Annotated in this window: 51 protein-coding genes, 1 pseudogene and 1 riboswitch (2 of these 53 cut by a window edge); of the genes and pseudogenes, 36 read left to right on the top strand and 16 right to left on the bottom strand. The window is 37.5% G+C overall.

All coding sequences use genetic code 11. From position 1 onward, the window contains the following. A protein-coding gene (locus tag ABC382_RS11680; protein WP_274795750.1) for a putative bifunctional diguanylate cyclase/phosphodiesterase crosses the window boundary here: on the top strand, positions 1–116 show its end. It extends 1,891 nt beyond the left edge of the window; only the last 116 of its 2,007 coding nucleotides appear in the window; the start codon falls outside the window, past its left edge; the stop codon is at positions 114–116. A gap of 45 nt (positions 117–161) precedes the next feature. Here the strand turns inward: ABC382_RS11680 and ABC382_RS11675 are convergent, their stop codons facing one another. After that, on the bottom strand, positions 162–773 hold the full coding sequence (locus ABC382_RS11675; protein ID WP_274795751.1) for a TetR/AcrR family transcriptional regulator: 612 nt from the start codon (positions 771–773) through the stop codon (positions 162–164). A gap of 237 nt (positions 774–1,010) precedes the next feature. Here ABC382_RS11675 and ABC382_RS11670 point away from each other — a divergent pair, with 237 nt between their 5' ends. The 17 genes from ABC382_RS11670 (at position 1,011) to ABC382_RS11590 (ending at position 21,599) form a co-directional block, all read left to right on the top strand. Then, positions 1,011–1,904, top strand: coding sequence for an NAD(P)-dependent oxidoreductase (locus tag ABC382_RS11670; protein WP_322611364.1), 894 nt, complete (start codon positions 1,011–1,013; stop codon positions 1,902–1,904). Between the two features lie 14 nt (positions 1,905–1,918). Continuing rightward, the gene (locus tag ABC382_RS11665) at positions 1,919–3,439 is read left to right on the top strand and encodes a CoA-acylating methylmalonate-semialdehyde dehydrogenase (RefSeq protein ID WP_322611365.1); all 1,521 of its coding nucleotides are present in this window, start codon (positions 1,919–1,921) and stop codon (positions 3,437–3,439) included. Positions 3,440–3,503: 64 nt separating this feature from the next. Then, positions 3,504–4,820: a GntP family permease gene (locus ABC382_RS11660; protein ID WP_312504784.1), complete on the top strand. Its 1,317-nt coding sequence runs from the start codon at positions 3,504–3,506 to the stop codon at positions 4,818–4,820. Positions 4,821–4,838: 18 nt separating this feature from the next. After that, positions 4,839–5,600, top strand: a complete 762-nt coding sequence (locus tag ABC382_RS11655) for a 3-hydroxybutyrate dehydrogenase (RefSeq protein ID WP_274795755.1) — start codon at positions 4,839–4,841, stop codon at positions 5,598–5,600. A 17-nt stretch (positions 5,601–5,617) separates the two neighbouring features. Then, the gene (locus tag ABC382_RS11650) at positions 5,618–6,802 is read left to right on the top strand and encodes an iron-containing alcohol dehydrogenase (protein ID WP_322611366.1); all 1,185 of its coding nucleotides are present in this window, start codon (positions 5,618–5,620) and stop codon (positions 6,800–6,802) included. A 152-nt stretch (positions 6,803–6,954) separates the two neighbouring features. After that, a complete protein-coding gene (gene fadH, locus ABC382_RS11645; RefSeq protein WP_274795757.1) occupies positions 6,955–7,722 on the top strand; it encodes a 2,4-dienoyl-CoA reductase in 768 nt (255 codons plus the stop codon). Positions 7,723–7,787: 65 nt separating this feature from the next. Beyond that, positions 7,788–8,027 (top strand): short-chain dehydrogenase, encoded by a 240-nt coding sequence (locus ABC382_RS11640; protein ID WP_274795758.1) that lies wholly within the window; start codon positions 7,788–7,790, stop codon positions 8,025–8,027. A 196-nt stretch (positions 8,028–8,223) separates the two neighbouring features. Further along, positions 8,224–8,664, top strand: coding sequence for a cyclic-di-AMP-binding protein CbpB (gene cbpB / locus ABC382_RS11635; protein WP_274795759.1), 441 nt, complete (start codon positions 8,224–8,226; stop codon positions 8,662–8,664). Between the two features lie 66 nt (positions 8,665–8,730). Next, positions 8,731–9,618: a transcriptional regulator CcpC gene (ccpC, locus tag ABC382_RS11630; RefSeq protein WP_274797272.1), complete on the top strand. Its 888-nt coding sequence runs from the start codon at positions 8,731–8,733 to the stop codon at positions 9,616–9,618. Positions 9,619–9,789: 171 nt separating this feature from the next. Continuing rightward, on the top strand, positions 9,790–12,183 hold the full coding sequence (locus ABC382_RS11625; RefSeq protein WP_412926822.1) for a DUF7408 domain-containing protein: 2,394 nt from the start codon (positions 9,790–9,792) through the stop codon (positions 12,181–12,183). After that, entirely contained in the window at positions 12,183–13,118 is a 936-nt protein-coding gene (locus tag ABC382_RS11620; RefSeq protein ID WP_322611368.1) for an ABC transporter ATP-binding protein, read from the top strand. Before ABC382_RS11625 ends, ABC382_RS11620 begins: the two co-directional genes overlap by 1 nt. Continuing rightward, on the top strand, positions 13,115–13,960 hold the full coding sequence (locus ABC382_RS11615) for an ABC transporter permease (RefSeq protein ID WP_274795763.1): 846 nt from the start codon (positions 13,115–13,117) through the stop codon (positions 13,958–13,960). The genes ABC382_RS11620 and ABC382_RS11615 overlap by 4 nt, the downstream gene beginning before the upstream one ends. 12 nt (positions 13,961–13,972) lie before the next feature. Next, positions 13,973–15,382, top strand: coding sequence for a hypothetical protein (locus ABC382_RS11610; RefSeq protein WP_407132946.1), 1,410 nt, complete (start codon positions 13,973–13,975; stop codon positions 15,380–15,382). Positions 15,383–15,393: 11 nt separating this feature from the next. Then, positions 15,394–16,389, top strand: coding sequence for an AAA family ATPase (locus ABC382_RS11605; protein WP_322611370.1), 996 nt, complete (start codon positions 15,394–15,396; stop codon positions 16,387–16,389). Then, positions 16,386–17,261, top strand: coding sequence for a DUF58 domain-containing protein (locus tag ABC382_RS11600; protein WP_274795766.1), 876 nt, complete (start codon positions 16,386–16,388; stop codon positions 17,259–17,261). Before ABC382_RS11605 ends, ABC382_RS11600 begins: the two co-directional genes overlap by 4 nt. 11 nt (positions 17,262–17,272) lie before the next feature. Further along, complete coding sequence (locus ABC382_RS11595) at positions 17,273–19,018, top strand: vWA domain-containing protein (protein WP_322611371.1); 1,746 nt, start codon at positions 17,273–17,275, stop codon at positions 19,016–19,018. Continuing rightward, positions 19,002–21,599: a VWA domain-containing protein gene (locus tag ABC382_RS11590; protein WP_322611372.1), complete on the top strand. Its 2,598-nt coding sequence runs from the start codon at positions 19,002–19,004 to the stop codon at positions 21,597–21,599. The genes ABC382_RS11595 and ABC382_RS11590 overlap by 17 nt, the downstream gene beginning before the upstream one ends. 810 nt (positions 21,600–22,409) lie before the next feature. Here ABC382_RS11590 and thiW read toward each other — a convergent pair. From thiW to ABC382_RS11555, 7 genes are all read right to left on the bottom strand, one after another. Further along, positions 22,410–22,910: an energy coupling factor transporter S component ThiW gene (gene thiW / locus ABC382_RS11585; RefSeq protein WP_274795769.1), complete on the bottom strand. Its 501-nt coding sequence runs from the start codon at positions 22,908–22,910 to the stop codon at positions 22,410–22,412. A 92-nt stretch (positions 22,911–23,002) separates the two neighbouring features. Further along, a riboswitch (TPP riboswitch) is annotated at positions 23,003–23,110 on the bottom strand. A 65-nt stretch (positions 23,111–23,175) separates the two neighbouring features. Beyond that, a complete protein-coding gene (locus ABC382_RS11580; RefSeq protein ID WP_322611373.1) occupies positions 23,176–24,372 on the bottom strand; it encodes an MFS transporter in 1,197 nt (398 codons plus the stop codon). Positions 24,373–24,713: 341 nt separating this feature from the next. Then, a complete protein-coding gene (locus ABC382_RS11575) occupies positions 24,714–25,787 on the bottom strand; it encodes an ABC transporter substrate-binding protein (RefSeq protein ID WP_274795772.1) in 1,074 nt (357 codons plus the stop codon). Continuing rightward, a complete protein-coding gene (locus tag ABC382_RS11570) occupies positions 25,784–26,581 on the bottom strand; it encodes an ABC transporter permease (RefSeq protein WP_274795773.1) in 798 nt (265 codons plus the stop codon). Before ABC382_RS11570 ends, ABC382_RS11575 begins: the two co-directional genes overlap by 4 nt. Beyond that, positions 26,578–27,387 (bottom strand): ABC transporter permease, encoded by an 810-nt coding sequence (locus tag ABC382_RS11565; RefSeq protein ID WP_274795775.1) that lies wholly within the window; start codon positions 27,385–27,387, stop codon positions 26,578–26,580. Before ABC382_RS11565 ends, ABC382_RS11570 begins: the two co-directional genes overlap by 4 nt. Beyond that, entirely contained in the window at positions 27,377–28,483 is a 1,107-nt protein-coding gene (locus tag ABC382_RS11560) for an ABC transporter ATP-binding protein (RefSeq protein WP_312504765.1), read from the bottom strand. Before ABC382_RS11560 ends, ABC382_RS11565 begins: the two co-directional genes overlap by 11 nt. Positions 28,484–28,499: 16 nt before the next feature. Continuing rightward, complete coding sequence (locus ABC382_RS11555; RefSeq protein WP_274795777.1) at positions 28,500–29,042, bottom strand: helix-turn-helix domain-containing protein; 543 nt, start codon at positions 29,040–29,042, stop codon at positions 28,500–28,502. A gap of 406 nt (positions 29,043–29,448) precedes the next feature. Here ABC382_RS11555 and ABC382_RS11550 point away from each other — a divergent pair, with 406 nt between their 5' ends. The 7 genes and pseudogenes from ABC382_RS11550 (at position 29,449) to ABC382_RS11520 (ending at position 34,567) form a co-directional block, all read left to right on the top strand. Further along, positions 29,449–29,991: a peroxiredoxin gene (locus tag ABC382_RS11550; protein ID WP_274797273.1), complete on the top strand. Its 543-nt coding sequence runs from the start codon at positions 29,449–29,451 to the stop codon at positions 29,989–29,991. A gap of 149 nt (positions 29,992–30,140) precedes the next feature. Further along, a complete protein-coding gene (locus tag ABC382_RS11545; protein WP_274795778.1) occupies positions 30,141–30,596 on the top strand; it encodes a TlpA family protein disulfide reductase in 456 nt (151 codons plus the stop codon). A gap of 145 nt (positions 30,597–30,741) precedes the next feature. Then, complete coding sequence (locus ABC382_RS11540; RefSeq protein ID WP_031418843.1) at positions 30,742–31,404, top strand: potassium channel family protein; 663 nt, start codon at positions 30,742–30,744, stop codon at positions 31,402–31,404. A 4-nt stretch (positions 31,405–31,408) separates the two neighbouring features. Further along, positions 31,409–31,888, top strand: coding sequence for a hypothetical protein (locus tag ABC382_RS11535; RefSeq protein WP_312504763.1), 480 nt, complete (start codon positions 31,409–31,411; stop codon positions 31,886–31,888). A gap of 133 nt (positions 31,889–32,021) precedes the next feature. Further along, on the top strand, positions 32,022–33,125 hold the full coding sequence (locus ABC382_RS11530) for a GNAT family N-acetyltransferase (RefSeq protein WP_322611374.1): 1,104 nt from the start codon (positions 32,022–32,024) through the stop codon (positions 33,123–33,125). 63 nt (positions 33,126–33,188) lie between these two features. Continuing rightward, positions 33,189–34,090: pseudogene (locus ABC382_RS11525) on the top strand (S66 family peptidase). A gap of 18 nt (positions 34,091–34,108) precedes the next feature. Further along, complete coding sequence (locus ABC382_RS11520) at positions 34,109–34,567, top strand: GNAT family N-acetyltransferase (protein ID WP_322611375.1); 459 nt, start codon at positions 34,109–34,111, stop codon at positions 34,565–34,567. A gap of 206 nt (positions 34,568–34,773) precedes the next feature. Here the strand turns inward: ABC382_RS11520 and ABC382_RS11515 are convergent, their stop codons facing one another. Both ABC382_RS11515 and ABC382_RS11510 read right to left on the bottom strand, forming a co-directional pair. Further along, positions 34,774–34,974 (bottom strand): hypothetical protein, encoded by a 201-nt coding sequence (locus tag ABC382_RS11515; protein ID WP_274795782.1) that lies wholly within the window; start codon positions 34,972–34,974, stop codon positions 34,774–34,776. Positions 34,975–35,169: 195 nt separating this feature from the next. Next, the gene (locus ABC382_RS11510) at positions 35,170–36,432 is read right to left on the bottom strand and encodes a dicarboxylate/amino acid:cation symporter (protein ID WP_274795783.1); all 1,263 of its coding nucleotides are present in this window, start codon (positions 36,430–36,432) and stop codon (positions 35,170–35,172) included. Positions 36,433–36,834: 402 nt separating this feature from the next. Here ABC382_RS11510 and ABC382_RS11505 point away from each other — a divergent pair, with 402 nt between their 5' ends. From ABC382_RS11505 to ABC382_RS11495, 3 genes are read left to right on the top strand one after another with little or no spacing between them, the layout of a single operon-like run. Then, on the top strand, positions 36,835–38,436 hold the full coding sequence (locus tag ABC382_RS11505) for an ATP-binding protein (protein ID WP_412926821.1): 1,602 nt from the start codon (positions 36,835–36,837) through the stop codon (positions 38,434–38,436). Continuing rightward, a complete protein-coding gene (locus ABC382_RS11500) occupies positions 38,437–39,144 on the top strand; it encodes a response regulator (RefSeq protein ID WP_274795785.1) in 708 nt (235 codons plus the stop codon). A gap of 36 nt (positions 39,145–39,180) precedes the next feature. Continuing rightward, on the top strand, positions 39,181–39,453 hold the full coding sequence (locus ABC382_RS11495; RefSeq protein WP_322604691.1) for a hypothetical protein: 273 nt from the start codon (positions 39,181–39,183) through the stop codon (positions 39,451–39,453). Positions 39,454–39,611: 158 nt separating this feature from the next. On the opposite strand, the gene ABC382_RS11490 is transcribed toward ABC382_RS11495, so the two are convergent. Beyond that, positions 39,612–40,865 (bottom strand): MFS transporter, encoded by a 1,254-nt coding sequence (locus ABC382_RS11490; protein ID WP_312504756.1) that lies wholly within the window; start codon positions 40,863–40,865, stop codon positions 39,612–39,614. A 481-nt stretch (positions 40,866–41,346) separates the two neighbouring features. Between ABC382_RS11490 and ABC382_RS11485 the strand changes: the two genes are divergently transcribed. Further along, the gene (locus tag ABC382_RS11485) at positions 41,347–42,915 is read left to right on the top strand and encodes a glycoside hydrolase family 10-like protein (protein WP_322604689.1); all 1,569 of its coding nucleotides are present in this window, start codon (positions 41,347–41,349) and stop codon (positions 42,913–42,915) included. Between the two features lie 48 nt (positions 42,916–42,963). Here the strand turns inward: ABC382_RS11485 and ABC382_RS11480 are convergent, their stop codons facing one another. Continuing rightward, complete coding sequence (locus tag ABC382_RS11480) at positions 42,964–46,053, bottom strand: efflux RND transporter permease subunit (protein ID WP_274795787.1); 3,090 nt, start codon at positions 46,051–46,053, stop codon at positions 42,964–42,966. Between the two features lie 99 nt (positions 46,054–46,152). Here ABC382_RS11480 and ABC382_RS11475 point away from each other — a divergent pair, with 99 nt between their 5' ends. Next, a complete protein-coding gene (locus ABC382_RS11475) occupies positions 46,153–46,986 on the top strand; it encodes a TetR/AcrR family transcriptional regulator (RefSeq protein WP_322604687.1) in 834 nt (277 codons plus the stop codon). Between the two features lie 52 nt (positions 46,987–47,038). On the opposite strand, the gene ABC382_RS11470 is transcribed toward ABC382_RS11475, so the two are convergent. The 3 genes from ABC382_RS11470 to ABC382_RS11460 all read right to left on the bottom strand — a co-directional run bounded on the left by ABC382_RS11470 (position 47,039) and on the right by ABC382_RS11460 (position 50,002). After that, positions 47,039–47,821, bottom strand: a complete 783-nt coding sequence (locus ABC382_RS11470) for a serine/threonine protein kinase (protein ID WP_322611376.1) — start codon at positions 47,819–47,821, stop codon at positions 47,039–47,041. A gap of 298 nt (positions 47,822–48,119) precedes the next feature. After that, a complete protein-coding gene (gene rnjA, locus ABC382_RS11465; RefSeq protein WP_274795790.1) occupies positions 48,120–49,787 on the bottom strand; it encodes a ribonuclease J1 in 1,668 nt (555 codons plus the stop codon). Positions 49,788–49,792: 5 nt separating this feature from the next. Continuing rightward, the gene (locus ABC382_RS11460) at positions 49,793–50,002 is read right to left on the bottom strand and encodes a DNA-dependent RNA polymerase subunit epsilon (protein ID WP_274795791.1); all 210 of its coding nucleotides are present in this window, start codon (positions 50,000–50,002) and stop codon (positions 49,793–49,795) included. Positions 50,003–50,438: 436 nt separating this feature from the next. Here ABC382_RS11460 and ABC382_RS11455 point away from each other — a divergent pair, with 436 nt between their 5' ends. After that, positions 50,439–51,209 (top strand): Cof-type HAD-IIB family hydrolase, encoded by a 771-nt coding sequence (locus tag ABC382_RS11455; protein ID WP_322604685.1) that lies wholly within the window; start codon positions 50,439–50,441, stop codon positions 51,207–51,209. Between the two features lie 401 nt (positions 51,210–51,610). Here ABC382_RS11455 and ABC382_RS11450 read toward each other — a convergent pair whose 3' ends face one another. Continuing rightward, positions 51,611–52,372 carry a DeoR/GlpR family DNA-binding transcription regulator gene (locus ABC382_RS11450; protein WP_396631758.1) on the bottom strand — a complete coding sequence of 254 codons (762 nt, stop codon included), beginning with the start codon at positions 52,370–52,372 and terminating at the stop codon, positions 51,611–51,613. Between the two features lie 150 nt (positions 52,373–52,522). On the opposite strand from ABC382_RS11450, the gene ABC382_RS11445 reads away from it, so the two are divergent. The 5 genes in view from ABC382_RS11445 to phnX are tightly spaced (at most 13 nt apart) and all read left to right on the top strand, a layout consistent with a single transcriptional unit that may run on beyond the window. Next, entirely contained in the window at positions 52,523–53,275 is a 753-nt protein-coding gene (locus tag ABC382_RS11445; protein WP_274795794.1) for an ABC transporter ATP-binding protein, read from the top strand. Beyond that, entirely contained in the window at positions 53,268–54,899 is a 1,632-nt protein-coding gene (locus tag ABC382_RS11440; protein WP_412926820.1) for an ABC transporter permease family protein, read from the top strand. Before ABC382_RS11445 ends, ABC382_RS11440 begins: the two co-directional genes overlap by 8 nt. Continuing rightward, positions 54,896–55,882 carry an extracellular solute-binding protein gene (locus ABC382_RS11435; protein ID WP_412926819.1) on the top strand — a complete coding sequence of 329 codons (987 nt, stop codon included), beginning with the start codon at positions 54,896–54,898 and terminating at the stop codon, positions 55,880–55,882. Before ABC382_RS11440 ends, ABC382_RS11435 begins: the two co-directional genes overlap by 4 nt. Before the next feature lie 13 nt (positions 55,883–55,895). Next, positions 55,896–56,996: a 2-aminoethylphosphonate--pyruvate transaminase gene (phnW, locus tag ABC382_RS11430; RefSeq protein WP_412926818.1), complete on the top strand. Its 1,101-nt coding sequence runs from the start codon at positions 55,896–55,898 to the stop codon at positions 56,994–56,996. Beyond that, positions 56,986–57,671, top strand: partial view of a phosphonoacetaldehyde hydrolase gene (phnX, locus tag ABC382_RS11425; protein ID WP_322604681.1) — the 5' portion only. The gene runs 106 nt beyond the window's last position; the window shows 686 of its 792 coding nt (coding positions 1–686); the start codon lies at positions 56,986–56,988; the stop codon falls past the right edge of the window. The genes phnW and phnX overlap by 11 nt, the downstream gene beginning before the upstream one ends.

Genomic DNA, 57,671 nt, shown 5'->3' with positions numbered 1-57,671 from the left:
AAGAGCCGACACAAGTCGACTTTCTAAAACGTCATCGTTGTCAAAAGGGACAAGGCTATTTATACAATAAACCATTACCAGTTGAAACAATTGTGCAACAATATTTTGTAAGCTGATAAGAAGTAGCACTTCATCATAAAATGGATGAAGTGCTACTTTTTTTACTTATTGCTCTTGAGACCGTTCAAGACAATTGTTGTAAATTGGGACATTTCTGAAGCAAGATCGAAATCTTCGCTGTGTATTAACCAATCATAAACATTGGCGCGCATACAACGTTGAATGATTGCTTGGATGTTAGGAATTGATATATCTTGTCTGAATTCTCCTTGTTGAATACCCTCTTCGATATATGTATTCATAATTTGAAAAATTTTACGTTGAGGGTTAATTAAATAATGATCTTGCTGCACTTGGTTTGTCATTGCAGCTGTATACACAGTACGCAATAAATCCTTACCAACAACATTAGTTAAATACTTCATTTGTTCTTGATACACTAGCAGTATTTTTTCACTTGCTGGTAATGCTCCATCAATATTTTTTTCAACAGTACTATAAAAATGATCAAGCTCCTTAAATTTTTCTAAAATAACATCATATTTAGAAGGGAAGTGTGTATAAAATGTACCTTTTGAAACATTGCATGCTTTTGTAATTTGTTCAACAGATACATGCTCATAACCATATTTATTAAATAAATCTAAAGATGTTTTTAATAATCTTTCACGTGTTTCTAATGCCTTTTTTTGTCTGTTTGTGAGTACTTCCATTGCTGCTTATTACCTCCACTATTAAATATTGTGAAATATTTTATATAAAAAATATTCAGAAAATATTAAATTTTTAATTGACGAGATGGATTTCTATTGATTATGATTTAATTGACCGAAGTCAATGACCGTGGTCATTGTAGGTATCTCGTTACTAATGTTACTTTAAAAAATGAAAGTTGGCTAGTGCATCAACAAGCTTTTCTATTGTATTTTCAAGGATTGGGGGAGGTCTAAATGAAGGAGAAATTAGGTTTTATCGGCTTAGGCAATATGGGTTTACCGATGTCTATTAATCTATTAAGAGCAGATTATGAGGTATATGGTTATGATACAAATGCACAGGCAATGGAACAATTCGTAGCAGCGGGGGGCATCGGGCTTGAGTCAGCTAAGGAAATTGCCAAACAATGCGATGTAATTATGACCAGTTTGCCTACCCCACAAATTGTTGAATTGGTTTATCAGTCAGAGCAAGGCATTTTACATCATGCAAAGAAAGGTAGCTTACTAATTGATTTTAGCACTGTAAATCCCGAATTGAATGATTCGTTACATACAGAAGCAAAAGCTTTGGGATTACGATATTTGGGAGCACCTGTAAGTGGTGGGGTCATCGGGGCTGTAAATGCAACATTAACAATTATGGTTGGTGGTGACACAGATGATTATAAAATTGCTGAAAGAATATTCGGAATAGTTGGAAAGAATATCTATCACTTGGGCACATCTTCAAGTGTAGGCACACGAATTAAATTACTGAATAACTTAATGATTGGGTTTTACACAGAGGCAGTCGCTGAAACCATTGTACTTGGTGAAAAAATGGGTATTCACGCAGACACACTATATGAAGTTTTAAGCAATAGCTATGGCCAAAGCCGTATATATGAACGCAATTTTTTGGAGTATATGAAAAATGATAATTATGAGCCTGGCTTTTCAACAAATCTACTATTAAAGGATTTGAAGTTAGCTAAGGAGATGGCAGATGAAGCAGGTGTATCACTGCGAATTGGTGAAAAATTAGTGGATCTTTACAGTGAAATTTCTCAGCAAGGCTATGGAGAAAATGATATGTCTGCAGCTTATTTAAGCTTAAAAGAAACATGTAAAATAGAACAATTATAAGAGGAGGAAAAAATATGACGACAGCACAAGAGGTTAAAACATTAACACATTTTATTGGAGGCAAATTGGTTGAAGGGAAAAGTGGACGATTTGGTTCGGTATTTAATCCAACAACAGGTGATGTTATTGCTAAGGTGCCCCTTGCGACAGTAGAGGAAACGCGAGATGCAATCGAGCAAGCTCAAGCAGCATTTCCAACTTGGCGAGATACATCAGTGGCAAAGCGTGCAGAAGTTGTGCTAAGGTTCCGTAATCTTATTACTGAAAATATGGAGGAGCTATTACACATTATTTGCACTGAAAGCGGAAAAACGATTGAAGATGCCAAAGGTGAAATTACACGGGGACTTGAATCTGTTGATTTAGCCATTGGTGCGCCTCACTTAATGAAAGGGGAATACTCTGTTAATGTTGGAGGTCAAATCAATGCCTATTCTGCAAAATACCCATTAGGAGTTGTAGCGGCAATTTCTCCATTTAACTTCCCAATCATGGTACCCCTAGCACAAACGAGTATGGCTATTGCTGTAGGAAACGCTGTTGTATTAAAGGCTTCCGAGCGCGTGCCAATGACTGCATTGTATGTTAGTGAGCTGTGGAAGAAAGCCGGTTTGCCTGATGGTATTTGGACAGTCATTAATGGTGATAAAGATGCGGTCAATGAACTTTTAGAAAACCCGACTGTGCAAGCGATTTCATTCGTCGGCTCAACACCAGTAGCTAAATATATTTATGAAACAGGATCAAAGTACGGAAAACGTGTAACTGCTCTTGGTGGTGGTAAAAACAATATGGTCGTAATGCAAGATGCGGATCTTGAACAGGTTGCTAGTGCCTTTATTGGTGCAGCTTATGGAGCAGCATCCCAGCGTTGTATGGCGATATCTACTATTATGCCTGTAGGAAAGGATACTGCTGATCGCCTAGTGGAGATTCTTAAGGGGAAAATTTCTAATCTGAAAGTAGGCCCATATACAAACCCTGATTCAGATTTTGGCCCTGTTATTTCTCAGCAATCAAAAGAAGCAATACTTGCTGCCATTGATCGAGGGGAAGCTGAGGGAGCCTCCGTAATTTGCGATGGTCGAGAGCTTGACATTGTCAAAGAGTCTAAAGGATTTTATGTAGGTCCAACATTATTAGATCATGTAAAGCCAGGCATGGAAGTTTATGAGCAAGAAATATTTGGTCCAGCACGTAATGTTGTTCGTGTTGATTCATTGGAGGAAGCTATTGCCCTTATTAATAAGCATGAGCTAGGTAATGGTGTCACTATCTTTACTAATGATGGGTTAGCAGCTCGTAAATTTACGACGGAAATTGATGTCGGTATGGTAGGTGTCAATGTACCAATTCCTATTCCAGTAGGCTACCATAACTTCGCAGGCTTTAAAGGCTCTCGTTTTGGTGAGGGGCATATGTTCGGTCCGGATCAAGCGCGATTCTTTACAAAAACAAAAACAATTTCAGAGCGTTGGATGGCGGGCAATGCCTCCACTGCATCAACATTTGCATTCCCTAGCAATAACGACTAATACAAACAAAGAGCTGTAGAAACATACAGCTCTTTTTCTAAAAAAGGGGAAGGGTGGGGTGTAAATGTTAGAGTATCTTGGTCTTTTTGGTAGTTTAGCATTGTTAGTTTACTTAACGATGAGAGGTGTAAATTTACTTATTTCAGCACCGTTGACAGCACTGTTAGCAGCCATCACAAATGGTCTTGCGTTTTTTCCTCAAACAGCAGAAGAAAATCAGGCCAACTTCTTAACAAGCTATATGGATGGATTCACAGGGTTTGTTGGTTCTTGGTATTTAATGTTCATGGCAGGTGCCATTTTCGGTAAAGTCATGGAGGACACTGGCGCAGCAGATAGTGTCTCTAAATGGATTGTTGAAACAATTGGGGTGAAATATGCCACCTATGCTGTCGTATTAGCTGCCGCAGTACTCACATATGGAGGAGTTTCCGTTTTTATCGTAGCATTTTCTGTTTATCCAATGGCTATCAGTTTATTTAAACAAGCCAACTTTCCACGACGTTTTATTCCTGCTGCACTAGGTCTGGGTTCTGTCACTTTTACAATGACATCAGCAGGCTCACCTGAAATTCAAAACTGGATACCCATTTCCTTCCTTGGTACCACACCATATGCAGGGTGGCAAGTTAGTATTGTTGTCGCTATTTTCATGGCTGTTGGTGGCTCACTTTGGTTGAATTGGATGATTAAGCGGGCTGTTAAAAATGGAGAAATTTTTATTGCACGTTCAACAGATCCAGTAGCAGATGAAAAGCGTAAGCTTCCGAGCCCGCTTCTGAGTCTTGTGCCGTTATTAGTTGTTTTAGTAATTTCTTATATTTTTCACGATTCCCTAGGAACCTCGGCTTTAATTGTGGCATTAACAAGTGGTTGTATTGTGGCGTATATAGTGAGCTTTAAATATGCAAAATCAGTTGGAGCAACGTTAGCAGCAGGCGCAATGGGTGCTATTATTGCCATTGCGAATACAGCGGCTGTAGTTGGCTTTGGAGGGGTAGTAAAAGCAACACCGTCTTTTATTGCAACAGTAGATGTTATGACGAATATCCCTGGTAGTCCGTTAATCGGAGGTGCACTAGCCATTGCTGTTATTGCTGGTTTAACAGGTTCCGCATCTGGAGGACAAACCATTGCGATGCCTTTACTGGCACCACATTATATCGATATGGGTGTAGACACAGAAGCGTTGCATCGGACAATCGCTATCGCATCAGGTTCCCTTGATTCATTGCCACATGGTGGATATGTTGTGACAACCATCAATTCGGTATGTAATGAAAAGCATAAGGATGCCTATATGCCATTTGGAGCATTGACCGTAATTATCCCGATTATAGGTACAATCATTGCGATCATATTATTCTCATTGGGTATGTAGATGTAGGAGGGATGTAGTATGCAAGGAAAAACGGTTTTCATTACCGGGGCAGCTCGTGGCATCGGTCTTTCTATGGCTCAAGCATTTGCTGAACAAGGAGCAAATGTAGTGATAACGGATAAAGATGAACATTTATTAAAAGAGGCAGTTGTACAAAATCCCACTTTAACTGCCTATACATGTGATGTAACAGAGGAACAGGCTATAAAAAAGGCTATCGATTTTACGATAAGTCATTTTTCAACAATAGATATTTTAATCAATAATGCAGGTTTTCAACACGTCTCTCTAATTGAAGAATTTCATACGGAGATTTTTGAGGCTATGCAAAAGGTAATGGTCGTAGCACCCTTTGTCGCGATGAAATATGCATTACCACATATGAAGAAAAATCAATTTGGACGAATTATTAATATGGCATCCATCAATGGCGTCATAGGGTTTGCTGGTAAAGCAGGTTATAATGCTGCAAAGCATGGTGTCATTGGGCTTACCAAGGTAGCTGCACTTGAGGTGGCGACTAATGGAATCACGGTAAATGCCATTTGTCCGGGATATGTTGATACAGAATTAGTACGTAATCAGTTTAGTGATTTAGCAAAGACACGGGGTATTCAGGTAGAGGAAGTGCTTGAACAGGTGTTATATCCACTAGTACCGCAAAAAAGGCTACTGGATGTCTCAGAAATTACGGCACTAGCTTTATATTTAGCAGGTGATACAGCAAAGGGGTTAACTGGTCAGGCCATTTTATTAGATGGCGGCTATACAGCTCAATAGCTTAGGAGGGTTGAAATATGATTCAAACAAAAACAATCTTTACGGTTCATTCGCCAGGCACAATCGTATATGGGCGAGACTCATTTGAAGAAGTGGGCGAATATGCAAAAAAATTAGGCTCCAAGGCATTAATCGTTAGTGACCCAATCATGGATAGCTTAGGTTTTGTTAACCAATGTCGTACGCTATTAAAGACCCAAGGGGTGGAAGCGGTTTCATATATAGGGGTAGTAACGGAGCCCAATGATACGTACGTAGCAGAGGGATTACAATTATTGCAAAACGAGAACTGCGATGTCATTCTGTCGGTTGGTGGGGGAAGCTGTATAGATACGGCCAAGGCAATTGCAGTAGTGGCTACAAATGGTGGCTACATAGGGGATTATATGAAGATGGCAAAGGTTGCAGAGCAAGCACCAATTCCACACATAGCCATACCTACGACGGCAGGTACAGGATCGGAAGCAACAGATGCAACCGTTATTACCAATACGAAGAGTGATGTAAAAATGATGATTAAGCAGCCAGCCTTTATGCCAACGGTTGCGATAGTCGATCCTATTTTAACGCTAACATCACCGCCCGCAATTACTGCGGCGACGGGTATTGATGCATTAAGCCATGCAATAGAGAGCTATTTATCACGTTTAGCACATCCCTATTCTAATGTGCTTGCATTATCTGCTATGGAATTAATCGTTAATAATCTAGTAAAAGTCTATGAGCATGGGGATGATGTTGATGCGAGAGAAGCTATGTCATTAGGCTCTATGCAGGCTGGGCTGTCCTTTTCTAATGCGTCCGTTGCTTTAGTGCATGGCATGTCACGTCCAATTGGTGCACTCTTCCATGTTCCACATGGTATTTCAAATGCGATGCTTTTACCAGCAGTTCTGGACTTTTCAAAAGAATCATGCATAGATCGTCTAGCAGATTTAGGTCAGTTTTTTAATGAAACAAAAGAACCCTTATCGCAAGAAGAGCTTGCTCAGCTAGCTATTACGTCCATTAAAGAAATGTGTAAGCATATGAAGATTGGGAATCTAAAGCAATGGGGAATAGAGGAACAAGCTTACTATGATGCCATCCCTAAAATGGCAGAGGACGCAATTGCAAGTGGCAGCCCAAGTAATAACCCAAAGGTACCGACAAAGGAAGAATTAATGGAACTATATAAAATTGCTTATACGTATGAATTTTAATATATGGGGGCTATTCAGTTTACTAGAATAGCTCTCTTTTTTAGTAGACAGAAAAATAAACTAGCTATCTGTAGAATTAATATGACATATTCGAGAAAATATAGTAAAATTTTAATGAATCATCATTCATTTTTGATAAAGGGGGAAATGGGATGTTACAAGGGAAAACCATTATTATTACAGGCGGATCAAGTGGTATGGGGCTTTATATGGCGAAGCAATTCGTTGCTGAGGGAGCGAATGTTGTCATCACAGGGCGCAACGAAGAACGACTAGCAGAGGCTAAAAAATTTATTGCTGAGGCTGGTCCTGCTATTGAGACATTCCAAATGGATGTACGTGTGCCAGAGCATGCTGAGGCAATGCTTGCATTTGCTGTTGAAAAATTTGGTCAAGTTGATGGGCTTGTGAATAATGCTGCAGGTAATTTTATTGTCCGTGCAGAGGATTTATCACCAAATGGCTGGAAGGCTGTAGTAGATATTGTGTTAAATGGGACATTCTTCTGTTCTTCAGTTGTCGGTAAGTATTGGATTGAACATAAGATTAAAGGATCTATTTTAAATATGGTGGCAACTTATGCTTGGAATGCTGGAGCGGGTGTTATCCATTCAGCTGCGGCAAAAGCAGGGGTATTGTCATTGACAAGAACCTTAGCTGTCGAATGGGGAAAACAGTATGGCATTCGAGTCAATGCGATTGCACCTGGCCCAATTGAACGAACAGGTGGGGCTGATAAGCTTTGGGAATCAGAAGCAGCAGCGGCTCGAACATTAGATTCTGTTCCATTAGGTCGCACAGGCACACCTGAAGAAATTGCTGATTTAGCTACGTTTATGATGTCTAACAAAGCAAGTTATATGAATGGAGAATGTGTCACACTCGATGGTGGGCAATGGCTCAATCAATATCCTTTCTAATAAATGTTGTGCATAATAGAGAGCTTGGTTGACGCATACTAAGGGGAAAGAAAGGAGTTTTGCCTATGGGTATGTGGTTAATACCAGCTATCATTGCCATTGTGATCATTTCTGCTATTTCTTTTGTCTCCACATTAAAAATTGCAAAAATGACTTCTGAACGGAAATCTGAAAATGATACCCCGGTTTCCGAAACAGTGGAAGAATATGCAACAATGTTGAACCCCATTGTTTGGGTATATGCAATTTTTTTGCTTTTTTTAGGTATCATGATTTTTTATTACTGGAGTAAGGCGGGCTATTAAACACCATCATCTTCATTCAGTAAAGAAACAGCTTAGCTGAATGAAGATGTACTTAGTTTTTGTTGTTAGGCTAAAATAATTCATTATTCGTGAAAAACTCTTCTAGTTCTGATCATGGTCATACATAGAAAAATTGTGATATGATGAAAGAGAAGGACTGTTCTACACAGTGAGGACAGAAAAGGAGAAGAAGTTCATGATTTCAACTAACAGCAAAGACTTATTAGCAATGCCAATTAGTGATTTTATCATTTCCTCTGAAAAAGTTGCGCATGTACAAAGTGGAAATAGTGCGGAACATGCACTCCTTGTACTAACACGTACAGGGTACTCGTCCATACCTGTATTAGATTTGAAATATCGACTTCAAGGTTTACTAAGCATGAAAATGATTACTGAATCGATTCTTGGACTTGAGCATATTGAATATGAAAAGCTACCTGATATTAAAGTGGACTCAATAATGGAAAAAGAAATCGCTGTTTTAAAGTTAACGGATACGTTCCAGCGTGCTTTGGATTTAGTTATTAACCACGCCTTTTTATGTGTAGTGGACGAAGAAGGAACATTTGCAGGGATATTAACAAGACGTGTTATATTAAAGCAATTGAAAAAATATATTTATCAAAAAGATTAGTAGCTTAGGGGGACTCAGATGAAAATCATGAGGCCCTCTTTGCTTGTATTGGAGGTTTACAGATTGATGGCAACAGAGGCAGAAATTTTAAAAATTTTAGCTGAAGAACGCAATATGCGAAAAGCAGCAGAACGTCTATTTTTATCCCAACCAGCTCTATCTCAACGTTTGCAAACAATTGAAAAAGACTGGGGTGCACAGTTATTTATTCGTTCACAAAAGGGGTTAACAGCAACACCAGCTGGCGAGCAGGTAATTGCGTATGCAAAGGAGATGCTAACTAAAAAGGAAGAGATTTTTGAAACGATTCAATCCTTAACAACAAAGGTAAATGGGACATTGAAAATTGCCTGTGCCTCTATTGTTGGCCAAAACTGGCTTCCCAAAATTTTGAAGGACTTTGTATCAAAATATCCTGAGGCAAAAATATCTCTTATGACTGGTTGGAGTTCTGAAATTGTGAAAGCACTTTATGAGGGTGAAGCACATGTTGGCATTGTACGAGGGCAGGTTGACTGGAAGGGAGAAAAGATTCATCTTTTTAGAGATACGCTTTATTTAGTGGATAAAGAGGTTAAGACTATTGAAGATGTTCTAAAGACAGACCGTCCATTTATTCAATATAAAAGTGATTCCAACTACTATCAAGAAATTCAACAATGGTGGCAACAGCATTTTGCTTCAAATCCAAGGAAACAAATTTTAGTGGATCAAATTGAGATTTGTAAGCAAATGGCTTTAAATGGTATTGGATATGCTATACTACCCTCCATTACGTTAAATGACCATGATGCAATTCATAAAATCCCTCTAACAAATGATGAAAAAGAGTTTGGTCTTACGCGAGATACTTGGCTAATTGGCTATGAATCCTCCTTTGAATTAAGACAGGTAGAGGCGTTTGTTGAAGTAGTGCAGGATCATGCTCGTTGTTTGTTTGATTATACAAATTAGGAAATAAGGCAGTTCCAAGCTCTTTCGGGATTGCCTTTTTTTCATTATAGAGGACCTAAATTTCTTAAGAGTTTATGAATATTCATGAAGATGTCATAAGAAATGGAACAAACTACAATTTAAATCGTATAATTATGTAACCATCTATTTACATAAAAAGGGGTTGAGCTTTTGAAAAAGACAAAAATCACGGCACTGACCTTATTAATTATGCTTGTAATTAGCTTTATGTTGCCTTCAGCACAAGCAAGTGCTGCTGCTACACTAGAGGTAAAAGCAACAGCAGGTATTTCAGGTAAAGCTAAATATCAATCAGTAGTGCCGCTACAAGTTACGGTAAAAAATAATGGCGCAGATTTTTCAGGAGATATGGCGATTAATTCTGCCAATTCCTATGAGGCTGCATCAGCAATGGTCGTTCCAATTGATATAGCAGCAGGAGAAGAAAAGACATTTACTTTCTATCTGGATGGTTTAGCTGACTATAGTTATTCGGAGACAGATCTATTTGCTTTTTATGAAGGGAGTATTGAAAAAGGAAAAAAGATTGCCTATAAAGGGACAAAACGTCTACAATCTAACTTTTTAGATCCCTCTTCAACATTTATTTATACACTGACGGATAAAAGTGATCGACTTTCAGCATTTTTACGTTTATCCACTTTTGTCGCTCAAAGTAATGTGGAAGTATTTAATATTAATCAATTAAAAGATTATACATTCCCAGAAGATTCACAGGGACTTGCTATGGCGAATGTAATTGTTGTAGATGAAGTGGCAATCGCCGATTTATCACAAAAACAACAAGAATCCTTACTAAAATGGGTACAAGATGGCGGTACATTACTCTTAGGGGCTGCTGATCAAATCGATGCAACAGCAGGGATTTTAAAAGACTATTTACCATTATCATTATCACAAGAGATGACTTCGATTTCTGCAGAGGCATTAACAAAATTGTCTGGTGGCGGTATTTTTACACAGCCTATTTCAGTTTACGCTGCTAAAACTAATGAAGGAAGTCTACCCGTACTAACTGAAAACAATGCAGTGTTAGCAGCAAAGAAAGCAGTTGGTAGTGGAGAAGTTATTCAAACAGCCTTCTCGTTAGGAGATCAACCACTTTCGTCAATGGATGGCTACGCGGCACTTATAGCTAAAATGATTGATGTTCAGAGCATTTCACAGCAAGGGATGATGAGGCAGGGTCAATCACCATTTGACCAAATTTCTTATGAGCTTCGTAACATTAATGAGTTATTCCCATCCTTTGAAGTATCAGTAGGCTATATGCTAATCGTCATTATTCTTTATATTTTAATCATTGGTCCAATTTTGTACTTTGTCCTAAAAAAAATGGATAAGCGTGAGCATGCATGGTGGGTTATTCCATCCATCTCTATTGTTCTTTCAATTGTTCTCTTTATTGTTGGGGCGAAAGATCGAATTGTTCAGCCACAAGTTCAACAATCTGCATTTTATAAGGTAAATGAGGATAGTAGTGTAAATGGATATTATGTGGAATCTATTTTAACGAATCGTAGTGGTGATTTTGTAGTCAATGCAGATAAAAACACGACTGCCGTTGCGTTAAGAAGTTACAATAATTTTACTGGCACGATGGGAGCTCTACATGAGTCTTCCTATATTAAAGAAAATGCCAATGGTTCAACGCTAACATTACGTGACTTAAGCTATTGGTCCGTGCAATCCTTTGCAGGAAAATCGTCAGCTCAAAATATCGGCAAAATGGATATTGATATCACATTAAAAAATGAAAAGCTGTCAGGAACGGTTAAAAATAATTTCCCATTTGCATTAAAGGATGTCACATTAATCTCTGGTGTGAAAGAAGTAAAATTAGGTGATATTGAAGCGAATGGAACTTTACAGGTTGATAAGGAACTGAAAACAACTGTTCTTCAAAAGCCATCTTCATTTAATAGTTACAACTATAGTTACCCATCGACGAAGGATGAGGTAGATCCAATGCGTATTGAACGAATGAAAACGATGGCGTTGCCACTCGTAGAAAATGATAGACAGCCGATTCTTACTGCTTGGACAGATCAAGCTATTGTAGGGGTTGAACTTGAAACAAGTGCCAATATGTCACCAATTACAATGCTTGTTCAACCATTTAAAGGGAAGGTGGAGCTATCAGGTCCATTTACGATGAAGCGCAATAACTTTAACTATACATTAGCTCCACTATCTGCAAGTGGCTATTATGAAAAAATTGATGAGGAATTGAACCAATGGTATCTATCAGATGGTTTATACGAAGTAACGATGGCAATGCCAGATCAATTTATGGATGCTGTTCAATCACTAAATGAACTGACCATTTCTAATAAGGATGTTAAGCGTATGCAGCTGTCGATATGGAATAATGAAACGAATTTGTACGAGCCTTTAGTGGATACAAAACAAGTATTTTCGGATAACATTTCAAAGTACTTTAACCAAGATGGGGAGCTTCGAATCGAAATCAAATATGGTCCTGATCCATCAGGAGAGCAAACGAAGCTACCAGATATAGAGCTGAAAGGAGTGGCAAAATAATGATTGAAATTCGTGACTTAACGAAACGATACGGCTCCTTTACAGCATTAGATCATTTAAACCTTTCCTTAGAAGAGGGTGTAGTATTTGGTTTTGTTGGTGCCAATGGAGCAGGGAAATCAACAACATTCTCTATTTTAGCTACATTATTATCACCTACTTCTGGTGATGCACTGATTAATGGCAAAAGTGTTGTGAAGGAACCGAAAGAAGTAAGAAAGCAAATTGGTTATATGCCTGATTTCTTTGGTGTATATGATCAGTTAAAAGTAGATGAATATCTAGATTTTTATGGTGCGAGCTACGGTATTCAACTGGCAGAGCGTCAAGTGCTAATTCCTCAACTATTAGAGCTTGTGAATTTAACAAGCAAACGCTATGAATATGTAGATTTATTATCTCGTGGGATGAAGCAACGGTTATGTCTTGCCCGTGCCCTTATCCATGATCCAAAGGTATTGATCTTAGATGAGCCTGCATCAGGATTGGATCCTCGTGCACGTGTAGAGATGCGTGATATTTTACGAAATTTAAAGTCAATGGGGAAAACTATTTTGATTTCTTCGCATATCTTACCAGAGCTTGCTGAGATGTGTGATGAAATCGGGGTTATTGATAATGGCAAATTAATTGCGCATGGCAATGTAGCTGCAATTCAAGCCCAGTTACAGGGAGAAAAGCGGATTGTGCTGAAAATAACAGATCGACTAGAAGAAGTCCGTGCATTTTTAGAGGAAGATCCACATGTTTCATCTATTAATGTGATCGACAATCGTTTAGAAATTGCCTTTAACTATCGCGGTACAAATGCCGAACAGATAGCATTACTGAAGAAGGCAATGCTTGCTGATTTACCGATCTATGCATTGAATGAAGAAGAAAAAGATTTAGAGGATGTCTTTATGGCTATTACGAAGGGAGCGGACAATCAATGATGGAGAGATTTTATAATCCAGTACTCGTAAAAGAATTAAAGTTACGCTTCCGTTCTTTTAAAAGTTTCTCAGGTTTAATGTTTTATTTAGCAGTACTTTGTATTTTCATTGCAGGATTTTTATTGCTTACAACGGAGTTTACTGGCAAGGGCTTCTTTAGACCAGATACAAGCTTTATGATGTTTGCTGTACTAACAATTTTACAAATGGCATTAGTTCTTTTTATTACACCGAGTTTGACTGCAGGTGCTATTAGTAGTGAGCGTGAAAAACAAACATTAAATATTTTACTAACAACAACACAAAGTTCGACACAAATTGTAGTTGGAAAATTATTATCTTCCGTAGCATTTCTAGTATTGATGCTGGTGGCAGGATTGCCACTATATAGCTTAGTATTTTTATTCGGTGGTGTTTCACCTTCACAGCTGATTTCCATATTCTTATTTTATTTAGTCACTGTCGTAGCAATAGGTAGTATAGGTGTTATGTTTTCAACGATTACCAAAAGAACGATTGTTGCCATGATTGCCACATATGGCTCTATCATCTTTTTAGGAGGTATTACAGCATTCTTCTTCTTTTTAACGATGGCCTTTCATCAGATGGGGAACGCTGTTGGTACTAGTACCTCCTTTATGACTTATTTTTGGGCATCCATCAATCCAGGTGCCTTAATGTTAACGCTTATTTCACCAGAGATGGGAGATGCGTTAGCTGAACTTTCTGGTGTGAAATTACCTGTCTGGATTACTTATTTAATCGCTTATGTATTCATCATTGTGCTTTGTTTAACGATAGCGATCAAAAAATTACGTGCCAATATGAAAAGTAACCGATGAGGAGGAATAGTTATGGAGCGGCGTAAGCAATTACGAAAATATATTCAGCGTGCAAAGTCGAGTTTAACTTTTGAAAGAAGCCTTCCTATTGCACAATATGGCTTGTTTTTTGCATTGCTTTCGGGTGCTTCTCTCGTCCTTATTTCACGATTATTTGTCTGGCCATATTATCGTCAAATAGCGATTGGTGTTTTTGTTACCGTTATGATTGTAACTATTGTTTACATATGGTGGAGACGTGTTAACGAGAAAGAGGCTTTGCATACACTCGATCAATATTTTTCACACAATGAGTTAGTTACAGCGCTATCATTTAAAAATGATCAGGACCCCCTTGTTCAATCTTTATTATCTAAAGCCATAGAGAATGTTGAAAAAGCTTTTGCGGATTTTAAGGCTCGAAAGAAAAATATGTTTCGTCCTAAAGCGTTTATCGGTCTATTTATTACAATAGTTGTCCTAGCTATTCTTTATATGTTCCCGGCAGCTACACAAATAGAAGCGATAGAGGTTGAAAAAGAACGAGCTGTAATTGAAGATATGAAAAAAGAAGTTGCAGAACTAGAGAAAAAGGCACAGACAAAAGAAGTAAAAGAGCAATTGCAAGAACTTCAAAATACTTTAAAAGAGACTGAAACAGCAGAAGAAGCTTTACGAGAAGTTGTCAAAAAACAAAAGGAGCTAGCATTAAAGGAGCAGCAATTAAAGGATAAACAAACAGCTAGTCAAGATGGCGCTACAGAAGATCAAGAATTATCGAAGGATGAGATTGAGCAGCTAAAAGAACTTGCTCAAATGCAGCAAGATCTAACAGAAAATGCAAATGCCACACAAACAGCTATGAGTAAGCTTGGTAAACCAGCAAGTAATTCCTTACAAAATGCGATTGCCAATGCTAGTACCGGAAACAGTAACAATCAACAATCATCAAGTAATTCTCAACCAAGTAATCAGCCAAGTCAGTCTGGTCAAAATAATGCCCAAAGTAGTTCACAACAACCAAATGGTAAGGGTCAAGGCCAAGGACAGGGTCAAGGCCAAGGACAGGGTCAAGGCCAAGGACAGGGCCAAGGCCAAGGCCAAGGACAGGGTCAAGGCCAAGGCCAAGGCCAAGGCCAAGGTCAAGGACAGGGCCAAGGTCAAGGAGCAGGTAGTGGTCAGGGTAGTCGAAATCTATTAACGACACCGAATCGGGTTGGAGGATCCAGTGAAACATCTGTGGATGGTGGAACACTAGGAGATGGTACGCATGTTTCTGAACAACAAGGAAATGGCCCCATAACAAAGGGCTCCATTCGACCTTATGAAGAGGTAATTGGTTCCTATAAAGACAGCTATTTAGAAAGCTCAGAGCGTTTACAGTTACCGAAGGATTTACAAAATGTCGTGCAATCTTATTTCACGTCAATTGAGTCGCAGTAGGAGGAAAAGAAATGGCATTTACAGAGCAACAGTATGTTGAAATGAGTACGAAATTACAACAAGTTAAAGAAGAAATTCATCGTTTCATTGTTGGGCAGGAAGAAGCAATTGATTATACATTGTTTGCAGTACTAGCGGATGGTCATGCATTGTTAGAGGGTTTACCAGGTTTAGGGAAAACGATGTTAATTCGTACAATTTCTGAAGTACTTGATCTGTCGTTTTCACGTATTCAATTTACACCAGATCTTATGCCAGCAGATATAACAGGAACGAGTATGATTGAACGTACACCTGATGGTAAGCAGCAATTTACATTTCAACCGGGGCCAATCTTTAGTCAGATGGTGTTAGCCGATGAAATAAATCGTGCAACACCAAAAACACAAAGTGCTTTGTTAGAAGCAATGGGAGAGAAAACGGTGACGATTTTGGGGGATACGAAAAAAATGGCGAAACCTTTTTTCGTATTAGCAACGCAAAACCCAATTGAGATGGAAGGAACTTATCCATTACCTGAAGCGCAAATGGACCGTTTCCTTTGTAAAATTCTTGTACCATACCCTGAAAAAAATGAACTTATGGAAATTATGAAACGAACGACAGGCGCTCAAGAAATTGATTTACAGAAGCTCATGAATACAGAGGCTCTTATCGAAGCACAACAAATGGTGAAGGAAGTAATGGTTGCCGATGAAATGTTAGAATATGCAACTGACCTAGTGGTGGCTACACATCCTGAAAGATCAGATGCTCTTGATGAGGTTAAACAATATGCTATGTATGGCAGTGGTCCACGTGGATTGCAAAGCTTAATAAAATTGGCAAAAGCTAGAGCATTGATGAATGGACGTTTCCATGTTTCTGTAGCAGATATTAAATCCGTGGCAAAACCAGTTTTACGTCATCGGATGTTGTTGAATTATGAAGGGGAGGCTTCAGGAAAAACAACAGATGATGTAATTGATGTTATTTTAGAAAAAGTTCAGCAAGGTATAAGCAAGTGACAGAGAAATACTTATTGCCCGAAGACTGGTTAGCGAAAATCAGTCGTTTCCAAGTAGCGACGGCCTCCAAACTACGTGGGCAACATAAGGGCTCACACCGTTCACAGCGCTTCGGGGCCTCCCTCGATTTTTCAGATTTTCGAGAATATCATTTAGGTGATGATGTTCGTCAAGTAGATTGGAACGTTTTTGCGAGAACAAATAAATACTTTATTAAAAGGTTTCTAGATGAACAAGAGATGCGAGTCCATATATTGCTAGATACTACCAAATCGATGGGAGAGGAAGCCAAATGGCTATTTGCTCGTCAAATAGTGGCGTCCCTCGGTTTAATGGTACTAGGGCGAGATGATCGCCTATCCTTTTCATTTGTCCAACATGAAGGAAAACCGCCATTTCGACGTAAGGGTGCAATGTATCGCCGTGCTTTTTTGCAGGTAGTGACTGAAATAGAGGAAGCTAGTTTCTCTAGCAGTTTCGCCCAGGGGGCATTAAAAGCTTTACCTAAAGATAGTACTGTGCTATTCATTATCACAGATGGGTTAGAGCCAATTGAGGAATGGGAACAGCTGTTAAAAAGGTTACCACGATATGCAGGCGATGTTCGCATGTTGCAAATTGTAACCCAGGAGGAGCTTTCACCCAATTATTCCGGTGATGTCCGCCTCCTAGATCGTGAAACAGGTAAAGATGTCAATGTAACGATGTCCTCTAAAGTTCTAGAAACCTATCATGCAAGGCGATTATTACATGAAGAAGAGTTAGAGGCCATTTGTCGTCGCTTTGGCGTTCGAAAAATACAATTGAAAGTGGAAGATGGTTTTCAACATGCGATTTTCCAACAATTATTAAAAGCACATTGGATTAGGTGAGGTGAGCCGTATTGGGCTTTAGTCAAATTATATTTAGCTGGACGGCCATCATCCCGGTCATTGTCCTACTTTATTATTTCTTTCGTAAAAAGTATACAGATCAAACTGTCTCTTCAACTTTATTTTGGTCTGAAATTATGCAGGAAACCCGTGTATCGCCTTATTTAAAGCATTTACAAAAAAATGCTTTACTTTATTTACAGCTGCTTGCCTTATTGCTGCTTGTATTGGCACTCATGAATCCGTATGTTAAAAAATCTACGATTGTTGGTGCACAAACGATATTTATCGTTGATACTTCAGCTACGATGCTAGCAGGTAAAGATCAATCAACCTTTGATACACATAAACAGGAAATGTTGTCATTAATGAGCGAGCTAAATGGGAGACCTGTCACATTAATAACAACTGGTGCTACTCCACAAGCCGTTTTACAGCGAGAAACAAACACAAATGAAATTGAAAAAGCGATTAAAAATTTACAAGTAACCTATGAAACCGCAGAAATAAACAAGGCACTTGATGTTGCACAGGCATTTGTTGGTGATACGCCAACTTCTATTTATGTTTTTACAGATACACTTAATAAAAAACAATTACCGATGGACAAAGACTCAGTGAAATGGCTAGTAAGAGGGGCTCCAAAGGACTTAACAAACATCGCTATTACACGATTTGCTGCTACGACAGATGGACAGGTTACGATGGCACTTGTACAGCTACATAACGATACACCTGACGAGCAAAAGGTAACACTAGCTTTGCAAAATGCTGAAGGGAAAGAGGTTGTAGCAGAAAGTGTAGTTGTGCCTCCCAATGAAGCTATTACAAAAACATTCAAAAATTTACCTTTAACAAAGTCAATGACTGCACTTATCGATGCAAAAGATGATTATCAGGTAGATAATCAACAAACCGTTCTACTTCAAACCGAAACTTCAAAAATGGTTGTTGATCAAAGCATGCATCAGTTGATACAAAAAGGCTTTCAAACCGTGAGTAGTGGGGTGAAAATCGTTCCATCACTGCAAGTAGCAGACAATCTGGATGCGAATGTGATTACGAACCAAACGGCTTTATTGGAGAAAATGGAAAAGCCTCTTGTGTTATTTGGTCGTGATGATGCTGAAAAGATGGAAGTAAAGGGCACAATAAGTATTCAAAGTGACGCCTTATTTGCATTTAGTGAACTAAAGGATGTTTTTGTAACTGCTATTTATCCTGGATTTGCAGATTATCAAACTATTGCTTCTGTGGGGGATGAGCCTTTCATTCAACGTTCTCCGAAAGGGGATATCATTGTTTTAGCCGATATTGCTGATACAGATTGGCCATTACATCCATCATTCCCGCTATTTTTATGGAGTATTGAACAGCAATTATCAGAATCTGTTGGTTCCCTTGGTATTTTCACACCAAATGAGCAGCGTGCGGTTGCTTTAGCACAAGGAGACTGGAGTGTTTATTCACAAGAAGATGAGTTTCAATCATCTATCACGAATGGCATGCTAATTGCACCAAAACAACCAGGTATTTATATGGTTCGTTCAAATAATGAGGAAAAACATTTTATCGTGCAATTACAAGCACAAGAACGTGTCATTGAACAAGGGACAAGCTTTACCTTAGGTGACATCCCAGACAATGGGAAGGAAGAAATATCAAAGGCATCTTTCGTACCTTGGCTTATTATTATTATTTTAATATTGCTTGTTTCAGAGTGGGAGGTGCAACGACGTCGTGGATTTACGAATTGATTGGCCATTAGTATTGTTGCTATTACTTCCATTGTTCTTCTATTTTGGATGGACTTATTTTCGTGAAAGGCAGCGACTAAAAAAGAGTCATGTTGTTGTGCTTGCTATTCGCATAATCGCAGTAGGGTGCTTAGTTTTTGCGTTAGCTGGTCCCTATCTATTATTGCCCATAAAAGAAGAACAAATTGTGTATTTAATAGACCGTTCTGCTTCTATGAATGGTACAGAAGATGAGATGGTTCAGTTTATACAGGAAAGCCTACAATCGAAAAAGGATCAACAGCTTGCAGGGGTGTATTCTTTTTCTTCCACTTTACAAACAGAAGCCATATTATCAAAAACGCTAAAGGAAGTACCGAAGCTTACTGAAATAAAAGCAACCGATCAAACGAATATTGAACAAAGTCTCCAACTGGCAACTGGTATTGTTAATCCAAAAAAAGCAACTCGTTTTGTGCTATTAACTGATGCTAATGAGACAAAAGGAGATGTCTTAGAATTCGCTACAAGGTTAAAAGACTCTAACATTAGTGTAGATGTTGTACCTTTTAGTCAGCCTGTTGTGCATGATGTTTCGCTAAAAAGCTTTGTATCCCCTCAAGTTGCTTATGTAGGGGAGCAGCAACAATTAGTGACAGAGATTTATGCAACAGCAGCAGGTAAAGGTGAGCTGCTATTATATGAAAATGATGAGCTTATTCATCGTGAGTCTATTGAGCTTAATGAAGGTACGAATATGTTTACCTATAAGCACGCAGCGACTGCTGAAGGACTAGTAAAATATGAGGCTGTTGTACAAGTAGGACAGGATGCTATTTTTGAAAACAATAAGTTAACAAGTGTCACAATGGTGCAAAGTGAACCACATTTACTCATTGTCAATGGTTACGAAACAGCCTCACCTATCGCAGCAGCACTTGGTAGTCAATCCATAGCCTTTGATGTTATTGAGCCTAAAAGTTTACCAAATGAACTGTCCAGCTATTTGCAATATAATGCAATCATTTTTGACAATGTTCCTGGCCATTTAGTAGGTGAGGCAAAAATGAGTGTTATTGAGCAAGCTGTCAAAAACTTTGGTGTAGGTTTCACCATGGTTGGAGGGGAAAACAGTTTTGGTTTAGGGGGCTATTTCAAAACGCCAATTGAAACTTTATTACCTGTAGAAATGGAAATAAAGGGAAAAGAGCAACTACCTTCATTAGGATTAGTCATTGTACTCGATCGTTCTGGCAGTATGTCTGGGTCCAAGCTCGAGCTTGCTAAGGAAGCTGCTGCACGTTCAGTAGAAATGTTGCGCGATGAAGATACATTAGGATTTATCGCCTTTGATGATCGGCCATGGGAGATTATAGAGACAGCGCCTCTGAGTAGTAAAGAAGAAGCAGTAGATACGATTTTATCCGTTACACCAGGTGGTGGAACAGAGATTTATAGTTCACTTGCAAAAGCCTATGAAAATCTTGCAGATCTAAAGCTGCAACGTAAGCATATTATTCTCTTAACAGATGGGCAATCACAGTCAGGGAATTATGAAGATTTAATTGCTGATGGGAAAGAGAACGGTATCACATTATCGACTGTTGCGATTGGTCAAGATGCCGACGCAAACTTACTAGAAGCGCTAAGTGACATGGGCAGTGGTCGTTTCTACGATGTTATTGATGAGCAAACCATTCCTTCTATTTTATCTCGTGAAACAGCTATGATTTCCCGTACCTATATTGAGGATAACCCATTTTATCCAGCAATCTATAATGCGGCAGGTTGGAATACACTGTTTGCTAATGGTGTCCCTCAAATGAATGCATATATTGGGACAACAGCTAAACAAGGAGCTACCGTCATTGCAGAAAGTGAGAAGGAAGATCCTGTGTTAGCACAGTGGCAATACGGTCTAGGTAAAACATTCGCCTTTACATCCGATTCTACCGGAAAATGGACAGGAGATTGGGCAAGATGGCAGGATTGGGAGACATTTTGGCAAACACTTATTTCACAAATGCTTCCTAGTTATAATGATGTTGCCTACGATGTGAGATTGGAAACAGATGGTTCCTTTATGATTACGGATCCTACAAATGAAGCAGCATTTTTAGATATTGTAGCAGTTAATGAAGCAGGTGAAGAGCTAGAAACACAACTTGAAACCATTTCGACCTCTCAAGTTCGAGCTACTGTACAGGCTGAACCAGGATTAATTTTCTTCCGTATAGCTGATGAAAAGCAGGCCATATATCAAGCAGGACTAAGCGTTCCTTATAGTGCTGAATATGAACTACTTCCTGTAAATGAACATTTAGTAGAAGAATTAACCAAACAAACTGGTGGATCTGTCTTAAAGGAACCACAAGAAGTTTTCCGTGACTTTGCAAAAAAAGGAGCGGACCGTCAAAACATTGCCTCATGGCTTCTCCTAGCAGGCATGCTACTATTCTTTATTGATATTACAATAAGGCGTTTTGGCTGGAGCTTCCTCACAAAACCGAAGAAAAAAGAACAGCTCGTTGAGGAAAAACCTGTACAGGCAGAAGACACCAATGTTGCCCAATTATTAAAGGGTATGAAAAAAAGATCGTAATATAGTAGAAGCAGTACAAAACGAAACAGTTTTGTACTGCTTTTTTATATTCTTTGAGGTGAATGAAAAAGTAGTCCTCGATTGAGCGGTGAGGGCGAGTGCACTGCAAAGAAGTGTAACTGCTTATAGAGTTGAGGAAAACGCACCAAGAAGGGGGATCCTCGCTCCAAAAGTAAGGGAAAGCGCTCCAAGGAGTGTTGTATCCGCTCGAAAAGTAAGGGAAGCGCTCCAAGGAGACAGGTAACCGCTCCAAAAGTAAAGGAAAGCGCTCCAAGGAGTGGTGTATCCGCTCCAAAAGTAAGGGAAAGCGCTCCAAGAAGTGGTGTATCCGCTCATAAAGTGAAGGGAAGCGCTCCAAGGAGTGGTGTATCCGCTCGAAAAGTAAGGGAAAGCGCTCCAAGGAGACAGGTCTCCGCTCGAAAGTAAGGAGAAGCGCTCCAAGGAGTGGTGTATCCGCTCATAAAGTAAGGAAAGCGCTCCAAGGAGACAGGTAACCGCTCCAAAAGTAAGGAAAGCGCTCCAAGGAGACAGGTAACCGCTCCAAAAGTAAGAGAAAGCGCTCCAAGGAGACAGGTAACCGCTCATAAAGTGAAGGAAAGCGCTCCAAAGAGACAGGTAACCGCTCGAAAAGTAAGGAGAAGCGCTCCAAGGGGTGGTGTATTCGCTCATAAAGTGAGGGAAAGCGCTCCAAAGAGACAGGTATCCGCTCCAAAAGCAAATGTCCCCGCTCTAAAAGAACAAACAAAGTTATCATCAGATATAATGGAATTTCTCCATCTAATACTATATAAAAACACAGAACCCGTTCACTCAATAAAGTGAAGAATTAAAGCTCTTTACTAGGACGGTCTTCCGCAAACTGTTAGCAATCACTACGCCTAAAAGAGCACCTATAGTACTGGATGTTAAAAAGGCTGGCATGAAGAATAAGGCAGCTACGGAGGTCCCCATTAGTAACTTTGCATAAGGTACAGCGATCAGTGAAGCAAGAATTCCTGTTCCAATGATTTCGCCAATGCCAGCTAACCACATTTTACTGCTGTATTTATAAGCGAGGGCAGCACATAATGCGCCAATAACACTGCCAGGGATCGCTAATAATGATCCTGTCCCTGTAAGGATTCGAATGATGGCAGTAACAAAGGCAATTAGGACTGTAGGAACTGGTCCTAATAGAATTGCACCTACCACGTTAATTGCATGCTGGATGGGAAAGGCACGTGCAATTCCTGTCGGGATGGAGACAAAGGTAGAGCCTGCTACGGCAATAGCTACTAATAAAGCCATGACCGTTAATTTACGAATTGACATCAAGTTCACTCCTTTTGATAAAGTTTCACTAGGGAAATAAAAAGGCCGCTACCTAAAAACAATAGGAAGCGGCCTCGCGTATACAATGATAATAGCAAGTAGCGCCACTTCCCTCCGCTAGTATGAACTAGATCAGGTTCAAAGGGTCCGTATCTAAACATATACGTCTCAGCCTTTTAAAGACTCCCCTAGTGGTTAATTTTATTTAATTAGTTTACCAACATTAATGTAACATACTGCTAAAAATAGTCAATGATTTTTCAGACTACTTTGTATCTGGATGCATTAAATGAGGTGCTTTTTTCAATGTCCAGACAAGAGCAAGGAAGAAACATGCTAATAATATGATGGAGCCAAAAATATACGGGCTGTTCATATTCCAGTCGAATAATAGACCTGCTAATGCTGGTCCAATCATATTACCAAGACTCATATAAGCATTATTCAAGCCTGCAGCAAATCCCTGTTCTTTCTCTGCAAGCTTTGAGATTAGCGTATTAACAGCTGGTCGAATTAGTGTTGTTGCTGTAGAGAAAATAGTTGCTACAACTAATATAAGGGCAAAGCCAGAAACGAATAATATTAAGAAAATAGCAACGGATGCAATAAATAAATTGACTAATACGACTTTCATTTCACCAAAACGATTAAATAGTGGTGTAATAATAAACATTTGTACAACGACCCCAAAAGCACCACCGACAACTAAAATAATCGCGATATCTACGGGTGTGTAATTAAACTTTTCTGTCACGAATAAGGACAAAGTCGTTTGGAAATTAGCAATGCCGAACGAGAACACGAGCATAATTATGAGCATAACAAAATAAGGCATATGTATGGAACGAGCCATTTGCTTCGCCAGATTGTCTTGCTTTTGTTTCTGCTGAGCAGTGTTTGGTTTGGTAGAAGGTAATAAAAAGTAAGATAAAATAGATGCTACAATGGCAGCAGCTCCAGCTGTGAAAAATGGGAAGTGTAAGCTTACCTTTGCCAAAAAGCCACCAATACCAGGTCCTATCATAAAACCAAGAGACATAGCAGCACCTAACATACCCATTCCTTTCCCACGTTCTTCATAGGTTGTGACGTCGGCTACAAAAGCCATAATAGGAGGTGCAACAAATGCAGAACCAAGACCACCTAAAAAGCGTGCTAGAAAGAGCATCCATACGTCTGTAGCAAGGCCAAAGCCGATTTGTGCAAGACCTGTCACGATAAGACCGAAAATAATTAAATTTTTTCGACCATACTGATCCGAAAGATTCCCAGCAATTGGAGAAAATACGAATTGAGCTAAGGCGAACGTTGCAATAAGCATACCTAGAACTTGTCCTGCTGCACCGAATATTTTTAAGTACTCAGGCATGACAGGAATAATAATCCCAATACTCCCCATTGCGATAAACATGTTAAACATTAAAATATACAAAGCCGCCTTATTGGACTTCTGCTGGGTCATCGAATAAACCCCCTTTTTTTGTAATCAAATATAGTACAGTCTATCATAAAGAATTATCGCTTGGCTATTAGTTAAGATTATTGAAGTGGTTCGATATTTAGAATGGTTTTCCACAAAAGTTATCTTCTTAGGTTATTTAAGATGACATGTGATGCTATATTTCTAAGTTTTAAATAATAAATTATTCATTTGACAATTGCATGATAGAAGGGGTATGTGAAAATGTGGTCATATACTAAAGTTTCTGTGACAGAAAGAACTGAATTGTTTTTTAACTATAATGAATATGCATGCAGATAAAAACTAGCGAATTGGTGTGTGAACCAATTCGCTAGTTTAAATTATCGTATACTCATTTTAAATTCTAAAAACAATTCATTATATTTTCCTAAATAGTCTGGCCCTAAGTTTTTATAGACCTCTAATGTTTCTCGTTGTTCCTCTGAAGGGTAATAGCGTTCATCAGAAACAACTTCTTCGTCCATTAAGTCCATCGCTGCAATATTAGGCGTAGAATAGCCCACATAATCGGCATTTTGAGCACCAGATTCAGCACTTAGCATAAAATTGATAAAGGCATGGGCACCATCGATATTTTTCGATGTTTTGGGAATAACCATATTATCGAACCATAAATTCGAACCTTCGTCAGGTACAGCAAAATCTAGTTCCTCATTTTCATACATCATATCGGCTGCTTGCCCAGACCAAGTGAGGGCTACAGATGCCTCATTATTGATCATTAATGGTGTAATTTCATCACCAATAATGGCTTTTACATTGGGTGCTAGTGTGATTAACTTATCAGTCGCTTCACGTAGTTCGTGATTATCTAATGAGTTCAGTGAATAGCCTAGACTGTTTAAGCCCATTCCAATGACTTCACGAGCACCGTCTACTAAAAAGACTTTACGCTTTAATGAAGGATCCCATAAATCTTCCCAAGAAGAGAAATCTAAATTACCAACAAGACTCGGATTATAAACAATGCCTACTGTTCCCCAAAAATAAGGAACGGAATATTTATTGTCATCATCGAATGGTAAATCTAAGAAGTAAGGATCGATATTTTTTAAGTTAGGGATTTTCGTTTTATCTAAAGGAATCAATAAATTTTCTTCCTTCATTTTTTCAATCATATATTCAGAAGGGACAGCAATATCGTAAGCTGTTCCGCCCTGTTGAATTTTTGTCATCATGGCCTCATTGGAGTCGAACGTTTCATAGATGACATGAATACCTGTTTCTTTTTCAAATTGCTTTAATAGGTCAGGGTCGATATATTCTCCCCAGTTAAAGATCGTTAAAGTGTTTTTTCCACTTTTACCGCCACCTGCACTTAAGGCGTCCGCCGCATAGAATAAAAGGGCTGAAACAACAAGAATGGCGATGGTTGCTTGAATTAAAGACTTCATCGTTGCCCCTCCATTCTTTTACTTGTACGACTTGTAATGAAATAATACCCTACGACGATTAAAACAGTAACAAAGAATACTAAACCAGAAATAGCATTAACCGTTAGAGAAATTCCTGCACGCGCCATTGAGTAGATTTCAACCGATAATGTACTGAAGCCATTACCAGTAACGAAAAATGTCACGGCAAAATCATCTAATGAATAAGTAAGAGCTAGGAAGAAGCCTGCAAAAATACCTGGTTGAATATAAGGTAAAATAACACGCATCATGACATCCTTTTTTGTTGCCCCTAAATCTAATGCTGCATCAATTAATGATTTATTCATTTCAAGTAGTTTAGGTAGAACCATTAATACAACAATCGGTACACTAAATGCGACATGTGCTAATAAAACAGAAGCAAAACCTAATTTAATGCCAACCATTGTAAATAAAATTAAGAAGCTTGCCCCGATAATAACGTCTGGGCTGACAATTAAGACATTGTTTAACGATAGTAAAGTATTGCGCATTTTTGAGTCTTTGACTGTGACAATACCAATGGCCCCGAGCGTCCCAATAATAGTAGAAATTAAAGCAGAAAGTAATGCAACAATTACAGTATTAATTAAAATAACGAGTAGACGTGAATCCTCAAAAACGGCCTGATAATGCTCTAATGTAAAGGATTCGAAATTATTCATGGAACCGCCACTATTGAATGAGTAAAAGATTAAATAGAAGATTGGTGCATACAGAACGATAAAAACAATCGTTAAATAGACTTTGGCTGATGTAGATAGTTTGTTCATCGTACGCGACCTCCTTTATCTTTTTGTCCCGTAATTAGCATAATGATTACCATGAATAAAATTAAAAACACAGCAATAGTTGAACCCATGCCCCAATTTTGTGTCACAAGGAATTGCTGTTCAATCGCTGTACCAAGTGTAATAACACGGTTCCCAGCAATTAATCGCGTAATCATGAACAGTGATAGAGCAGGAATAAAGACGACTTGAATCCCAGATTTAACGCCATCCATTGTCAGTGGTAAAACAACACGACGGAAGGTAGTAAAGGCAGATGCTCCTAAATCACGGGATGCATAAATAAGTGTTGGGTTTAAACGATCTAGCGAGTTGAAGATCGGTAAAATCATAAATGGAATAAAAATATAGACTGACACAAAGACAAAGCTAATATCCGTAAAGAGCATTTGCTTTGGATCGAAGCCAAAAACTTCGATAAATGCATTAATTGGTCCGTATAAACCAAAGATACCGATAAAGGCATATGTTTTTAACAATAGATTAATCCATGAAGGAATAATAATTAGCAGTAGCCAAAGTTGCTTATGCTTTGTTTTCGTTAGAAAATATGCAGTTGGGTATGAAATTACTAAAGTAAAGAATGTAATTAAAAATGCATACCAAAACGAACTCAATGTCATCTTTAAATAAACAGAAGTAAAGAACGCTTTATAGTTATCGAGCGTGAAATTGCCATGTAAATCGAGTAGGGAGTAATAAACAACGAGTGCAATTGGCGCGATAACGAAAAAGGCAATCCATAAGACATATGGAAATAACGCTGATTTCGATGTCTTAGTTTGCATCTTCGTCGTCTCCATATGACTCTAATCGTTTATCGAACTCTTCCTCTGTTTCGTTTAAACGCATTACATGAATCGCCTCAGGATCAAAGTCTAAGCCGATTTCTGTCCCTACTTCTGCTTTTTTCAATGAATGAACTAACCATTCATTGCCATCCTTGTCGTACGTAGATAATTCATAATGAACGCCACGGAATAGTTGAGTATCCACTTTTACGACAAGTTTGCCTCTTTCAATTGTTGTCATTTCTAAATCTTCAGGACGAATGACAATATCAATTTTTTCATTTGGCTTCATCCCTTGGTCAACACATTCGAAAATTTTGCCAGTAAACTCCACTTTGAAATCTTCAATCATTACACCAGGCACAATATTAGATTCACCAATAAAATCAGCTACGAAGCGATTAATTGGTTCATCATAAATATCTACTGGTGTACCAGATTGCTGAATTTCCCCTTCACTTAAGACAAAAATTTCATCACTCATCGCTAGTGCTTCTTCTTGATCGTGAGTGACAAATACAAAGGTTTTACCAAGACGTTGCTGCAATTCACGTAATTCATATTGCATTTCAGTACGTAGCTTTAAGTCTAATGCTGACAATGGTTCATCCAGTAAAATGACTTCAGGATCATTGACAATGGCACGTGCAATCGCCACACGTTGACGTTGACCACCAGACATCTCGGAGATTTCTCGGTTGCCGTAGCCTGCTAAATTGACAAATTTCAGGGCTTCAGCGACACGTTCTTTTATTTCAGTTTCAGGCAGCTTCTTAATGCGTAGTCCAAATGCAACATTTTCAAAAACGTTTAAATGCGGAAACAGAGCATAATCTTGAAAAACCGTATTGACCTGACGTTCATTGGCAGGCACTGCATTAATTTTTTTATCGTGGAAAAACACATCACCTGTTGTTGGTTCTGTAAAACCTGCAATAATACGTAAAATCGTTGTTTTCCCGCAACCAGATGGACCAAGCAGTGTATAAAATTTACCTTTTTCAAGCTCTAAGTTAATATTTTTTAAGACGACAGTACCGTCACTATAGGCCTTTGAAACATTTTCAAAGCGGATAATTGAATTCGTTGTCATTGATGTGCCTCCTTAGCTATAAATATGAATCCGTTGCAACGAGTAAAATTTTCGTTTCTGCAGCGTGAGCATTAAAAATTTGATGATGGTCTGTCGCGTCAAAATAAAGGGCATTACCTTCACTTGCGATATACTGTTCATTCCCTAAAACGAGACGAATACGCCCTTTGACCACATAAATAAAAGTTTCTGAGAGCGATGGCTCAAACTGTTTAAACTCACCATTAGCAGCAAACGTTAAGAAAATGGGCTCCATTTCTTTCTCATTGGATGTGGGGATCAGCCATTGAATTTCATATTTTTTTTCTTCATCTGTATAGGTAGATTGATCTTCCTCTGTATAAACAACCTTCTGTTCAGGTGATTCATCATCAAAAAAGTCCTTAGGTGTTGACCCTAAAACTTCTAAAATCGAAAATAATGTTTCAATAGAAGGTGAGTTCAAATCACGTTCTAATTGGGATATATATCCTTTGCTTAAATCTGTACGTTCTCCAAGTTCCTCTTGGGTAAGACCCTTTTTTAAACGAAGCGCTTTAATTTTTGCTCCTATTTGCATCTTTTCCCTCCTAGAAGAAGTTTAGCAATCATAAACTTTAGAAATATGAAGTTTACTTTAACGAAACTTTTAGTTTACTAAAACCATTACAATTATACATAATAATTAAAAATTTGCAATCGTTTTTGGTGAAAAAAATGGCTACTATTTGTAAAAAAATTAGGCATAAAAATTAAGGAGAAAATTTTTGTATAGAGTAGAATAATATTGTTAAAAATAGCTAATAGATAAGCGGTAGTAGAAATTCCAACTGTGTATTTGACGAATTTTTGTCAATCCACTTTAATCGTACAAACAGGCGGAGTTTACTTGTTTGAAAAACAACGATTACTCTGCTATCGTAGTAGACGAGTTCGCTTGTGCGAATGGAACATATAATCTACATATTTATTCGGAGGGATTTATTATGGCAGAACGCATGGTAGGTAAACAAGCACCTGACTTTACAATGGAAGCAGTACTTCCAGACAAATCATTTGGAAAAGTATCTTTAGAAGATATTAAATCACAAGATAAATGGACAGTTCTTTTCTTCTATCCAATGGACTTCACATTCGTTTGTCCAACAGAAATCACTGCAATGAGCGATCGTTATGACGAGTTCGAAGACTTAGATGCAGAAGTAATCGGTGTTTCTACTGATACAATCCACACTCACTTAGCATGGATTAACACAGACCGTACGCAAAATGGTCTTGGAGAATTAAAATATCCATTAGCTGCTGATACTAACCACCAAGTATCTAAAGAATACGGTGTTTTAATTGAAGAAGAAGGTATTGCACTACGTGGTTTATTCATCATTAACCCAGAAGGCGAATTAAAATACCAAACAGTATTCGATAACAACATCGGTCGTGATGTTGATGAAACATTACGTGTACTGCAAGCATTACAAACAGGCGGCCTTTGCCCAGCAAACTGGCGTCCAGGTCAAGCAACTCTATAATCAAAACAGAGTCCAGCTATTAGTTAACAAATTAAGAGTCCCCACGACAAGCTTGTGGGGACTTTTAACTGAATTTTTGTGTTTAGGAAGGTTTATAGACCGTTATTTATCTATCCGAAAACAATTTATATATTAGAGGAGGATTTCTTATGAAACTTCGTGAACAAATGCCCGAACTAGTAGGCGCAACAACATGGTTAAATGGTGAAGTATCAAAAGCAGATTTAGTTGGCGCAAAACCAACATTAATCCACTTCTGGTCAGTAAGCTGCCATTTATGTAAAGAGGCAATGCCAGATGTTAACAATTTCCGCGATCAATATAAAGATGAATTAAATGTTGTAGCAGTACATATGCCACGTTCTGAGGCAGATACTGACTTAGACACAATTAAAGCGGTAGCTGCAGAGCATGATATTGTACAGCCTATCTTTGTAGATAGTGAAATGAAACTAACAGATGCTTTTGAAAACCAATATGTACCAGCATATTTTGTGTTCGATAAAGATGGTCAGCTTCGTCATATGCAAGCTGGTGGTAGCGGTATGAAAATGCTAGAAAAACGTGTAAACCGCGTACTAGATGAGATGCGTAACGCTGAATAATAAAATATGGGGAGACGGGGATCTAGATCAGGTCCTCGTCTTTTTTCATTGTCCTCTATTGTCGAATCGTTCTCGTTTTGACAATACATATCGCAGAGAATACGCTACAATGGTGTTATAGTAGTTTTCGGAGGGATTTTTTATGATGAAAAAAGAGTTTGCGGTCATAGGGCTTGGACGATTTGGTGGAAGTATTGTTCGTGAATTAATGAGTCAGGGCGCACAAGTAATGGCGATTGACCATTCTTCAGAGCGTGTAGACGAATTTGCTTCTATTGCTACTCAAGCTGTCATTGCAGATTCAACAGATGAATCGGTACTGAATTCACTAGGTATCCGAAATTTTGAGCATGTGATTGTAGCAATAGGTGAAGATATTCAAGCGAGTATATTAACAACAATCATATTAAAGGAGATTGGTGTTGAGCAAATTACGGTGAAGGCTCAAAACGATTATCATGAAAAGGTTTTGCGTAAAATTGGTGCTGATTTTGTTGTCCATCCAGAGCGAGATATGGGTATTCGTATTGCCAACAATATGTTATCGAATACAGTGCTAGATTATTTAGAGCTATCAGATGAACACTCTATTATGGAATTGAAGGCAAATGACGCAATCGCGGGATACTCTATTATGGATTTAGATATTCGTGCGAAGTATGGCATTAACATTGTGGGTCTTAAACGTGGTGCTGATATTATTGTATCACCTCAGGCAAGTGATAAGATTTTATTAGGGGATATCATGCTTGTGATTGGTGCCGATGTGGATATAAATCGATTTGTTAAAAAGGCATTGAATGGGTAAGAGAATGACGAAACGAAGATGGAGACTTGTCATATTTGCAGCAATTATATTAATTGGTGCCTTTACGATGCAATATAGAGAAAAAAATGAAGATGAGGCTATCTCCCAGATTTTAGATCATGCAAACGAAATTGACGCCATTGAATTAATACAGGGGAAAAAGACTTTATTTCAGGCTACCAACGATGAAGCAAGAGACTTTATTGAGGATTATCCATTAAGCCATGTCAGAGACCTTTCTAAAAAAGAAAGAACCATTTTTGAAGAACAACCAGCTTATCATATTGTTTATAAAATAAAGGATAAGCCACTCTATGAGGTCGATCTATTAAAAGTTGCCATTAGTTCAGAATTAGATGAAGAATTGCAAGAAATGGTCTTCACCATTGGTGATGGACAATATTTGATCTATTGGGCCAAAGAGAAAAAAGCACTCGAACAATCAACCAAAACACAACGTTTACTTGAACGGTACGGACAATAATTACTAGGTAGTGATACAGCATTTAGTGCTAATCACTACCTTTTTACATACCTTAAAGTAATATTTGGAAAAAATGTTTGATTTCTGGCTGATCATTGCATTACACTTTGACATAAAGAAGGGGAGAAGAAAAATGAAGTTTAAAACAAATAATTGTGTCATTGAACGATTGCAACCGCATCACTACAAAGATATTCACACGCTATACTCCAATACACAAGTTAGAACCTATCTTGGAGGTGTTCCTGATGATAGCTATATTGAGGCTTCCTTTAAGGGCATGGTGGAAGCACCATTTCCTAATACATATTTTTATATTACCTTAAGGACGACAGGTGAATTTATAGGTCTTGTCTCAATCGATGAATATCATGATAAGGATTTATATGAGCTATCCTATCAATTTTTACCTCAGTATTGGGGGAGGGGGTTGGCGTTTGAGGTTCTTACTGAAGTGATTGAGGAGGGTATGAATTGTCTGAATATACCATCTATTGTGGCGGAAACACAAACAGCTAACAAGGCATCTTGTCTCTTACTCGAAAAGTTAGGAATGCAAAAAGTCCAGGTATTAGAACGATTTGGTCATGAACAAGCAGTATATGAATTACGAAAAAACAAGGAGATATCTAGACAAATAATAGCGCTATCTGGTGGAGGTTTTTCACAACATTTTCCTTCATTTATCGATGATTATATTTTACGGCAATGTAAATCAAATAAACGACTCAATATTTGTTTTATTCCGACGGCAAGTAACGATGCTCAGGGATATATCGACAGGTTTTATTCAGCGTTTCAGCATTGTGAAGCAACTCATATTTTGCAAAATGATATGCGTGATAAAAACATTCGGGAAAGAATCCTTGCCCAACATATTATTTATGTAGGTGGGGGCAATACAAGTTTTCTACTCGAAAAGTGGCGTCAATATTGTTTTGATGATGTATTAAAGGAAGCTTATCAAAATGGAGTTATCTTAGCTGGCATCAGTGCAGGGGCGATGTGTTGGTTTGAAAAGTGTTTCAGTGAAAATAAAGATAATATCTATGAAGAATGTGACGGACTAGGAATATTACCTGGCGCATTTTGTCCACATTACGAAGATGATGAGCGGAAACAAGCATTTAATAACTGGAAGGAAAGTCAACCTACACTACCAACCTATACACTTATTGATACAGAAACATTACACTTTAAGGATGAAAAATTAGTGGCTAAAATTCAAACCTATTAAAAGGGGGATGGTAAAACTGTGAGAATCCCACCAAAACTAGTCTTTGGAGATGAAATACGTATTATGGCTCCAATTCTAAGTGCTAAAGTATTAACTTCGGAGATGATGGAGCTAACTAAGAATATATTGAAGGAATTGGGGTTTATCGTTACATTTGGTCACCATATTTTTGAAAGTGATTTTCAACAATCTTCATCTATAGTGCAGCGTGTGGCAGATATACATGATGCCTTTCTGGATCCTCAAGTAAAGGCCATCTTAACGGTGCTTGGAGGATACAACTGTAATGAGGTTTTACCGTATTTAGATTATCGAATGATTGCTGAAAATCCAAAAATACTTTGTGGGTTTAGTGATATCACAGTTTTAGCAACTTCTATTACTAAAAAATGTGACTTTATTACGTATTCGGGTCCTCATTTTTCTAGCTTTCGTATGGAACAAGCCTAGGAGTATCAGCTTTCCTATTTTCAAAAGTGTTTAATGGGCGATAAACCATTTCTTTTAAGATCCTCTAGTGTATGGAGTGACGATGCCTGGTATATGGACCAGAAGCATCGGCGCTTTGAAGCAACAAATTGGAAAGTTTAGTCTGAAGGGGAGACAAGTGGTCAGCTTTATGGTGGAAAATTGTGTACGTTAAATTTACTGCAAGGAACAGCTTACATGCCTTATTTTTGGAAGATGATGAGTTGGTGAATCCTGCTATCTTTGCACGGGACTTAACGTCGATACTGCAAACAACAACTCGAATAAAGGGATTAGCAATAGGGCGCTTTCAGCGAGCCTCTGATATGACAGAAGAACAATTACATTTCATTTTAAACAAGCATCCAATGTTGAAAACAATACCTGTCCTATATGATGTGGAGTTTGGGCATACACAGCCTATTTTTACCTTCCCTATTGGAGGGAACATCTACATGAATACAAAAGATATGTGGATGCGGGTGAATATATTCTAGAAAGAGAGTGTGTAGATAATGCAAATACGACAAGCAACGGGAAATGATAGTGAACAAATTATAGCGGTCATGACAAATGCAGAGGCATCCAATTTTATGTTATTCGGACCAGGAGAGCGAAAATTACAACCTGAGCAATTTGCACAGTATATAGACAAGGTCCATGATAGCCACCATTCAGCTTTATTCGTAGCTGAAATCGATGAGAAGGTAGTTGCTTATTTAATCGTACAAGGCAATGAACCTACAAGAATTGCCCACCGTGCTTATCTTGTCATAGGCATACACAGTGATTATAGAGGAAGAAAAATTGGCACAGCATTATTTAAGCATGTAGAAAATTGGGCGAAAGAAAATGGTATACATCGTCTGGAGTTAACGGTTTTGGAGAATAATGAGGCTGGGATTGCCTTATATAAGAAAATGGGTTTTGACATTGAAGGAACAAAACGAGATTCCTTTGCAATATATCAATGAATATTACATGTCAAAGTTATTATGAGAAAGGACTATATTGATGATTTATAACGTATTTGAATCTTGTACTGTGATAGCTCTTACAAAGAAGCTATCTGTTTTCAAAATAGATAATTTCATTTTTCACCTTCTCTACATTAACTAAAAAGTCGACCTTATAGTGAATTAGGTCGACTTTTTATGAATTATTATGCTTAATTTTTTTATCAATAGCGCTTATCTGTTGCCGAGGAATCCTTTGTTTTAGATTTATGTTGTTCATCTTTTACTTTTTCATTGAGTTCTTCGACAGGTATTGGATCAACTGTTTTCATGTCCTCGTGTTTATCAAAAATACTTTCTTTATCTGTATCCAATACATCAGGGTTATTAGTATAACGTGTTTTCGCTTGTTTTTTATTTGTCATGTCCTTCACCTCTTACTATATGCTTTCACCTTTTTACTAGAGTTTAAACATGATTGTTTTTATTATCCTTGGATAAAAAATAAATCCTACGCCATTGATTACTTATGTGAATTCAGCTAAATGTGAGTAACTGTTTCAGATTTGAAAATAAGAAGGGTAGTGAAACAGCCATGGCTGTCATCACAACCCTTTTTCTTATGATACAATAGTAGCCTTTCCTTGAAGTGCACGTTCTTCCATCGTTACATCAAATTCTTTTTCAGATTTGGACACTACAACACATGCTACGCCATTACCAATTAAATTTGTGACAGCACGAGCCTCCGACATAAAACGATCTACACCGATTAAAAGCGCTATCCCTTCCACTGGAATCATTGGGAAGGCAGCTAAAGTTGCCGCTAATGTGATAAATCCTGACCCAGTTACGCCCGCTGCTCCTTTAGAAGTAATCATTAAAATCCCAAGTAGTGTAAGTATTTGAACCCAAGTTAGTTCCATTCCATATGCTTGTGCAATAAACAAAGCAGCCATTGATAGGTAGATGGAAGTCCCATCTAGATTGAAGGAGTAACCAGTAGGAACGACTAAACCTACAACCTGCTTTGAGCAACCATAATTTTCAAGTTTTCGCATCATAGATGGTAGAGCTGATTCAGAAGAGGATGTGCCGATTACTAAGAAAATCTCATCTTTGATGTAAGCGATAAATTTAAAAATGTTGAATCTAAAGAACTTTGCAATCACACCTAAAATAAAGACGACAAATAAAAACATTGTAATATATACTGCAGCCATTAATAGACCTAAATTACCTAAAGATTTTAAACCAAAATTCCCAATTGTATAGGCCATGGCACCAAAAGCTCCGATTGGTGATATTTTCATAACCATACTGACAATCTTGAAAAAGATTTCTGCTACTTGCTCAAAGAATGTGATGACTGGTTTTGCAGGTGCTCCGATTGAAGCAGCTGCTAAGCCAAATAAAATAGCAGAGAATAGAACTGGTAATAGTTGACCAGTCGCCAATGCGCCAACAACATTTTCAGGAATAATACTAGAAATAAATGCACCCAAGCCCTGCTCAGATTCAGCAGCAGCAGTTGTATATTTTGAAATATCAGCATCAGATGCACCTGATGTATCTAAACCTGTACCAGGACTTACAATTAAAGCCACAGCAATTCCGATTGCTAAGGCAATTGTAGAAACTATTTCGAAGTAAAGTAATGCTTTACCTCCGATTTTCCCGACCTTTTTCATATCTCCCATACTGCCAATTCCAATAACCACTGTTAGGAAGATAATTGGGGCAATTAACATTTTAATTAATTTAATGAATAGGTCTGCTAAGATTTTCAAGCTGGCACCGAACTCGGGGAAAATGGACCCTACAATAATCCCAAGGATAATAGCTGCTATAACCTGAACAGTTAAATTTTTCAATAACCTCATTTTTTGCTACCTCTTTTCTAAATTTTCTCTTTGATATCGCTTTCACTAGAATCATCATAGCGAATATTTCTTAAAATAAGAGATTTAGAAAATAAGAAAAATAACGTTCATTAAGTACATTTTATTCCATTATATATAAATATAGTAATATTAATAACATTGTCTGTTATGGTACGCTATATTTAATGTATTATTGTTATAATACAAAAACATAAAGTAATAAAAAAGTTCAGTTGTAAACAATCAATCTGTAATATTGTTCATTAAATTCAATATTTTCTGCTAATTATATAGATTAAAGGTGTTGTCAAAAGAATTTTTTGCAGATAATCTTAAAGTCATATCATTAATAAGTGTACCACTAACAATGAGAGTGCGGATTTGAAAGGAAGGAATTACTGAATGATGAAAATGCCTGTGAACGGCAAAATACTGTTAGTGACATTTTTAGTCATTGCATTCTCCTTTTTACTAGGTGGTATTTTTGTACTCGGTAACTTATTGTCTGAACAGGAAAAAAATTTTGGTCAGCGGGCAATGCTAGTAGCACAAACTGTATCAAATGTACCAGAGCTTAGTGTGCATTTGGAAAATGAAAATATCAAAGAATCTGCAAAAAATATTAATAAAATTGTAGATGGCATTAGGATTATTAATAAGGCAGATTATATTGTTGTGATGAATATGGAACGTATTAAACTATCACATCCAGTAAATAAGGAATTAGGGCAGCGCAGCGAGTCGCATGATTTAAATGCAGCATTTAGTGAGCATTATTATGTTTCGAAGGCACGTGGAGAATCGGGTGTCATGATACGCGCTTTTGTACCCATTATAAATGATAAAAGGGAACAAGTAGGCATTGTAGTAGTTGGCTATGCATTACCAACCCTGCTAGAAATGCTACAAAGCTATGAGCGAGAAATTATGATAACTATAGTTATCTCGTTAATTTTCAGTATTTTCGGTGCATTTACACTTGGACGACATATAAAAAAACAAATGTTTGGGCTTGAACCCCATGAAATTGCAAAAATGTATGTGGAAAGAACAGAAACCTTTAATGCCATGCATGAGGGAATAATAGCTGTTGATAAGGAAATGAATATAACGATTTTTAATGAGAAAGCTGCTGATATTTTAGGTGTTACTAGGAAAATAGAGGATTGTATTGGACAAAAGATTTATGATGTTTTGCCGGATACCCGTCTGCCTGAAATTGTTGAAACAGCAACACCTGTTTATAATCAAGAGCTTTACATTAATCATCATAGTATCTTAAGTAATCGTGTACCTATTATTGTAAATGGCGAGCTAGTTGGTGCAGTTGCTATGTTTAAGGATTTAACAGCTGTGAAAAAGCTTGCAGAGGAAGTTACAGGTGTAAAGGCCTTTGTTCAAGCATTACGTGTACAAACCCATGAGCATAAAAATAAAATTCATACAATTGCAGGACTATTGCAATTGGGACATACAAAGCAAGCACTTGAATATGTTACAGTCACTACTGAAAATGAAGCATCATTGACGAAGTTCTTAAACGAACGCTTTCATAATGAAAATATTTCAGGTTTGTTGTTAAGTAAAGTAAGTTATGGAAAAGAATTAGGTATTGAGGTTGAAATTGATCGGAAAAGTCATTTTAAACGCTTTCCTCCTTTATTAGATCACCATGATTTTGTTGTTTTACTCGGCAATTTAATTGAAAATGCTTTTGAGGCATTAAATGTTCTTTCTAAGGAAGATAAATATGTAGCCATCTCTGTAGACGAGCATGATGGAGTCTTAGCGATAGCAGTTTCTGATAATGGGATTGGCATGTCCAAAGAGGTACAGGATCGTATGTTTGAAAATGGATTTTCGTCAAAAGCTAGTGAAAATCGGGGCATTGGTTTGCATCTAGTCTATGAAATTGTAAGAAAGGGCAATGGAGATATAGAAGTAGTGAGTGAATTTATGAAAGGAACAAGTTTCTTAATTTTATTTGAGTTAGGAGAAGTATAGATGGATGTAATAACTGTTTTATTAATTGAAGATGATCCAATGGTACGAGAAGTGAACAGGCAATTTATTGAGCAAATAAAAGGTTTTTCATTAATCGGTTATGCAAGTAATGGCATTGAGGGAATTAATAAAATTAAACAATTAACTCCAGAACTTGTCTTTATGGACATTTTTATGCCAGAGCAAGATGGCATTATTACGTTAGGAAAAATTCGAGAGGAGCATCTTCCTGTCGATGTTATCGCTGTAACTGCTGCAAATGATATGCCTACTGTACAGCGTATTTTACATTTAGGTGTGTATGATTATATTATGAAGCCTTTTACATTTGAGCGGATTGAGCAAACATTAAAAAATTATCAAAGCTACAGGAAAAAAATAAGTGGTATGCAGGATTTAACCCAACATGATGTGGATCATTTAATGCAGCAACGTCTTCCTGAGCAAGTTGTTGTTACAAAGACAGGAACAAAGGCAATAACGGTAGAGGAGCTACCAAAAGGATTTAATCGAGCTACTTTAGATAAGGTGCTTGCATATATTCAAACAAGTGAAGGGGCAGTATCGGCGGAGGAGGTCTCTACTTATATAGGTACAGCACGTGTTACAGCTAGACGCTATCTTGACTTTTTAGAAAAGCAAAATCTATTAAAAGTAGAAATACAATATGGAAGTGTAGGACGTCCTATTCATCGTTATTATATTTAATAATTAGTTACCTTTGATGTAAAGGTGGAATAGTAATTGTCTTTACATGTATGTAACTTTGTAAAAAGTCAGAGTCAATTTGGCGTTTTCGGTAACACTGTTTATTTAACAGGAGTGTCCTTATTAACATGGATTATGTATATATTATGTTGGGATTTCACGTTGCTCAATGAATACGATGACAAACTATTAGCATTATTAGTGTTTATTTCTAGTGTTATTTTCTGCAGTTCATTATTATTCACTATCGAACAAATTACGTTGTTAATAGGACAGAGGAAAAAGTATGTAAATTCAGATATTGTGTAAAGAAAGATGCTAAAGCACAATTGATTATTCTCAGGAAGTGGATAAAGACGAAAAAGCCCTGGATAAGGGCTTTTTTAGCGTCTGTATGCATTTAGGTTGTTTATAAGCTAGGGTTTTAATTATTTTTTATCGTCAGCAATATCTCTTATACAAAATCTTCACTTTTTTGCTAGATTGTCAACATCTATTTGCTCGGCAGTAGATCTGCCAGCTTTTAATAAGACTTTACTGCCCAGAAGGAAAAATCCTTGGATAAATAATAGGATTCCTGTCCCGATGAGTAGCCATTCGATGGCAATCATATCAGCTATCGGACCGAAAATAAGCATACCTAACGGCATCATAGAGGTGGATATCATACTAAGAATGCCAAATACCCTACCCATATAATCACTTTCAACTTTTTCTTGTAATAACACCGTTGCGGGTGTATTAAAGATTGGCATAGCTATTCCGGTAACTGTCATGATTACGAGATACAGCCAAAAAACAGGAATAATGCCGAGAGCCATTGTACAAAGTCCAAATAATAATGCAGATAATGTCATCGTATGCACTTTATTTTTAAAGCCACCCCATGTTGCAATTGCGATACCACCGATTAACATTCCAATGGCAAAGGCCATCTCGATAACAGTCAAACGCCAGACATCATCGCCAAAGCTACGGGTTACTTGCAAAGGTGTTAAAAAGGCTGCAGGTGCAGCAAGCAGCATGAAAAAGGCGAAGAACAAAAACAATTGTTTTAAGAAAGCATGCTCTTTGATGTAAATGAAGCCTTGTTTCATATCACTAAAATAGCCTGTTGTTTGTGGCTGATTTGCTTTCGCATGTGTAGGAATATGCAGAAATAATAAGAAGATCGCAATGGCGATAGCAGCCGTCGTTACATCAATAAAGAAAATAGATTCGATGGAAGCCATCGTTAATAATGCACCACTTGCCATCGGTGCAAGAATCATGATAAAAGCTTGAATACTACTATTTGCACCATTGACCTTCATCAAATGCTCTTCAGGCACAAATTGCGGTAAAATAGCGCCTACAGCGGGTGTTTGAATACCTGCACCCATGGCACGTACCGCCGAAATAACAAATAGTAGCCAGAGCTCATCATAGCCGATTAAAAATAAAATGGCTAAGATTAGCGTGGATAAGGCAATCATGCCATCTGCTAAAATAATGAGCCATTTACGATTATACCGATCTGCCCAAACACCAGCTATTGGTGCTAAGAAGAAGGTTGGTAAAAAGCCGCAAATTATCGCAATGGTCATCATACTGCCTGATTGCGTTGTAAGCGTGATATACCATGTTATGGCATACTGCACAAGAGCAGAGCCAAAAAGTGAAATCGTTTGACTGCTTAAAAAAAGTATCGTATTACGTTTCCAATGTTCCAATTTCGTCATCCCTTTCTAACAGTAGTGCCTGTGTGGAAAGTTAAAAGACAACAAAAAAGAGGGGAGTTGAAGTCCCCTCTTTTCCAGTATTCCTAAAACAGACTAGACCTAATTCCATTTTCCTTGCACAGCAGGCAAAGTGTACACATATTTAATTAGTAAAGTGAAATCGTAGTCTAATTGAAGCTGTCATTTGGAATACCCTCCGTTCTACATAAGTTGTGTTGATTGTAGCATACAGTTCATTACTGCGTAAAGAATGAATTAAACATAAATTAGTTGAAATTTTAAAATATGGAATATGGAAGAGTGTTTTTTGGGGTGATTAAAGATACTTATTTTAGAAGGAATTGGTACATTTATTAAGTATGCATCATGGAAAAGAATTATTTTATTTTAGTCATGTTTTCTCTAATTAAAAGGAATGGGGACGTGCATATAACAAGAAGTTATCATATACTAAAATAGAAAAATAGTAAATGGAGGAAATATGAGAAATAATAATAGTAAATTGAAAATTTTAACTTTAGTCTTGATGATTTTGGTGTTATGCCTATCGACAATCCCTGCTAATACAGCGAAGGCAAACACGACACAGCCGAAAAGGGAAATGCGGGCTGTCTGGATTTCAACGGTTCTCAATCTTGATATGAAAGCTGGTATGAATAAGGAGCAGTACACGGCTTGGGCACGCCAAACTTTGGATCAATTAAAAGCCAATAAATTTAATACTGTTATTTATCAAGTAAGACCAACAAATGATGCAATGTATGCGTCTGAGCTAGCACCATGGTCGTCGTACATAACAGGGAAAAAGCAAGGTACAAATCCTGGTTTCGATCCTCTTGAGATAATAGTAGAGGAGGCGCATAAACGGGGAATGGAGCTGCATGCTTGGATGAACCCTTATCGTGTAACAATGTCTGGACAAAAGCTAACCGACCTTTCTGCCGATAATGTGGCTAGAACACATCCAAACTGGGTTGTTAAATATGGCAAACAATATTATTTAAATCCTGGCTTACCCGAAGTGCAAGACTATTTAGTTCAAATAGTAAGAGAGCTAGTAGCCAATTATGATGTTGATGCCGTGCATATGGATGATTATTTTTATCCATACAAAATTGCTAATGAAGTTTTCCCGGATCAAGCAGCATTCAAAACATATGGTACTTCCTTTAAAAAGGTAGAGGATTGGCGAAGAGATAATGTTAACAACCTTGTAGAAAATCTTTACACAGCTATTAAAGAGACAAAGCCATATGTACAATTTGGTATTTCACCATTTGGTGTATGGCGTAATAAATCATTGGATAAAACCGGAAGTGACACACGAGCTGGTGTCAATAATTACGATGATTTATATGCAGACGTCAGAACATGGATTCAAAATGGCACAATTGATTACATTACCCCACAAATTTATTGGTCAAGGACATTATCTGTTGCCAAATATGGGACATTGCTAGATTGGTGGAGCCATGAAGTACAAACATATGCAAAAACGCACCCTGTCCATCTATACATTGGACTTGCTGATTACAAGGTTGGCAATGACAGTGATGCAGCATGGAAAAATAAAATGGAATTGCCAAATCAAATACTAGCAAATCGTTCTGAAAAGGTAGCAGCCGAAGGACAAATGCATTTCTCTTTACGAAGTTTTCAAAACGATAAATTAGGCTACGCAACGATTGTTCGTCAACAACTATATAATTATACAGCACTGACACCAGTAACCACTTGGGATGATAATACAGTGCCAAACACGCCTACTTTTGTACAAGTGACAAAGGAAGCGGCTGGTCGTAAGATTGAAATAATTGACGACAATGAAACACAGCCACGTAAATATGTTATTTATCGTTTTAATGGGAACAAAGAAGGTTCTTATGATGACCCTCAAAATATAGTAGATGTTGTTTATAATAAGGATGGCATCACTCAATACTTGGACAAGTCAGCTCTTGCTAAGCACAGTTATACATACGGCATTACGGCTGTATCTGCTACAGGTGTAGAAAGCAAGGAAGTTTTTGTAGTGAAAGAAAATCAATAAATAGAAAAACAGCTACTCAAGCGAATCGCATGAGTAGCTGTTTTCTTATTAATTTTCTTCAATATCTTTACGGTTTTTCTTTAACATCTTAGATAGCATTTCATAAACAATTGGTACTACAACTAATGTTAATAGTGTTGAAGATAATAAACCACCAATTACTGTAATAGCTAAATCTTTAGAAATTAAACCACTACCGCCAGAACCTAGAGCCATCGGAATCATCGCACCGATTGTTGCAATGGCTGTCATAAGGATTGGACGTAAACGAGTTGCCCCTGCTTCCAGGATAGCTTCACGCATGGCAAGACCATCATGTTCCATATGGATGATACGGTCGACTAATACAATGGCATTTGTTACGACGATACCAATTAACATCAGAAGTCCCATCATAACAGAAACAGAAATAGTTTGACCTGTGACAAAAAGACCGACAAATGCACCAATTACGGCAAAAGGTAGTGAGAATAGAATAGCGAATGGCGCTAAACCTTCGCCGAATGTTACCACTAAAATGAAGTAGACAATGGCAATTGCCGCTAGCATAGCAACACCAAGCTTAGTAAATGTTTCTTGCATATCTGCAGCAACGCCAGCAACACCAGTTGTTACGCCTTTTGGTAAATCTAATTTATCAATCTTCTTATCGGCAGCTGAAGTTGCTTTGGAAATATCGTCATCGGTAATCGTACCAGATACTGTTGCGAAATATTCACCTTTTGAACGAGATAATGAGTTAAGTGTCGTACCTTCCTCAACATCTACTAATTCACCGATTGTCATTGTTGTGCCTAATGCCGTTTTAATTTCAGTTGCTAAGACATCATCAAGTGAAGTAGCAGCTACTTTGGCATCACGTTGTACAATAACATCAATATCATTCCCATCATTTTTAACTGTTGTTAAAACTTCTTGGGATGTATTCGAATTTAATGCCATCACAATTTGAGCAGTAGTTAAGCCATATTGAAGGACATTTTTTTGTTCAACTTTAAGGACATGCTCTACATAAGGATCTTCGTTATCAGATTTGATATCCTCTAAGCCATCTACTTTTTTTAGAGCACCCTCAACTTGACTTACTGCTTCTCGAAGTTTATCTAAGTCATCACTGTATAGTGTATAGCTTACTTCATTTGAAGACATAGACATTGATGAGAAGTTTTGAGACTTCCATTCTCCTGATTGGCCAATATTAAACACATAGTTTTCTACTTCTTCACGAGCTTTAGGGAAGTCCTCCATATCCGGATCAAAGATAAGGTACATTAAGGCACCGCCAGCGCCTCCACCCATCATCATTGCTGAAGGGTCAACATTATTGGAATCCGTTATGGAAACTTGTAAAATATCAACATCTTTACGTTTCATTAATTCTTTTTCTACTTTTTCAACGTTTGCTGCCGTTTCATCTGCTAGCTCACCTGTAGCAGGTGTATACGTTAAGTACATTACTTTTTCTTCTTGTGATCCCATAAAACTAAAACCTATTAAAGGTGTTAATGCAAGGGAACCTGCAAGTAATACAATCGCAATGATTGAAGTAATAATTTTATGGTTTAATGCTTTTTCTAAGACACCTTTATACCAATTAGCTAACTTACCAACTTCTTTATGCTGGCTTTCCTTTTTCTCACCGTATAATTTTTTACGGAATAGGAAGTGAGATAAAGCTGGTACGATTGTGATGGCAACGATTAAGGAAGCACCTAGTGCAAATGTCATTGTTAGGGCAAATGGCATGAATAATTCGCCAACCATACCGCCTACGAAAATAAGTGGGGCGAATACGGCAACCGTTACTAATGTTGACGAAAGAATAGGTTTAAACATTTCAATCGTTGCTTCACGAATTAAGGCACGACCTGTTAATTTTTCTTGTTTTAAATGAATTCGTCGATAAATATTTTCAACAACTACAATCGAGTCATCGATAACACGACCTATTGCGACGGTAATCGCACCTAGCGTCATAATGTTTAATGTGATATCCATCCAGTTTAATAGTAGTAATGCCATGAAGACAGAAACTGGGATAGAGATAATCGAGATAATTGTTGATTTGAAATCACGTAAGAATAGTAAAATGATTAATACGGCAATTGCACCACCAAATACTGCCTTTTCGATCATGGTGAAAACAGAATCTTCAATTGGGGCACCTTGGTCTAGAGAGATGTCAACGTTTAAGCCGTCTAAACGTTTTTCTTCATCTTTCATAAGGTCTTTTACTGCATTAACTACTGTTACCGTATTCGCATCTTGACCTTTTACGATTTGAATGGCAATAGCATCCTTACCGTTTGTACGGGATACAGATTGTACTTTACCTTCTACTTCAATCGTTGCAATATCACCTAGACGAACGAATGGTGAAGGATTTGTAGCTGAAGGTGTGACAGGAATTAATAAATCTTTTAGTTCATCTACAGATTTTACTTTACCATCAACTGAAACTGCTTGTTCACCAACGGTAAATTGATATAAACCAAGTGATAAAGACATGTCACTTGCTTGGATCATTTGCTTGACTGTTTCTTCAGTTAACCCTAGTGCAGCCATTTTTTCTTCATCATATTTAAAAGAAACTTGTTCAATATGCTGACCAGTAATAGTTGCAGAAGCAACACCATCAATTTTTTCAATTTTTGGAAGTAAAACGTCCTCAACTGTTGAAGTAAGATCTACAATATCTTCCTTCGAGCTACTTACAGATAAAGCTACTACTGGCATCATGTTCATGCTGATGGCCATAATACTTGGTTCTTGTGCACCTTCAGGTAGTTTAATATTATCTAAAGCTGCTTCTAACTGACGTTTTTTCTCATCCATATCAATGCCATAGTCATATTCAACTTGAACTTGTGCTACGTTGGAAGAGGATGTTGAATAAACTGCTTTAACATCTTCCAAGCTTTCTATGGATTTCTCAAATGGAATGGACAGTTCATTCATTACTTGTTCAGGCGTTGCGCCAGGGTATACACCCATAACAATTAAATATGGGATGGAGATATCGGGTATTGATTCCATTTTCATTCTTGTACCGGAATAAATACCAGAGACAGTGATGATAATTGTTAATAACCACACTGCCAATTTGTTTTTCAATACGAAATTAACTAAACCTTTCACCTTCACACCTACCCTTTATTGACTATCTAAATTCAATTATTTATACTAATGACTAATCGGTCATTTGTCAACGAAATGCATTAGGAGAGAGTTAAAAATATGTTAAAAAAGCAATTAATTATGGAGAAAGCATTAGAACTGTTTTCTGAACAGGGTTTTGAAGCTACATCTGTACAGCAAATAACGGAACGTTGTGGAATATCAAAAGGTGCATTTTATTTATCCTTCAAAACAAAAGATGAGCTTGTTATTTCAATGGTGGACTACTATTTACAGCAATTTATTACGGATGTTGACCAAGTAGTCAGAGGCACCTATAATAAAGAAACGGTTTTAGTTGAATTTTATAAAAGCATCTTTCAAGCATTCAAAGACCATTCTGCATCCGCTCGTGTGTTCTTTAACGAAAAGGTCTTTTTAACAAAAAAAGAACTTTTTCATAAAATAACCGCGTATGAAGCAGAAATGTCTAAATCCATTCTCTATATGCTGGAACAACTTTATCAGGATAAACTCCAGGAAATGAAATACGATGTTATGTACTGTATTAAAGGATTTATGAAGAGTTATGCCGAGCTGTTTATTTTTTCAGATATGCCTCTTGATTTAGAGCAACTAGCTAAATCATTAGCAGAGAAGACAGATATCATTGCACACCATACAACCATTCCTTTTATCACAGAAGATCTTGTGCCATTTATTGCAAGGCCATGTGAACAAGATGTGTCAAAGGATGCTCTGTTACAATTATTTGAGCAAAATATCATTCATACAGAAGATTCAATTGTAAAAGAATCATTACTGCTATTAAAACAAGAAATAGAAAAACCAACATATAGTAGAGCCATTATTAAGGGTTTAATTGAAAATTTGCGTCAAGATCCAGCGTATCATTGGATTGCCTATGTAAGTGCTAAATACTTTAATAGTTGAATTGCAGGATAGAATTGTTCACGTGGACAGATGAACAATTCTATTTTTTTAGCTAAATATCTGCTAACTGTGGTATAGATTGCAGTGCTACTAATGCACTTGGAAATGGTTCTTGAATCCATAATAATCGTTCAAGAAAATCTTGCACGGCAATCGGTAACTGCAATTCCTGCTGCCAAGCTTTTTCTTTTTTATTGCTTGGCTTGTAGTTTGAGTAAAGTAAAAATAATAAAAAATGACCGACAAAATAAAGATCACTAATATGATTTGCTGCACGTTTAGGGTTTTCAATGGTAGAAATATCGATTTCCTTTTGATAAGTGGTAGCGAGACCAAAGTCAATAATATGCAATTGCTGTTCTACTAGCAGTATATTAGGAATACGTAAATCGCGATGTACAATACCGTGATTGTGTAATTGTGTAATTTGTTCTAAAAGCTGTTTAGTAATGGCAAGTGATCGAACGATGGTAAACTTGGCGCCATCTTGAAAAATAAGCTGCTCAAACGTTTGGCCATTAACATAGTCCATGATGAAAAATGGACAATCATCAATTGTTCCTGTTAAATGGATGGCAGGAACATAAGGCAGTGATAATTGTTGAAGTATGTGTATCTCTTGCTTAAATTTATAAATGGTTTTCTTGTGGTGACGATGTTTAGGACGTAAGCATTTTAAAACAAATAGCTTTTTAGATGAACAATCTTCAATTAAATACGCACGACCATATGAGCCATAGCCGAGAAATTTTTTAAAAGAGAAATCGGGATGTTCAGCTATAAAATGCTCTACAATTCGATCAAAGTTTTTTTCGGAAATTCTTTTCCACCACATTAGCTACTAAAGAAACTCATTGAGCTGAAAAAACTACGTGAACTTTTGCGAGAGCTACGTTTATAATGCTTGTGACCATAATAATTATGTCGTTTTGAATATCTGCGACGGCTACTAGAGGAAGAATAATGACCTTTTGATTTTCCGTTGAGTAAGGAATGAAGAATTTTATCTAGCATAAAAACGCTCCTTTTGATGTTGTTATTACTATATACGCAAAAATAAAAAGAGAGGTTTCAAAAAATAGAAAATAAAAAAAGAAGCTATGTAAATATTTACATAGCTTCTTTACAGGAGGTTAAACCTCCATAATAATTGGTAAAATCATTGGTCGACGTTTTGTCTTTTCAAATAGGTAAGGACCTAAAACGTCTGTAATTTCATTTTTTAATTCTGTCCATTGTGGTGTTTTGCTTTGAATTGTTTCGTTAAGGTGACGATTGAGCATCTTCTGTGCTTCGTTAATCATCGTACCTGATTCACGCATGTAGACAAAGCCACGCGAAATGATGTCTGGGCCGGAAACAATTTTTTGGTTTTCCATATCAACACTTACGACAACGATAACCAAACCTTCTTCCGAAAGAATGCGTCGATCGCGTAAGACGATATTGCCAATGTCACCAATACCATTACCATCAATATAAACATCACCAGAAGGGATACGGCCAGCAACATGTGCTTCATTGGCGCTTAAGGCCAATACATCACCATTTTCCATAACAAATGTATTTTCTAATGGAACATCGCAATCTTCTGCTAGATGTGTATGCATTTTTAACATACGGAATTCACCGTGGATAGGCATAAAGAATTTAGGCTTCATTAAACGAAGCATCAATTTTTGCTCTTCTTGTGATCCGTGACCAGATGTATGGATATTATTTAATGCACCATGAATGACTTCTGCGCCAGCGCGGAACAATAAATTGATAATTTTGTTTACGCTCACAGTATTACCTGGTACAGGTGATGAAGAAAAGACAACCGTATCGCCAGGTTGGATTTGTATCTGACGGTGTGTACCATTGGCAATGCGAGATAAGGCAGCCATTGGTTCACCTTGAGAGCCTGTACATAAAATCATTACTTCATTTGCAGGAAGTCGATTAATGCTTTGGGCATCAATAAATGTATCCTTAGGCGCGTTGATATAGCCAAGCTCACGACCAATTGTAATGGCATTGTCCATTGAGCGACCGAAGACAGCAATTTTTCTTCCGTATTTTACGGCAGCGTCTGTTGCTTGTTGTAGACGATGAATATTTGACGCAAATGTAGCAAAAATAATACGACTATCAACTTTGCGGAAAATTTCATCAATACTCTTTCCGACTGTGCGCTCAGACATGGTGAAATTAGGCTTTTCAGCGTTAGTACTATCTGATAGTAAGCAAAGCACGCCATCTCGTCCGATTTCTGCCATCTTCGTTAAGTTGGCAGGTTCGCCCACAGGTGTAAAGTCAAATTTAAAGTCACCTGTATGAACGATATTACCAGGTGGTGTTTTAACAACAATACCATACGCATCAGGAATACTGTGAGTTGTTCTAAAGAAGCTAACAGATGTTTTTCTGAATTTAATAACATCCTCTTCTTTTATTTCAATAAGCTTTGTTGTACGTAGTAAGCCATGTTCTTCTAATTTATTACGTAATAAGCCAAGTGCAAGCTTACCACCGTAGACAGGGATATTAACCTGACGTAACAAATAAGGGATACCTCCGATATGATCCTCGTGTCCATGAGTAATAAATAGTCCTTTGATTTTGTCAACGTTACGTACTAAATACGTATAATCAGGAATAACATAGTCAATGCCCAGTAAGTCGTCTTCTGGAAATTTAATGCCAGCGTCAATTAAGATGATTTCATCTTGAAATTGAACGCCGTAAGTGTTTTTGCCGATTTCGCCCAGTCCGCCGAGCGCGAAAACAGCTGCTTGGTCATTTTTAACAAACTTCATGTTTGTTAAATTTCCTCCAAGACGAAGTTCGGGCTAGCTTGTTCGTACTCTAAATAGTTACCTTCAAGCAGTTGAATGAACTCGATGTTGTAGTTTCGGTCTTTTAGCTTTTGACGTACTTCGCGTTCTGAAGCAGCTTCAAGGTATAGACTTTTAGTATTTTCGCGAACTGGAATCTCATTTGCATTTTCTTGATAATAAACTTTGTAAATCATAGTTTGCTCTCCTTTAATTGCGTACATTTTTCTTGCACCTTTGACTACTACCACACACGTGCTACAAGAAAACAACGAATTTCTTTTAAAGAAGAAATATACATTTGTAATCCTTGTATCTCAATGCTTCAGTTGTGCACTATGTTTTAAAATTATATAGGAAGTAGTGAGACAGTGGTTGCGTATAGCCAAATAAATGCATTTCCTTTATATTATCACGCAGTTCCTCTAAAATAAAGAAAAGCCCTTCAAATAATGAAGGGCAAATGTTAGGCAATTGATTTTTTTCCGAGTACGCCGCGAAGCTGCTTCAACAATTTCCGTTTTAGTTTCTTCAGCATGGCACATCACTCCTTAGGATCATTATAATAAAAATTATTGTCTATGTAAAGCTATTAGCCTTGAAAGGGTAATATTGATGGAAAGGGATATTAAAATGAACAAAATTTTATTTTTTGATGTAGATGGTACTCTTTATAACAGTGAAAAAAAATTACCTGCATCAGCAAAAGAAGCACTTCTTGCAGCTAGACGTAATGGCTATGAGTTGGCAATTGCTACTGGTCGAGCCCCTTTTATGATTGATGCTTTATTAGAGGAGCTGGAAATTGATACGTATGTTACCTTTAATGGACAATATGTTGTTTACAAAGGTGAGGTTGTCTATACAAACGGTATTGAAAAAGAAGAATTGGCGAAAATCATTGCCTTTGGTGAAGCACGTAATGAGCCGGTAGTATTTTTAGATGACAAACGTATGATTGCATCTGTTGGTGAACATAATATGGTTGCTGAAAGTCTAGATACGCTTAAATATCCATACCCAGAATTAGATTCTTCTTATTATATGCAGAACGCTGTATATCAAACACTTATATTTATGGAAGAAAAAGATGAACCTTTATATTGCGAAACATTCCCAAATGTACAATTTGTACGTTGGCATCGTTATTCTTGTGATATTTTGCCAAAGGGCGGCTCAAAGGCAGTAGGTATTGAAAAGATTCTTGAAAAAATGGGCATTACGTTACAAGATGCCTTTGCTTTTGGAGATGGCATAAACGATATCGAAATGCTACAAGCTGTAGGTACGAGTGTTGCGATGGGAAATGGACATGAGCGAGTAAAGGCTGTTGCACATCATATTGCTGATCATGTAGACGAAGATGGTCTCGCAAAAATCATGCGTAAGCTAGCGATTATCTAAAAATAAAGAAGCAACTAGTTGCGCACTTCGCGACTAGTTGCTTTTGTTTTGTAAAAGATATTCCTTAGTCAAAGGTGAAAGAGGTTTTGATTCCCAAAAGTCTTATCTTAAAGTTGTTCATTACTCATTTTATTAATGGTTGTTGTGAATTTATTAAAAGTAAGTGCATATCCTTTTCTCTAATAATAGAAATAAGGAGCTATTTGTTCACTATTACTTGATATTTTTTATGCATAGTTGATTGGAGTGGAGCCAGCGTCACTCCTAGGGGATTAGCGTCACAGATGAGACCCTGGAGCGAACGTAGTGAGTGAAGCGGCTCATCGGACGCCCCCTGGAAAGGACGCTGGCGGAACGGAAATCAACCCTCGCCTTGCGAAATGATTGTTAAAATCACTTTTTTAATCCTCGTCTGCGTTAACCACTTTTATTGGAATGCCATTATCCGCAAAATGCTGAATCGTAGTTTTAGGTAGGGCGTCATCTGTGATAATGCCATCTATATCTTTGACTGGACAAACTTGAATGGCTACATCTTTATTAAATTTTGAAGAATCCGTAGCCACATAGACAGTTTGAGAGATGGAAATAATTTGTTTCCTTGTGATGGCTTCCTCTAAGCTAAAATCTGAAATGCCTTTTTCGATTGAAACACCGCTAGCACAAATAAAAGCCTTATTGATATTAAGGTGTTCAAAGCGGAACAAAAACTCATTGGACGTTACTGATTTTTCCGAGTGGCGTACTTTACCACCGATTAGTATAACCTCGATAGTGGAACCAATTAAATCAAATGCTACAGGCAATGAGTTTGTTACCACTGTTAATTTTTCCTTCTCCTTTAAAAATGGTGTCATTTGATATGTAGTTGTCCCGCTATCTATAAAAATACACTCCCCATCTTGAACAAGCGAAGCGCAAGCTTTAGCAATGGCGATTTTCTCAGTTATCTGCGTATGAAGTCGTTGGTCAATTAATCCCTCAACTGGCTCAATATATTTAACGCCCCCATAAAATTTCTCTATCTTCTTATCTTGCATCAATTGTTGGACATCACGACGAATTGTTTCCATTGAAACGTTAAATTCTTTTGTGAGTGTCACTAGTTTTACAACCTTATGTTGTCGTACAAATTGCAAAATTTGCTGTTGCCTTTCTATCATATACATTTCATCACCTCTACTACTATTTACTCAAAGTAAGCATAAGTTTGTCAACAGTTGGTCAGAATTTACTCAACATTTACACAAAAACGCATTTTCCTTTACAAATTGCCACTATACTAAAGCTAGGAACTGAGAGAGGTGAACAATTTGTTAGAACTAAAAAATATCTCGAAAAGCTATAAAAATAAGAAAGTTTTAGAAGATATCAATATAACCATCGAATCAGGTGAGATCATTTCATTATTAGGGCCAAGTGGTTGTGGGAAAACAACTTTGCTTAATATTATCTTAGGCCTTACAGATCAAACAGCTGGTCAGCTTGTTTACAACGGCCAAGATATATCAAAGCAATCGATGCAAGAAAGAGGATTTAATATTGTGTTTCAGGATTTTGCGTTATTTCCTCATTTGAATGCATATGACAATATCGTTTATGGACTGAAAAATAAACAAGAGCAAATGTCTAAGGGGGATATACAAGAATATATTGACTTTTTAGAGCTGACACCACATTTACATAAAAAGATTCACGAATTATCAGGTGGGCAAAAGCAACGTGTTTCCATTGCCAGAACACTTGTGATGCAGCCAAAAATTTTATTGCTGGATGAGCCGTTAAGTGCCTTAGATGGCGTCATTAAAGAATCGATAAAGGAGCGCATTAAATCCATTGCTCGTGAATTTAATTTAACGACTATTATTGTCACACATGATCCAGAAGAAGCCTTAACACTTTCAGATAAAGTCATGATTATTAATGAAGGAACAGTTGCTCAATTTGGCACACCTCATGAAATAGTAACAGCACCAAAAAATCAATTTATAGAGGATTTTATCTTAAGACAGCTACATATTAAGCGACACAATATCTATCAATTATTTGGAGAAACGTATGCTTAAAACGAATAAAATAATGAAATTAATTTTTCTGCCCATTCTATTATTTTTCCTATTGTTTTTAATTGTGCCATTACTTTATATGTTTTGGCAGTCTTTCAAAATAGGAAATGTGCTGACCTTTCAAAATTATATAGATGCTTTAAGTAATATAGAGCTTCGTGAAGCTTTTATTAATAGCTTTAAAGTTTCTTTTGTAGCATCAGTTGTTACCACTATATTAGCTTTTTTATTGGCATATGCTGTTCATTTTACAACGATCCATCGCCATACGAAAAAGCTAGTACAGGTTGGAGTTACTTTACCAATGTTACTACCAACCATCACCTATGGTTTCGTGTTGATTTATACATTTGGTAATCAAGGAATTCTAACAAAATTAATCGGACAACCTCTTTTTACAATCTATGGGTACAACGGTTTAGTGATAGGTTACGTTTTATATACATTACCGGTTGCTTTTATTTTAATGCAAAATTCCATGCAATATATCGACAAACGATTCTTACTTGTTTCGATGTTGATGCGTGATCATTCGCTCCGTCGATTTTATCATACTGTATTCCGTCCAATGCTAGGAACAATTGGTGGGGCCTTTATTTTAACGTTTATATTAAGCTTCACTGACTTTGGGATACCTGCATCAGTCGGGGGGAATTACAGGGTGATTGCTACGGAGCTTTATCAAGCGATGTTAGGTTCAATTGTCCATTTTGAACGTGGAGCCGTAATTTCTGTTTTTATGCTTGTACCAGCAATACTCGGTGTAGTTATGTTAACGATTTTAGAGCGCTTTAATTTTCAGTATAAACAAGTCGGACAAAGTGAACTTGTCAAACATCGTCTACGTGATGTGTTGTTTACTGTTTATTCAATTGTCTGTGTAGCTGTTGTCTTGTTCGTTTTTTCAACAATGTTTATCGTGCCTTTTACGAAAGGCTATCCCTATGACCTAAGCTTCACATTAGAGCATGTCCAAAATGTACTTGCTGAGAAAGATTTAACAAAGGTTTATATCAATTCTCTGATCGTAGCGGTTTTAACTGCCGTATTAGGGGTAGTTATTACATTTATGTCAGCCCTCCTTAATGCAAGGACACCACTAAAAGGAAAGAAAAGTTTGGATGTAGCATCTATGATCACCAATACAGTACCGGGGATGGTGCTTGGGTTATCCTATTTGTTTTTCTTTAATGGAACGTCCTTGAAAGGTACCTTTTTCATCATTATCGCTTGTAATATTGTGCATTTTTTTACAACTCCGTATTTAATGGCGAAAAATTCTCTGCAAAAGATGGACCCTACTTGGGAAGTGACAGCGGAGCTATTAAGGGACTCGTGGTTGAAAACCATTGTACGTATTATTTTGCCAAATATTAGAGCGACGATTTATCAAATGTTTAGCTATTATTTTTTAAATGCGATGGTTACTGTCAGTGGCGTTATTTTCCTTGTTAGCACGAAAACAATGCTTGTATCGACACGGATAAAAGAGCTTCAGCATTTTGCGAAATACACCGATATTTTCGTACTATCAATATTTATTTTATGTACAAACCTCATTGTGAAATTAGGTTGTGATTATATAACAACTCATAAAGAAAAAGTGGAGGAGATCTCAAAATGAAAAAATCAACAGGCATGATGTTAGGGACAGTTAGTGCAGCGGCAATCGTTTTAGCTGCATGTGGAGGGGCTGAAGCAAATTCCGAAGAGCAGATCATTATTTATTCAAATGCTGATGATGAAGCAATTGAAGTTATGGAGTCTAGATTAGATGACAAGGGCTATAAAGGAAAGTACTTAATCCAATCCTTTGGTACTTCGGAATTGGGTGGGAAAATGATGGCTGAAGGAACAGATATTGAAGCAGATGTGGTGACGATGGCTTCTTATTTTATAGAAAGTGCACAAACCACTAAATCCATGTTTGTGGATATTTCTTCAGACTTAAAGCCTCTTGATGGCGGTGTGACGTATGCACTGCCGATTTTAGGAAATGTAGGTTCTATTTTTATTAATACAGAGGTGTTACAACAAAAAGGTCTACCTGTACCGCAAACGATTAAGGATTTGACAGACCCTGCCTACAAGGATTTAGTGTCATTCCCAAATATTATGGATTCCTCAACGGGATGGCTATTAGTACAAGCTATCATTAAGGACTATGGTGAGCAAGAAGGTCAAAAGGTTTTAGCAGATTTAATTAGTAATGCGGGCCCACATATTGAAAGCTCGGGCTCAGGACCAATAAAAAAAGTGAAAACGGGTGAAGTTGCAGCTGGATTTGGTTTACGTATTCAGGCCATAGATGCCAAAAATGAAGGGTTGCCAATCGATTATATTGACCCGACAGAAGGAAACTTCACATTAACGGAATCTGTGGCTGTAGTAGATAAAGAGGGAGATGAAGCGTTAGCTAAAGAAATCGCTAAGGTCATTGCAACAGAGGCGCGTGGTGGTCTATTAGAGCAATATCCTGTCGCTCTTTATGAAGGGGAACAAGTGAAAGATGAACATGTTCCTGCTTATCTCAAAAAGTGGGACTCTACATTAACGGTAGATTTATTAGAAAAACATCAAGCTTTCTTTAAAGAAGCACAACGATAAGGAGTTTTAACAAATGAGTAACTATAAATTATTGACACCAGGACCATTAACAACAACTGAAGCAGTAAAACAGGAAATGTTAAAAGATCGTTGTACATGGGATGATGACTATAAAAATGTTACACAAGTAATTCGCAAGCAGCTTTTGGCGTTAGCTCAAGTCGATGAGCCGGATTACACAGCGGTCCTTATGCAAGGTAGTGGTAGCTTTGTAGTAGAATCTGTTCTCACAACAGCTATAAGTGAAGACGATAAAGTGTTAATCATCACAAATGGAGCTTATGGTGAAAGAATGGTTGAAATGGCCAAAGTACTAAAGCTACAGCATGTTGTTTACAGTGTTCCTTATGATGAGCGGCCATCATCAATAGCTATTCAAGATTTACTTGAAAAAGATGCGAGTATTACGCACGTGGCTGTCGTGCATTGTGAAACAACAACAGGTATTTTAAATCCAATTAAAGAAATTGGGGAAGTTGTTCATTCGTTCAACAAAACATTTATCGTAGATGCAATGAGTAGCTTCGGTGGAGTGCCAATGAATTTATCAAGCTTGCATATAGACTTTTGTATTAGTAGTGCCAATAAATGTATTCAAGGCGTGCCGGGGTTTGGGTTTGTTATTGCTAAAACAAATGTATTAGAGAAATGCAAAGGTCATGCTCGTAGTGTTGCATTGGATTTGTATCATCAATGGGAAGTGATGAAGCATGATGGCAAATGGCGCTTTACTTCTCCTACGCATGTAGTGGCAGCTTTTGCGAAGGCGCTAGAAGAGCTAGACGAAGAGGGCGGAATCAACGCTCGCTATAAGCGCTATGCGGATAATAATCAAATACTACGCTCTCGTTTATCAGTGCTTGGCTTTGAAGTGTATATTGCGGAAGAGCTACAATCACCTATTATTACAACATTTTTGTTCCCGTATAAAGAGTTTTCTTTTGAGCACTTTTATGAGGAAATGAAAAAAGCAGGTTTTGTTATCTATCCTGGTAAGCTGACAGATGTGGATACATTCCGTATTGGCAATATCGGTGATATTCATGAGGAAGATATGCAAGCGTTATGTGAGATAATAGAAAATTATATGGTGGTGAAAAACAATGAAAATTGAAACGGTTATTTTGGATTGGGCAGGAACAGCAGTTGATTTTGGTTGCTTTGCCCCTGTCAATGTTTTTTTATCGATTTTTGAAGATGCTGGTGTCAATGTAACATTAGAAGAAGCTCGAAAACCAATGGGCATGTTAAAAATTGACCATATTCGTACCATGCTAGAAATGCCAAGAATTAATGAGGAGTGGCAACGAATTCATGGACAAGCTTTTACAGAAAATGACGTGCATACATTATATAATCAGTTCGAAACGAAATTAATGGAATCGTTAGCAAACTATACAGATCCGATCCAACATGTGAAGACAGCGGTACAGCAATTAAGAGAAGCGGGTATTCGAATTGGCTCTACAACAGGCTATACTGATTCGATGATGGAAGTAGTGACGAAAAATGCAGCTAACAAAGGCTACCAACCTGATTTTCTTGTAACACCCACACAGGTTGGTGATAAAGGACGACCATACCCATATATGATTTTTAAAAACATGCAGGCATTAGGCTCGAAGGCAACCAAGCAAGTCGTAAAGGTTGGCGATACGACTTCAGATATAATGGAAGCATTAAATGCTGGTGTTTGGGCTGTTGGTGTTATTATTGGAAGTTCAGAAATGGGATTATCTGAAGAAGAATTTCAAGCACTCACTTCTGAAGAACAGCAACAAGTCATAGC

Origin of the sequence: Lysinibacillus phoenicis (assembly GCF_047238325.1) — a bacterium.
In the GTDB taxonomy this organism is placed as follows: domain Bacteria; phylum Bacillota; class Bacilli; order Bacillales_A; family Planococcaceae; genus Lysinibacillus; species Lysinibacillus irui.
This window is presented reverse-complemented; position numbering and strand designations above follow the sequence as displayed.

What these genes read in the sequence shown, in the direction of transcription:
- cbpB (WP_274795759.1), top strand. Translation starts at nt 8,224, where the DNA reads ATGATTTCAACTAACAGCAAAGACTTATTAGCAATGCCAATTAGTGAT.
- ABC382_RS11490 (WP_312504756.1), bottom strand. Translation starts at nt 40,865, where the DNA reads ATGACGAAATTGGAACATTGGAAACGTAATACGATACTTTTTTTAAGC.
- ABC382_RS11500 (WP_274795785.1), top strand. Translation starts at nt 38,437, where the DNA reads ATGGATGTAATAACTGTTTTATTAATTGAAGATGATCCAATGGTACGA.
- fadH (WP_274795757.1), top strand. Translation starts at nt 6,955, where the DNA reads ATGTTACAAGGGAAAACCATTATTATTACAGGCGGATCAAGTGGTATG.
- ABC382_RS11670 (WP_322611364.1), top strand. Translation starts at nt 1,011, where the DNA reads ATGAAGGAGAAATTAGGTTTTATCGGCTTAGGCAATATGGGTTTACCG.
- ABC382_RS11675 (WP_274795751.1), bottom strand. Translation starts at nt 773, where the DNA reads ATGGAAGTACTCACAAACAGACAAAAAAAGGCATTAGAAACACGTGAA.
- ABC382_RS11440 (WP_412926820.1), top strand. Translation starts at nt 53,268, where the DNA reads ATGCTTAAAACGAATAAAATAATGAAATTAATTTTTCTGCCCATTCTA.
- ABC382_RS11570 (WP_274795773.1), bottom strand. Translation starts at nt 26,581, where the DNA reads ATGAACAAACTATCTACATCAGCCAAAGTCTATTTAACGATTGTTTTT.
- ABC382_RS11560 (WP_312504765.1), bottom strand. Translation starts at nt 28,483, where the DNA reads ATGACAACGAATTCAATTATCCGCTTTGAAAATGTTTCAAAGGCCTAT.
- ABC382_RS11510 (WP_274795783.1), bottom strand. Translation starts at nt 36,432, where the DNA reads ATGAGGTTATTGAAAAATTTAACTGTTCAGGTTATAGCAGCTATTATC.
- ABC382_RS11455 (WP_322604685.1), top strand. Translation starts at nt 50,439, where the DNA reads ATGAACAAAATTTTATTTTTTGATGTAGATGGTACTCTTTATAACAGT.
- ABC382_RS11530 (WP_322611374.1), top strand. Translation starts at nt 32,022, where the DNA reads ATGAAGTTTAAAACAAATAATTGTGTCATTGAACGATTGCAACCGCAT.
- ABC382_RS11515 (WP_274795782.1), bottom strand. Translation starts at nt 34,974, where the DNA reads ATGACAAATAAAAAACAAGCGAAAACACGTTATACTAATAACCCTGAT.
- ABC382_RS11485 (WP_322604689.1), top strand. Translation starts at nt 41,347, where the DNA reads ATGAGAAATAATAATAGTAAATTGAAAATTTTAACTTTAGTCTTGATG.
- ABC382_RS11435 (WP_412926819.1), top strand. Translation starts at nt 54,896, where the DNA reads ATGAAAAAATCAACAGGCATGATGTTAGGGACAGTTAGTGCAGCGGCA.
- ABC382_RS11650 (WP_322611366.1), top strand. Translation starts at nt 5,618, where the DNA reads ATGATTCAAACAAAAACAATCTTTACGGTTCATTCGCCAGGCACAATC.
- ccpC (WP_274797272.1), top strand. Translation starts at nt 8,731, where the DNA reads ATGGCAACAGAGGCAGAAATTTTAAAAATTTTAGCTGAAGAACGCAAT.
- ABC382_RS11535 (WP_312504763.1), top strand. Translation starts at nt 31,409, where the DNA reads ATGACGAAACGAAGATGGAGACTTGTCATATTTGCAGCAATTATATTA.
- ABC382_RS11540 (WP_031418843.1), top strand. Translation starts at nt 30,742, where the DNA reads ATGAAAAAAGAGTTTGCGGTCATAGGGCTTGGACGATTTGGTGGAAGT.
- ABC382_RS11555 (WP_274795777.1), bottom strand. Translation starts at nt 29,042, where the DNA reads ATGCAAATAGGAGCAAAAATTAAAGCGCTTCGTTTAAAAAAGGGTCTT.
- rnjA (WP_274795790.1), bottom strand. Translation starts at nt 49,787, where the DNA reads ATGAAGTTTGTTAAAAATGACCAAGCAGCTGTTTTCGCGCTCGGCGGA.
- ABC382_RS11545 (WP_274795778.1), top strand. Translation starts at nt 30,141, where the DNA reads ATGAAACTTCGTGAACAAATGCCCGAACTAGTAGGCGCAACAACATGG.
- ABC382_RS11505 (WP_412926821.1), top strand. Translation starts at nt 36,835, where the DNA reads ATGATGAAAATGCCTGTGAACGGCAAAATACTGTTAGTGACATTTTTA.
- ABC382_RS11610 (WP_407132946.1), top strand. Translation starts at nt 13,973, where the DNA reads ATGGAGCGGCGTAAGCAATTACGAAAATATATTCAGCGTGCAAAGTCG.
- ABC382_RS11475 (WP_322604687.1), top strand. Translation starts at nt 46,153, where the DNA reads ATGTTAAAAAAGCAATTAATTATGGAGAAAGCATTAGAACTGTTTTCT.
- ABC382_RS11665 (WP_322611365.1), top strand. Translation starts at nt 1,919, where the DNA reads ATGACGACAGCACAAGAGGTTAAAACATTAACACATTTTATTGGAGGC.
- ABC382_RS11640 (WP_274795758.1), top strand. Translation starts at nt 7,788, where the DNA reads ATGGGTATGTGGTTAATACCAGCTATCATTGCCATTGTGATCATTTCT.
- ABC382_RS11520 (WP_322611375.1), top strand. Translation starts at nt 34,109, where the DNA reads ATGCAAATACGACAAGCAACGGGAAATGATAGTGAACAAATTATAGCG.
- ABC382_RS11655 (WP_274795755.1), top strand. Translation starts at nt 4,839, where the DNA reads ATGCAAGGAAAAACGGTTTTCATTACCGGGGCAGCTCGTGGCATCGGT.
- ABC382_RS11615 (WP_274795763.1), top strand. Translation starts at nt 13,115, where the DNA reads ATGATGGAGAGATTTTATAATCCAGTACTCGTAAAAGAATTAAAGTTA.
- ABC382_RS11550 (WP_274797273.1), top strand. Translation starts at nt 29,449, where the DNA reads ATGGCAGAACGCATGGTAGGTAAACAAGCACCTGACTTTACAATGGAA.
- thiW (WP_274795769.1), bottom strand. Translation starts at nt 22,910, where the DNA reads ATGTCAATTCGTAAATTAACGGTCATGGCTTTATTAGTAGCTATTGCC.
- ABC382_RS11470 (WP_322611376.1), bottom strand. Translation starts at nt 47,821, where the DNA reads ATGTGGTGGAAAAGAATTTCCGAAAAAAACTTTGATCGAATTGTAGAG.
- ABC382_RS11580 (WP_322611373.1), bottom strand. Translation starts at nt 24,372, where the DNA reads ATGACCCAGCAGAAGTCCAATAAGGCGGCTTTGTATATTTTAATGTTT.
- ABC382_RS11565 (WP_274795775.1), bottom strand. Translation starts at nt 27,387, where the DNA reads ATGCAAACTAAGACATCGAAATCAGCGTTATTTCCATATGTCTTATGG.
- ABC382_RS11605 (WP_322611370.1), top strand. Translation starts at nt 15,394, where the DNA reads ATGGCATTTACAGAGCAACAGTATGTTGAAATGAGTACGAAATTACAA.
- ABC382_RS11460 (WP_274795791.1), bottom strand. Translation starts at nt 50,002, where the DNA reads ATGATTTACAAAGTTTATTATCAAGAAAATGCAAATGAGATTCCAGTT.
- phnW (WP_412926818.1), top strand. Translation starts at nt 55,896, where the DNA reads ATGAGTAACTATAAATTATTGACACCAGGACCATTAACAACAACTGAA.
- ABC382_RS11575 (WP_274795772.1), bottom strand. Translation starts at nt 25,787, where the DNA reads ATGAAGTCTTTAATTCAAGCAACCATCGCCATTCTTGTTGTTTCAGCC.
- ABC382_RS11450 (WP_396631758.1), bottom strand. Translation starts at nt 52,372, where the DNA reads ATGATAGAAAGGCAACAGCAAATTTTGCAATTTGTACGACAACATAAG.
- ABC382_RS11660 (WP_312504784.1), top strand. Translation starts at nt 3,504, where the DNA reads ATGTTAGAGTATCTTGGTCTTTTTGGTAGTTTAGCATTGTTAGTTTAC.
- ABC382_RS11620 (WP_322611368.1), top strand. Translation starts at nt 12,183, where the DNA reads ATGATTGAAATTCGTGACTTAACGAAACGATACGGCTCCTTTACAGCA.